Origin of the sequence: Micromonospora sp. BL4, assembly GCF_003667505.1 — a bacterium.
Taxonomy (GTDB): domain Bacteria; phylum Actinomycetota; class Actinomycetes; order Mycobacteriales; family Micromonosporaceae; genus Micromonospora.
Genome location: NZ_RCVJ01000135.1, coordinates 55,170 through 97,263 on the forward strand (window position 1 = coordinate 55,170; position 42,094 = coordinate 97,263).

The 42,094-nt window shown below is 71.6% G+C and carries 39 protein-coding genes (1 of these 39 running past the window's edge); 21 read left to right on the forward strand and 18 right to left on the reverse strand.

The window, feature by feature from the left end:
- The 3 genes from EAD89_RS16020 to EAD89_RS16030 form a co-directional block, all read right to left on the reverse strand.
- Positions 1-294 carry the 5' end (the start) of a permease prefix domain 1-containing protein gene (locus EAD89_RS16020; RefSeq protein WP_121676281.1) on the reverse strand. The gene continues 654 nt to the left of window position 1, outside the view, so 294 of the gene's 948 nt are visible here — the first part of the coding sequence; its start codon is at positions 292-294; its stop codon lies off the left edge, out of view.
- Positions 291-632 (reverse strand): PadR family transcriptional regulator, encoded by a 342-nt coding sequence (locus tag EAD89_RS16025; RefSeq protein ID WP_121676282.1) that lies wholly within the window; start codon positions 630-632, stop codon positions 291-293. The genes EAD89_RS16020 and EAD89_RS16025 overlap by 4 nt, the downstream gene beginning before the upstream one ends.
- A gap of 130 nt (positions 633-762) precedes the next feature.
- On the reverse strand, positions 763-1,383 hold the full coding sequence (locus tag EAD89_RS16030; protein ID WP_121676283.1) for a hypothetical protein: 621 nt from the start codon (positions 1,381-1,383) through the stop codon (positions 763-765).
- Between the two features lie 187 nt (positions 1,384-1,570).
- Here EAD89_RS16030 and EAD89_RS16035 point away from each other — a divergent pair, with 187 nt between their 5' ends.
- Together EAD89_RS16035 and EAD89_RS16040 are read left to right on the forward strand one after the other, a co-directional pair.
- A complete protein-coding gene (locus EAD89_RS16035) occupies positions 1,571-2,971 on the forward strand; it encodes a serine/threonine-protein kinase (protein ID WP_121676305.1) in 1,401 nt (466 codons plus the stop codon).
- Between the two features lie 136 nt (positions 2,972-3,107).
- A complete protein-coding gene (locus EAD89_RS16040; RefSeq protein ID WP_121676284.1) occupies positions 3,108-4,289 on the forward strand; it encodes a low temperature requirement protein A in 1,182 nt (393 codons plus the stop codon).
- A gap of 27 nt (positions 4,290-4,316) precedes the next feature.
- Here the strand turns inward: EAD89_RS16040 and EAD89_RS16045 are convergent, their stop codons facing one another.
- The 3 genes from EAD89_RS16045 to EAD89_RS16055 form a co-directional block, all read right to left on the reverse strand.
- A complete protein-coding gene (locus EAD89_RS16045; RefSeq protein WP_121676285.1) occupies positions 4,317-4,886 on the reverse strand; it encodes a hypothetical protein in 570 nt (189 codons plus the stop codon).
- Between the two features lie 77 nt (positions 4,887-4,963).
- The gene (locus tag EAD89_RS16050; protein WP_121654478.1) at positions 4,964-5,509 is read right to left on the reverse strand and encodes an RNA polymerase sigma factor; all 546 of its coding nucleotides are present in this window, start codon (positions 5,507-5,509) and stop codon (positions 4,964-4,966) included.
- Between the two features lie 101 nt (positions 5,510-5,610).
- Positions 5,611-6,231: an L-threonylcarbamoyladenylate synthase gene (locus EAD89_RS16055; RefSeq protein ID WP_121676286.1), complete on the reverse strand. Its 621-nt coding sequence runs from the start codon at positions 6,229-6,231 to the stop codon at positions 5,611-5,613.
- Between the two features lie 145 nt (positions 6,232-6,376).
- Between EAD89_RS16055 and dnaE the strand changes: the two genes are divergently transcribed.
- Positions 6,377-9,907, forward strand: coding sequence for a DNA polymerase III subunit alpha (dnaE, locus tag EAD89_RS16060; protein ID WP_121676287.1), 3,531 nt, complete (start codon positions 6,377-6,379; stop codon positions 9,905-9,907).
- A gap of 24 nt (positions 9,908-9,931) precedes the next feature.
- Here dnaE and abc-f read toward each other — a convergent pair whose 3' ends face one another.
- A complete protein-coding gene (gene abc-f / locus EAD89_RS16065) occupies positions 9,932-11,569 on the reverse strand; it encodes a ribosomal protection-like ABC-F family protein (protein WP_121676288.1) in 1,638 nt (545 codons plus the stop codon).
- A gap of 317 nt (positions 11,570-11,886) precedes the next feature.
- On the opposite strand from abc-f, the gene EAD89_RS16070 reads away from it, so the two are divergent.
- The 3 genes from EAD89_RS16070 (at position 11,887) to EAD89_RS16080 (ending at position 13,526) form a co-directional block, all read left to right on the forward strand.
- The gene (locus EAD89_RS16070) at positions 11,887-12,279 is read left to right on the forward strand and encodes a type II toxin-antitoxin system RelE/ParE family toxin (RefSeq protein ID WP_121676289.1); all 393 of its coding nucleotides are present in this window, start codon (positions 11,887-11,889) and stop codon (positions 12,277-12,279) included.
- On the forward strand, positions 12,279-12,593 hold the full coding sequence (locus EAD89_RS16075; protein ID WP_121654474.1) for a transcriptional regulator: 315 nt from the start codon (positions 12,279-12,281) through the stop codon (positions 12,591-12,593). The genes EAD89_RS16070 and EAD89_RS16075 overlap by 1 nt, the downstream gene beginning before the upstream one ends.
- 102 nt (positions 12,594-12,695) lie before the next feature.
- Positions 12,696-13,526, forward strand: coding sequence for a transglutaminase-like domain-containing protein (locus tag EAD89_RS16080; protein WP_121654508.1), 831 nt, complete (start codon positions 12,696-12,698; stop codon positions 13,524-13,526).
- Between the two features lie 58 nt (positions 13,527-13,584).
- Here the strand turns inward: EAD89_RS16080 and EAD89_RS16085 are convergent, their stop codons facing one another.
- Both EAD89_RS16085 and EAD89_RS16090 read right to left on the reverse strand, forming a co-directional pair.
- Positions 13,585-14,280 (reverse strand): response regulator, encoded by a 696-nt coding sequence (locus EAD89_RS16085; RefSeq protein ID WP_121676290.1) that lies wholly within the window; start codon positions 14,278-14,280, stop codon positions 13,585-13,587.
- On the reverse strand, positions 14,277-15,863 hold the full coding sequence (locus tag EAD89_RS16090) for a sensor histidine kinase (protein WP_121676306.1): 1,587 nt from the start codon (positions 15,861-15,863) through the stop codon (positions 14,277-14,279). The genes EAD89_RS16085 and EAD89_RS16090 overlap by 4 nt, the downstream gene beginning before the upstream one ends.
- Positions 15,864-15,961: 98 nt before the next feature.
- Between EAD89_RS16090 and EAD89_RS16095 the strand changes: the two genes are divergently transcribed.
- Entirely contained in the window at positions 15,962-17,353 is a 1,392-nt protein-coding gene (locus EAD89_RS16095) for a cation:dicarboxylase symporter family transporter (RefSeq protein WP_121676291.1), read from the forward strand.
- Between the two features lie 125 nt (positions 17,354-17,478).
- Positions 17,479-17,895 (forward strand): hypothetical protein, encoded by a 417-nt coding sequence (locus EAD89_RS16100; RefSeq protein WP_233578728.1) that lies wholly within the window; start codon positions 17,479-17,481, stop codon positions 17,893-17,895.
- A gap of 105 nt (positions 17,896-18,000) precedes the next feature.
- On the opposite strand, the gene EAD89_RS16105 is transcribed toward EAD89_RS16100, so the two are convergent.
- From EAD89_RS16105 to EAD89_RS30490, 3 genes are all read right to left on the reverse strand, one after another.
- Positions 18,001-18,216, reverse strand: coding sequence for a GntR family transcriptional regulator (locus tag EAD89_RS16105; RefSeq protein WP_233578732.1), 216 nt, complete (start codon positions 18,214-18,216; stop codon positions 18,001-18,003).
- Between the two features lie 91 nt (positions 18,217-18,307).
- Positions 18,308-19,234, reverse strand: a complete 927-nt coding sequence (locus tag EAD89_RS16110; RefSeq protein WP_199733525.1) for a hypothetical protein — start codon at positions 19,232-19,234, stop codon at positions 18,308-18,310.
- 334 nt (positions 19,235-19,568) lie between these two features.
- Positions 19,569-19,922 carry a hypothetical protein gene (locus EAD89_RS30490; RefSeq protein ID WP_121676293.1) on the reverse strand — a complete coding sequence of 118 codons (354 nt, stop codon included), beginning with the start codon at positions 19,920-19,922 and terminating at the stop codon, positions 19,569-19,571.
- Between the two features lie 476 nt (positions 19,923-20,398).
- On the opposite strand from EAD89_RS30490, the gene EAD89_RS16120 reads away from it, so the two are divergent.
- Both EAD89_RS16120 and EAD89_RS16125 read left to right on the forward strand, forming a co-directional pair.
- Positions 20,399-22,579, forward strand: coding sequence for an FUSC family protein (locus EAD89_RS16120; RefSeq protein ID WP_121676294.1), 2,181 nt, complete (start codon positions 20,399-20,401; stop codon positions 22,577-22,579).
- Between the two features lie 233 nt (positions 22,580-22,812).
- A complete protein-coding gene (locus EAD89_RS16125; protein ID WP_121676295.1) occupies positions 22,813-23,850 on the forward strand; it encodes an aminotransferase class V-fold PLP-dependent enzyme in 1,038 nt (345 codons plus the stop codon).
- Between the two features lie 93 nt (positions 23,851-23,943).
- Here the strand turns inward: EAD89_RS16125 and EAD89_RS16130 are convergent, their stop codons facing one another.
- Positions 23,944-24,438: a peptidoglycan-binding protein gene (locus EAD89_RS16130; protein ID WP_158610744.1), complete on the reverse strand. Its 495-nt coding sequence runs from the start codon at positions 24,436-24,438 to the stop codon at positions 23,944-23,946.
- 122 nt (positions 24,439-24,560) lie between these two features.
- Positions 24,561-25,733, reverse strand: coding sequence for an acyl-CoA dehydrogenase family protein (locus EAD89_RS16135; protein ID WP_121676309.1), 1,173 nt, complete (start codon positions 25,731-25,733; stop codon positions 24,561-24,563).
- 98 nt (positions 25,734-25,831) lie between these two features.
- Between EAD89_RS16135 and EAD89_RS16140 the strand changes: the two genes are divergently transcribed.
- The 3 genes from EAD89_RS16140 to EAD89_RS16150 are packed head-to-tail and all read left to right on the forward strand — an operon-like array spanning position 25,832 to position 29,147.
- Complete coding sequence (locus EAD89_RS16140) at positions 25,832-26,497, forward strand: TetR/AcrR family transcriptional regulator C-terminal domain-containing protein (RefSeq protein WP_121654467.1); 666 nt, start codon at positions 25,832-25,834, stop codon at positions 26,495-26,497.
- A gap of 56 nt (positions 26,498-26,553) precedes the next feature.
- Entirely contained in the window at positions 26,554-28,011 is a 1,458-nt protein-coding gene (locus EAD89_RS16145) for an aldehyde dehydrogenase family protein (protein ID WP_121676297.1), read from the forward strand.
- Entirely contained in the window at positions 28,008-29,147 is a 1,140-nt protein-coding gene (locus tag EAD89_RS16150) for an alcohol dehydrogenase catalytic domain-containing protein (RefSeq protein WP_233578734.1), read from the forward strand. The genes EAD89_RS16145 and EAD89_RS16150 overlap by 4 nt, the downstream gene beginning before the upstream one ends.
- A gap of 88 nt (positions 29,148-29,235) precedes the next feature.
- On the opposite strand, the gene EAD89_RS16155 is transcribed toward EAD89_RS16150, so the two are convergent.
- Together EAD89_RS16155 and EAD89_RS16160 are read right to left on the reverse strand one after the other, a co-directional pair.
- Positions 29,236-30,165, reverse strand: coding sequence for an SDR family NAD(P)-dependent oxidoreductase (locus EAD89_RS16155; RefSeq protein WP_233578736.1), 930 nt, complete (start codon positions 30,163-30,165; stop codon positions 29,236-29,238).
- Between the two features lie 159 nt (positions 30,166-30,324).
- On the reverse strand, positions 30,325-31,182 hold the full coding sequence (locus EAD89_RS16160; protein ID WP_121654465.1) for an SPFH domain-containing protein: 858 nt from the start codon (positions 31,180-31,182) through the stop codon (positions 30,325-30,327).
- A gap of 222 nt (positions 31,183-31,404) precedes the next feature.
- Here EAD89_RS16160 and EAD89_RS16165 point away from each other — a divergent pair, with 222 nt between their 5' ends.
- From EAD89_RS16165 to EAD89_RS16200, 8 genes are all read left to right on the forward strand, one after another.
- Positions 31,405-32,166 carry an ABC transporter ATP-binding protein gene (locus EAD89_RS16165; RefSeq protein ID WP_121654464.1) on the forward strand — a complete coding sequence of 254 codons (762 nt, stop codon included), beginning with the start codon at positions 31,405-31,407 and terminating at the stop codon, positions 32,164-32,166.
- Entirely contained in the window at positions 32,153-32,845 is a 693-nt protein-coding gene (locus tag EAD89_RS16170) for an ABC transporter ATP-binding protein (protein WP_089016639.1), read from the forward strand. The genes EAD89_RS16165 and EAD89_RS16170 overlap by 14 nt, the downstream gene beginning before the upstream one ends.
- A gap of 49 nt (positions 32,846-32,894) precedes the next feature.
- Entirely contained in the window at positions 32,895-34,145 is a 1,251-nt protein-coding gene (locus EAD89_RS16175; protein WP_199723396.1) for an ABC transporter substrate-binding protein, read from the forward strand.
- A gap of 12 nt (positions 34,146-34,157) precedes the next feature.
- Positions 34,158-35,039 carry a branched-chain amino acid ABC transporter permease gene (locus EAD89_RS16180; protein ID WP_121654462.1) on the forward strand — a complete coding sequence of 294 codons (882 nt, stop codon included), beginning with the start codon at positions 34,158-34,160 and terminating at the stop codon, positions 35,037-35,039.
- Positions 35,036-36,049, forward strand: coding sequence for a branched-chain amino acid ABC transporter permease (locus EAD89_RS16185; protein WP_121676299.1), 1,014 nt, complete (start codon positions 35,036-35,038; stop codon positions 36,047-36,049). Before EAD89_RS16180 ends, EAD89_RS16185 begins: the two co-directional genes overlap by 4 nt.
- 77 nt (positions 36,050-36,126) lie before the next feature.
- Positions 36,127-36,759: a transcriptional regulator gene (locus EAD89_RS16190; RefSeq protein ID WP_233578737.1), complete on the forward strand. Its 633-nt coding sequence runs from the start codon at positions 36,127-36,129 to the stop codon at positions 36,757-36,759.
- 151 nt (positions 36,760-36,910) lie between these two features.
- Complete coding sequence (locus tag EAD89_RS16195) at positions 36,911-38,479, forward strand: DHA2 family efflux MFS transporter permease subunit (protein WP_121654460.1); 1,569 nt, start codon at positions 36,911-36,913, stop codon at positions 38,477-38,479.
- Positions 38,480-38,490: 11 nt separating this feature from the next.
- Entirely contained in the window at positions 38,491-39,099 is a 609-nt protein-coding gene (locus EAD89_RS16200) for a TetR/AcrR family transcriptional regulator (RefSeq protein WP_121676300.1), read from the forward strand.
- Positions 39,100-39,146: 47 nt separating this feature from the next.
- Here the strand turns inward: EAD89_RS16200 and EAD89_RS16205 are convergent, their stop codons facing one another.
- Both EAD89_RS16205 and EAD89_RS16210 read right to left on the reverse strand, forming a co-directional pair.
- A complete protein-coding gene (locus EAD89_RS16205; RefSeq protein ID WP_121654501.1) occupies positions 39,147-41,066 on the reverse strand; it encodes a helix-turn-helix domain-containing protein in 1,920 nt (639 codons plus the stop codon).
- Positions 41,067-41,080: 14 nt separating this feature from the next.
- The gene (locus EAD89_RS16210) at positions 41,081-41,863 is read right to left on the reverse strand and encodes a 3-hydroxybutyrate dehydrogenase (RefSeq protein ID WP_121676301.1); all 783 of its coding nucleotides are present in this window, start codon (positions 41,861-41,863) and stop codon (positions 41,081-41,083) included.
- Positions 41,864-42,094: the final 231 nt, after the last annotated feature.

The following is a 42,094-nucleotide window of genomic DNA, read 5'->3' on the forward strand; positions in this document are numbered from 1 at the left end:
GACGAGCGCCGGGATGAAGCTGAGCAGCAGTTTCAGCAGCCGCAGCCAGACCAGGTAGTACGTCGGGCCGATGAGATGCAACCGGCGGTCGGCGTACCGGGCGGCCAGGAGGTCCGGGTTGCCCAGCTCGGTGAGCACCTCCCGCTCGGCGGTGGTGGTGTCCTGGCCGGCGCCGGTGCGGTCCTCGATCATGTCCTCGATCGAGGCGCGCAGCTCGTCGGCGATCTCGTCGCGGCGCGGGGTCGGCACCGAGCGCAGGGTGGCAGCGAGGTAGCGGTCGGTCAGGGTGTTCATCGGTCCACTCCTTGGATCAGCCCGGTGATGGAGGTCTGCACGGCGGCGAGGTCGTCGAGCAGCCGGCCCAGCATCGACTCGCCCTCGTCGCTGGTCCGGTAGAACTTGCGCGGCCGGCTCTCCTCGGTGTTCCACTCGCTGGTCAGCAGGCCCTGGTCCTCCAGCCGGCGCAGCAGCGGGTAGAGCGTGTTGGCGTCCACCGGGAAGCCGTGGTCGGTGAGCCGTTGCAGCAGTGCGTAGCCGTAGTCCGGTCGGCGCAGCGCGACCAGGCTGGCCACCACGACGGTGCCTCGACGCAACTCCTGCAGGTGCGTCCGTAGAACGTCCTCGCTAACCATGTGTCACACCATACTGTGTGCCACACAGTGTTGTCCAGCTCGATAACATCGTGTCTGCTCGTCCCCCGTCGGTGCGGCACGACGAAAGGGGGCGCCCGGCCGCCGCCGGACGCCCCCACCTGGACCGGGATCAGCAGGACGTGCCCTGCCGGAAGTTCCGCTCGACGAAGGTGGCCGGCCCGACCTGGAAGTAGCCCACGCCGGGTCGGATCGGGTGCCCGGTGAACAACTCCACCCGCGACCCGACGCGCACCAGGTACGCCTCGGCGTCCCCCGCGTCGTTACGGATCAGCGAGCCTCGCCGGCCGTAGATCGCCTCCAGCTCCGCGAAGGACATGCCGACCGCCGCGCCCGCGGGGGACCGGGGCGGTGCGGTGGCCGTACCGACCTCCACCAGACGTCCGTCGCGGAAGGCCAGCAGGATCACGCCGGCCCAGGGCCCGGTCGCGCCGGCGTGCACGACGCCGTCGCAGCCCGCCGCGGTCCAGTCGATGCGCCCGGCCGCGGTGAGTGCCGTCAGGCTGGCACCGATCCGGTACACACCGGCACCGCTGACGCTGAGCACCCGGGGGTGGCGGTGCCCGCCGCCCGGCTCGACGGCGGGCGAGGCGGCGAGCGACCCGGGGTGCGCCGCGCCGGCCCTGGTGTCGCCGGTCGGGGACGCCGCCGCGGCCGGAGCGGCGACGGTCGCCGGGACGAGCGCCCCGAGCGCCAGCGCCACCGTGGTGATGAGGATCGAGGGTCGGTTCATGTCTGCTCCCTGGGGTGGTTGGTCTCCTGCTCTGTTAGTCACCGCGACAGCGCCCGCGGTTCGTCGGGTTTCGGACCCGACCGGACCCCTCGCTGATGCACCCGCGTTCGGGCCTGCCGCCGCGTCGGTGGGCCGGTCTACTGTGAACTGGGACGCCGACCGACGGGGCTGGCCGGGGGTGACGCGGGTGACGGCTCCGCAGCGGATCGGGCCCTACGCCATCGAGCGGCTGCTGGGCGTCGGTTCGTTCGCGACGGTCTGGCTGGGCTACGACCGGGCGCTCGACGCGCACGTGGCGATCAAGGTGCTGGCCGAGAACTGGAGCCACGACCTGCGGGTCCGCGAACGCTTCGGGGACGAATTCCGGCTGCTGCGCCGGTTGGAGCACGAGTGGCTGGTCCGGGTGCACACCGTCGGCGAGCTGCCCGACGGCCGGCCGTACGCGGTGCTGGCCTGGGCGGACCGGGGGAGCCTGCGGGACCGCCTGGCCGCTGGGCCGATCCCCGGGCCGGCGGCGCTGCGGCTGCTCGGCGAGATCTGCGCCGGCGTCGCCGTGCTGCACCGGCACGGCGTCGTGCACCGCGACCTCACCCCGGGCAACATCCTGTTCCGCTCCGCCGACGCGGACGGCCCCGACGCCGAACGGGTGCTCATCGCCGACCTCGGCCTGGCCAAGGCCCTCGCCGCCGCCTCCGGGCTGACCGCCCGCGCGGGCACCCCGGGTTACATGGCGCCGGAGCAGGACGACCCGGGTGCGGTGATCGACACCCGCGCCGACGTGTACGGGCTCGGCCGGCTCGGGACCCGGCTGCTCGCCGCCGATCCGCCGGGCGCCGCCTCCGCCGGCCCTGACCCGCCCCGCCACGCCGCCGCGATCCGGCTGCGCGAGGGCGTCCCGTCGGCGGTCGCGCCGGTGCTCGCCCGGGCCACCGCGTACCACCCGGCTGACCGCTATGCGGACGCGGCGGCCGTGCACGCCGCGCTGGCCCGGGCGGCCGGTTCCGCGCCACAGCCCCCGTCAACCCGACCAGCGGTCCGCCGCCGGTGCCGGTTGCGGCTGGTCGGGGCGGCCGTCGTGGCCGTCGTCGCGGTGGGTGGGGCGGGCGCCGAGCCCGGTGGCGCAGGGCGGCCGGCCGCACCGACGTACACCAGCGGTCCACTGACCGTGGCGTTGCCGGCCGGCTGGTCCGCCACCGGGGCGACCTGGGCCGGTCAGTACGGTGCGGACGGCGACCCGGAGCCGGCGCTGGTGCTGTCGCCGCATCCCCGCCGCTGGGCGGTCGACCCCCGGTTGCCCGGCGCGTTCGTCGGTCTCTCCGCCGCCACGGCCGCGCGTACCACGCCGGCCGGGTTCCTGGCCGAGCGCGCCCACACGGACTGCACGTCCGCTCCGGCCCGCACCAGCCGGCAGGCGGGCGTCGAGTGGACCGTGATGACGTACCGCTGCGACCGGGGCCGGCCGCGGATCGTCGAGTCGGCCGGGCTGCATCGCGGCCGCGCCGCCCTGGTGTATGTGCAGATCGTGCCTCCCGCCGATGCTGGGCCCGACTTCGTCGACACCCTGCTCGCCGGCGTGCGGGTGCGATAGCGGCAGGTCGCGGTGCGGGCGAACGCGCCCGACGGCGGTCCCTCGGGTGTGAAGCTGTCACCGTGGCCGAGAAGCGCAGTCAGGCCGTGGCGGCGCCGCCGCCCGCCGGTCGCAGGCTCGGCGGGAGTCCGAGCGGATGCCGATGACGGACGGCCCGCCTCAGCCGCTGACCCGCAGGGCGGACGGGCCGCAGCGTGCGGATCTGCTGGAGCTGTTCTTCGACCTCGCCTTCATCGCCAGCCTGACCCTGACGTCGCAGAAGATGGCGGACGAGCGGTCCTGGACCGGGATCGGCCAGGCGTTGCTCGCCCTGTCGACGCTGTGGGCGGTGTGGGTGACCACGACGTTGATCACCGACACCTACAGTCCGCGGAAGCGCCCGATCCCCTACCTGATTCTGGGCATCATGTTCGGCGTCATGCTGATGTCCGCCGCGCTGCCGACGGCGTTCCGTGACCACGGACTGATCTTCGGTGGAACCTGGGCCGCGATAAATCTGGGCCGGGGGCTGGTGCTCATCCGGTCCCTGCGCGGCCGGCAGGGGCAGGAGCGCTCCCTGCGCGCCCTGGTCTGGAACCTCGGCTCGGGGACCCTCTGGGTGGTCGGCGGCCTCCTGACCGACCCGGAGTGGCGGCTCGTCGTGTGGTTCGCCGCGCTGGCCGTGGACTACCTCGCGTTCGGGTTCCGCTTCCCCATCCCCGGTCGGGCGCCCCTGCCGCGGTACCAGGTGGCCCCGGAGCACCTCGCCGAGCGGTACCAGCAGATCTACATCCTCACTCTGGGCGAACTCATCCTGGTCAGCGTCCTCAGCCTGAGCCACCAACCCTTCACCCCCGGTCGGATCGGCGCCTTCGGCACCGCGTTCCTGACAGCGGTGGTGCTCTGGTGGAGCTACGCCCAGGGAGCGGGCGCGACCCTCCGCGCGGCCATCGAGGCGTCACCGCACCGAACCCGGCTGGTGCAGACCAATCCGTACGCCCACTGGTTGATGGTGGCCGGGGTGGTGGGCACGGCCGCCGGCGTCGAACGGATCATCGCGCAGCCGGGGGAGCGGCCCGGCGGCCCCATGACCGCGCTCATCCTGGGCGGCGCCGGGCTCTTCCTCTTCGGTCGGACGGTCCTGGAGCACGAGGTCTACGGGCGGGTGCCGCTGTCGCACGTCGTCGGCGTCGCTGTCACGATCGTCCTGGCGCCCTTCGCGGCGCAGCTGCCCGGTCTGGCGCTGGGCGTCGCCGCCGCCCTGGTGCTGCTGGGGGTGGCGGCCGGCGAACTGCTCCGCGCGCGGCGCGGATCCGCCCCGGAGGCGGTGGCACCCTGACGCCGGCCTCGACCGCCCACCGGCGGGCTAGCGGACCACCACCGTGATGGTGTGCGCCCGGTCCTCCTGCGGGATCCGGACGGCGACGGTGCCGGGGCGGACGAACCGGATGTCCACCACCCCGGCCTCGTACTGCTGGGAGACCAACTCGGGGCGGTCCACGGTGACCAGACCGGGCCCGATGCCCTGGATCCGCAGCACCGCTCCGGTGGCGAAGCAGAGCGACCGCAGCAGCTCAAGTTCGGTCTCGGCCAGCGGCAGGTCGTACCGGACCGCTCCCTGGCAGGCCGTGGTCGGTCCCGTCGACGAGGGGGCCGGCCGGGGCGGCGTACCCCGGGTCCTGGTAGGTGCGGGCGGTGCCGGGGCCGGACGTCCGGTGGTCGGCGGCACCCGGGACGGCGACACGCTGCCGGTGGGTGCCGCTGTGGGCGTCGCGCTCGCGGTCGCCGTCGAGCCGGGCGTCGCCGTCGAGCCGGATGCGCCGGGCGGCTGGACGGGCAACGGCGAGACCGGCTCGCCGCCGCAGCCGACCGCGACGGTCAGGGTGAGCGCGGCGGCCGTGGTCGTGGTGAGTCGGCGGAGGGGAGAGGGGCGCATGGCGGGCTCCTTCCTCGGCGGTCCGTTCACCCCGTTGGTCGCCGTCGCCGCCGATGCCGTTCGCCGTCCGGGGGCGCTCAGCTCGGATCGCCGCCGAGCCGTTGCCGGACCTCCCGCCGGGCGAGGTGCAGCCGGGACTTCACCGTGCCCTCCGGCACCTCCAGCAACGTGGCGATCTCCGGGTAGCTCAGCCCGAGGACGTCGCGCAACGTCACCACCTCGGCGAGGTCGGGTCGCACCGCGTCGAGCGCGTCGAGCAGGTCCAGGCGTGTGCCGGCGACGACGCTGGTCCGCCGCGGGTCGGCCCGGTCGGGCAGCGGCACGCCGCCGGCCTCCAGACGCCAGCGGCGGCGCAGTGTGCGGTACGTCGACCGGGCCCGGTTGGCGCTCAGCCGGTGCAGCCAGGTGCGGAACGAGGAGCGACCCTCGAACCCGCTGACGCCGCGGGCCACGGCCAGCAGCGTGTCCTGGCAGGCTTCCTCGGCGTCCTCCCGGTTGGGCAGGAACCGGGCGCACAGTCGGAGCACCTCGGGGCGCACCGCGACCAGCAGGGCGTCCAACGCCGCCGTGTCGCCGTGCGCGGCGGACCGGGCCAGGGCGTCGATGTCGTCGTCGAGAGGCATGCCGGGGTGTCCAATGCTCGGCGGTGCCGTTCTCCGAGCGTACGGCCCGATGTCGCCGGTCGGCCCGACCGAGTCCGGCAGCCGACTCGGACCGCCCGCTGCTACTCGAAGCGGGACGGGTCCCCGGCGCCCCGGCGCAGGATCTCCGGCTCGGACCCGGACAGGTCGACCACCGTCGTCGGCTCCTTACCGCAGTCGCCCGCGTCGACCACCGCGTCGAGCTGGTGGTCGAGCCGTTCCTTGATCTCCCAGCCCTGGGTCATCGGCTCGTCGTCGCCAGGCAGGGCCAGGGTGCTCGACACCAGCGGCTCGCCCAGCTCGGCCAGGAGCGCCTGGGTGACGGTGTGCCGGGGTACGCGGACACCGACCGTGCGCTTCTTCGGGTGCAACATCCGGCGCGGCACCTCCCGGGTGGCCGGCAGGATGAAGGTGTAGCTACCCGGGGTGGACGCCTTCACGAGGCGAAAGACCGAGTTGCTGATCTGGACGAACTGGCCGAGCTGCGCGAAGTCCCGGCAGACCAGCGTGAAGTGGTGCCGATCGTCGAGGTGGCGGATCTCGCGGATCCGGTCCAGCCCGTCCCGGTTGCCCAGCTGGATGCCGAGCGCGTAGCAGGAATCCGTCGGGTAGGCGACCAGCCCACCTCCGCGGATCAGGTCGGCGACCTGGCCGATGATCCGGGGCTGCGGGTTTTCCGGGTGTACGTCGTAGTACCTCGCCATCCTGAAGAGCCTAGGCTCATTCGCGGGCGTTGAGGAGACGAGGGCCACCCTCGGCGCGGACGGTGGAGCCGCCGAGATCACCTCGGTAGGGTAGGTCCCGGTCGGCTCCGACCAACAAGATCCACATCGCCGGGGGGCGCCACGCATGGCCGATTCGTTCGCGCATCTGCACGTGCACACCGAGTACTCGATGCTCGACGGAGCGGCCCGGCTCAAGGACCTGTTCGCCGAGGCCCAGCGGCTGGGCATGCCGGCGGTGGCGATCACCGACCACGGCAACATGCACGGCGCGAACGACTTCTACAACCAGGCGATGGCCGCGGGGATCACCCCGATCCTGGGCGTCGAGGCGTACGTGGCGCCCGAGTCGCGCTACCACAAGGCGCGGGTCAAGTGGGGTCGGCCGGAGCAGAAGAGCGACGACATCTCCGGTAACGGCGCGATCACCCACAAGACCATGTGGGCGAAGAACGCGCAGGGCCTGAAGAACCTGTTCACCCTCAACTCGCGCGCGTCCATGGAGGGGCACTACGTCAAGTGGCCCCGGATGGACATGGAGCTGATCGCCGAGCACGCCGAGGGGATCATGGCCACCACCGGCTGCCCCTCCGGCGCGGTGCAGACCCGGCTGCGGCTCGGCCAGTTCGACGAGGCGCTCAAGGTCGCCGCCAGCTACCAGGACATCTTCGGCAAGGACAACTACTTCCTGGAGATCATGGATCACGGCCTCTCCATCGAGAGCCGGGTCCGCGAGGGCCTCACCGAGATCGCCCGCAAGCTCGACATCCCGCCGGTGGTCACCAACGACTCGCACTACACCCACGAGGCGCAGGCCACCGCGCACGACGTGCTGCTGTGCGTGCAGACCGGCAGCAACATCGACGACCCGAACCGGTTCCGCTTCGAGGGCGGCGGCTACTTCATCAAGAGCGCCGACCAGATGCGCGCGGTGGACTCGTCGGAGCTGTGGCAGGAGGGCTGCCGCAACACCCTGCTGGTCGCCGAGAAGGTCGACCCGGCCGGCATGTTCGAGTTCCACAACCTGATGCCGCGCTTCCCGGTTCCGGAGGGGGAGACCGAGGAGTCCTGGTTCCGCAAGGAGACCTTCGCCGGCCTGGGCCGCCGCTACCCGAACGGGATCCCGGAGGGGCACGTCGTCCAGGCCGAGTACGAGCTGGGCGTCATCAACCAGATGGGCTTCCCGTCGTACTTCCTCGTGGTCGCCGACTTCATCCAGTGGGCGAAGAACCAGGGCATCGCGGTGGGTCCGGGCCGTGGTTCGGCCGCCGGCTCGCTCGTCGCGTACGCGCTGGGCATCACCGACCTGGACCCGATCCAGCACGGCCTGATCTTCGAGCGGTTCCTCAACCCCGAGCGGGTCTCGATGCCGGATGTCGACATCGACTTCGACGAGCGTCGGCGCGGTGAGGTGATCAAGTACGTCACCGACAAGTGGGGCGAGGACAAGGTCGCCCAGATCGCGACCTTCGGCACGATCAAGGCGAAGGCCGCGATCAAGGACTCGGCCCGGGTGCTCGGTTTCCCGTACGCGGTCGGCGACCGGATCACCAAGGCGATGCCGCCGGCCGTGATGGGCAAGGACATCCCGCTCACCGGCATCTTCGACAACAAGCACCCCCGCTACGCCGAGGCCGGCGAGATCCGCGGCCTGTACGACTCGGACCCGGACGTCCGCAAGGTGATCGACACCGCCAAGGGCATCGAGGGGCTGATCCGGCAGACCGGTGTGCACGCCGCCGGCGTCATCATGTCCGCCGAGCCGATCATCGAGCACATCCCGTTGATGCGCCGCGACGCCGACGGGGCGATCATCACGCAGTTCGACTACCCGACGTGCGAGTCGCTCGGGCTGCTGAAGATGGACTTCCTCGGCCTGCGCAACCTGACGATCATCGACGACGCGGTCAAGAACATCGAGCTCAACCACGGCAAGAAGCTCGACCTGCTGGCGCTGCCGCTGGACGACAAAGCCGCGTACGAGCTGCTGGCCCGCGGTGACACGCTCGGCGTGTTCCAGCTCGACGGTGGCCCGATGCGGTCGCTGCTGCGGTTGATGAAGCCGGACAACTTCGAGGACATCTCCGCCGTCCTGGCGCTGTACCGGCCCGGCCCGATGGGCGTCGACTCGCACACCAACTACGCGCTGCGCAAGAACGGCCTCCAGGAGATCACGCCGATCCACCCGGAGCTGGAGGAGCCGCTGCGGGAGATCCTGGCGCCCACCCACGGCCTGATCGTCTACCAGGAGCAGGTGCAGCGCGCGGCGCAGATCCTCGCCGGTTACACCCTCGGTCAGGCGGACCTGCTGCGCCGGGCGATGGGCAAGAAGAAGAAGGAGATCCTCGACAAGGAGTTCATCCCGTTCCGGGACGGCTGCCGCGAGCGCGGCTACTCCGACGAGGCGATCCAGGCGGTCTGGGACGTCCTGGTGCCGTTCGCCGGGTACGCCTTCAACAAGGCGCACTCCGCCGCGTACGGCCTGGTCTCCTACTGGACCGCGTACCTCAAGGCGCACTACCCGGCCGAGTACATGGCGGGGCTGCTGACCAGCGTCGGTGACGACAAGGACAAGATGGCCCTCTACCTGTCCGAGTGTCGCCGGATGCGCATCCAGGTGCTGCCGCCGGACGTGAACACCTCGGCCGGGCCGTTCACCCCGGTCGGCACGGACATCCGCTTCGGCCTGGCCGCGGTGCGCAACGTCGGCGCGAACGTGGTCGCCTCGATCATGCGGTGCCGCGCGGAGAAGGGCGACTACACCGACTTCTACGACTTCCTGTCCAAGGTGGACGCGGTGGTCTGCAACAAGAAGACGATCGAATCGCTGATCAAGGCGGGTGCCTTCGACTCGCTCGGGCACCCGCGCAAGGGCCTGCTCACGGTGCACGCCGACGCCATCGACGCGTACGCCGACGTCAAGCGCAAGGAGGCGGTCGGCCAGTACGACCTCTTCGGCGCGGGCTTCGGTGACGCCGACACCGGCAGCACGACGGTGATGCCGACCATCGGCGAGAGCGAGTGGGAGAAGCGGGACAAGCTGGCCTTCGAGCGGGAGATGCTCGGCCTGTACGTCTCCGACCACCCGCTGTTCGGCCTGGAGCACATCCTCGGCGCGGCGGCCGACACCACCATCGCCTCCCTCGCGGAGGACGGCGCGGTCCCCGACGGGGCGGTGGTCACCCTCGCCGGCATCCTCTCCGGGGTGCAGCGCCGGGTCACCAAGCAGGGCCGTGCCTGGGCGTCGGCCACCCTGGAGGACCTGGCCGGTGGGGTGGAGACGCTGTTCTTCCCCAACACCTACGAGGTGATCGGGCAGTACATCGCCGAGGACGCCATCGTGGTGGTCAAGGGTCGGGTGGACCGCCGCGACGACACCCCCCGGATCATGGCGATGGACATGTCCATGCCGGACGTCAGCACCAGCGCCAGCACCAAGCCGGTCACCCTCACCATCCCGGTGCACCGGTGCACGCCGCCGTTGGTGGAGCGGCTCAAGGAAACCCTGGTGCTGCACCCCGGCGACACCGAGGTGCACGTCAAGCTGCTCAACGGCGGCCGGACCACCACCCTGCGGTTGGGCCCGTTCCGGGTGGCGGCCACCACCGCGCTGATGGGTGACCTGAAGAGCGTCCTCGGCCCGGCCAACGTGAGCTGACCGGGCCGCGGGACGCCGCCGGGCTCAGCCCCGGTCGGGGGCCGCGATCTCCCGCAGCTGACCGTCGGCCAGCCGCAGCCAGCGCTGCACGCCGATCTCGGCGAGGAACCGCTCGTCGTGGCTCACCACCACGAACGCTCCCTGGTACGCGCTCAGCGCGCTCTCCAGCTGCCCGACGCTGACCAGGTCCAGGTTGTTGGTCGGCTCGTCGAGCAGCAGCAGTTGCGGTGCCGGTTCGGCGCAGAGCACGCAGGCCAGGGTGGCGCGCAGCCGTTCGCCGCCGGAGAGCACCCCGACGGGCAGGTTCACGCGCGAGCCCCGGAACAGGAACCGGGCGAGCAGGTTCATCCGCTTGGCGTCGGGCAGGCTCGGCGCGTACGCGGCGAAGTTCTCCGCCACCGTACGGTCGAGGTCCAGCAGGTCCAGCCGCTGCGACAGGTACGCGATCCGCCCGTCGCCACGCTTCAGCTCGCCGCCGGCCGGTTCGAGGTCACCGTTGACCAGGCGCAGCAGGGTCGACTTGCCGACGCCGTTCGCCCCGGTGAGCGCGATCCGTTCCGGCCCCCGGATCACCAGGTCGGCGCCGTCGCCGGCGAACAGCTCCCGGTCGTCGAAGCGGGCCCGCATACCGTGACCGGAGAAGACCGTCCGCCCGCCCGGGACGGTCGTGTCCGGCAGGTCGACGGTGATCTTGTCCTCCTCGCGGAGTGCCCGGCCGGCCTCGTCGAGTCGGGACTTGGCCTGGCCGAGCCGGTTGGAGTGTGTCTCCTGAGCCCTGCCCGCCGACTCCTGCGCGCTGCGCTTGAGGCCGCCGGCAACGATCCGGGCCAGGCCGGCGTTCTTCAGGTTCTTGGACGCGTTGCTGGCCCGCCGGTCGGCGCGCTCCCGGGCCTGCTGCATTTCCCGCTTCTCCCGCTTGACCTCCTGCTCGGCGTTGCGCAGGTTGCTCTCGGCCACCTCCCGCGCCGCCTGCACCGCCTCGGTGTACGCGGTGAAGTTGCCCCCGTACCAGTGGATCTCGCCGCGTTCCAGCTCGGCGATGCGGTCCATCCGGTCCAGCAGCTCCCGGTCGTGGCTGACCAGCAGCAGGCACCCGGGCCAGTCCGTGAGGACGTCGTAGAGCTTGTGCCGTGCCTCCAGGTCCAGGTTGTTGGTCGGCTCGTCGAGCAGTAGCACGTCCGGGCGTCGGAGCAGCTGCGCCGCCAGGCCGAGGGAGACCACCTGGCCGCCGCTGAGCGTGTGCAGGCGGCGGTCGAGCGACACGTCACCCAGGCCGAGCCGATCCATCTCGGCGCGGGTGCGCTCCTCAATGTCCCAGTCGTCGCCGATCGTGGCGAAGTGTTCCTCGCTGGCGTCACCGGCCTCGATGGCGTGCAGGGCCGCGATCCGCTGGGCGACGCCGAGCACCTCGGCCACGGTCAGGTCGCCGGCCAGCGGCAGGGTCTGCGGAAGGTAACCGAGCAGGCCGTCGACGGTGACGCTGCCGCCGCTGGGCCGTAGCTCGCCGGCGATCAGCCGCAGCAGGGTGCTCTTGCCGGCGCCGTTGGGGGCGACCAGGCCGGTGCGACCGCCGGGAACGGTGAAGGACAGCTCCGAGAAGACCGGGGTGTCGTCCGGCCAGGAGAAGGACAGGTTCGAGCAGACGATGAAAGCGTCAGACATGCGAGTGACCTCAGTGAGTGGGCTGGGCGCGTTCGAGCGCGCCCGACGACAAACGGGACCAGTGGAACGACGTCATGGCCACGGCAGCTGCGCCTACGCGCGCCGAACCGATGGCCGAACACATCCGGTCTCACCCGGAGATGTCGTCGTCACCCGCCATGTCTGGTCTCCCTGGTCGTACCGCTAACCCAGCGGGCCCAGTCTAACAACGGATCTTCATCCCGCCACCGGGTTCCCGGGCTGCCCCGGAGTGGAGGAGGCGCGCCCAACGACAACGGGACGAGGACGTCGGGTATAGGCGGAGCTATAGTTCTCCTATGTCTCATGACCCGCCACGTCGCTGGGCGATCAGGACGACAACGGATCTCCGTGATTGGTTGCGCTCTCTTCGCCAGGCTGACCCGGTGACGTACCGATCGGTCAACGTAGCGATCGACATGCTGGCGGAGACCGGCCCGGGCCTGGGGCGCCCACTGGTCGACACCCTCAGAGGTTCGAGCATCAGCAACCTCAAGGAACTCCGACCACGATCTGGAAGGGACGTCGCCGTTAGGGTGCTGTTCGTCTTCGATCCCTGGTCCCAGGCCGTGCTGCTGGTAGCAGGCAACAAGGCAAGAGATTGGAGTGGATGGTACGAGAAGGCGATTCCGGTCGCCGAGATTGCGTACGAGGGCTGGATTGCTGTTGAGAGGAAGAGGAGGGAGGGCTGATGAGCGACTTCCATGACTGGAACGACATCCGGGCTGAGCTGCACGACGGGGACGATGAAGCGCTCGACGCAGAACGTGCTCGCACCGAGGCGTGGATCAGCGCGTTCCATCTTGCCGAGGAGCGGAAGCGGCTTGGCCTGACCCAGCGGCAGGTGGCCGAGCTGATGGGTGTCACGCCCGGTCGAGTCAGCCAGATCGAGAACGGTGATCTGGAGGCCAACGAAGTCGCAACGCTGAGCCGCTATGCGCGGGCGCTCGGGGCTCGCATGCGGATCATTTTCGACTACGGCGATGACCTCCGTCAGATCGCCTGACCCCTGTTCGGTATCGTGACGGCGCTGCCCATCTCCTTCCCCGCAAGCGCGCGGAGTGGCAGTCGCACGGCGGTGTCGGACTCGGTGTCTACGATGGCGGCCATGGCGACGGCGATCAATTACGTCACGGGTGGTCAACTGACGACACTTGCCCGGGTTCGCCCGTCCGCACTCGCACACCTTCCGAGTGACCCTGTCGATATCTGTCGACTGGTGCCAAACCTGGTGATCCAGCCGAGCGCCGCGAAGGACCTGTGCCTGCCGGCCGAGCGGTTTTCCGAGAATCAACTTCGACCCGCCGCCAGGCTCATCGACGCCCTACTGTCCCTGGACCCGGCCCCGTTGACTGTGGCGCGGGAGCCCGAACGGCGAGTGATCGGCACCTGCCGTCACTTCGCCGTGCTGAGCTGTGCCCTGTTGCGTCATCGCGAGATCCCAGCCCGTGCCCGCTGTGGCTTCGCGACGTACTTCCAGCCTGGGCGAGGTGTGGACCACTGGATCACCGAATACTGGCACGATGCCGACGGTCGCTGGGTGCGAATCGATCCCGAGATCGTGAACGATTCCATCGTTGCGAGACCGGAAGACCTAGCGGCCGGAGACTTCCTGACCGGCGGTGAGGCGTGGGCTGCCTTCCGGGCTGGCCATATCGACGCTGCGCATTTCGGCGTGTACGGGACCGAGAACTGGGGGCCTGGGGAGATCCGAGGCAATGCGATTCGGGATCTCGCCGCCTTGAACAAGCTGGAGATGCTTCCGTGGGATGAGTGGGGGCGAATGGACGCGTCCTACCGGGGCGAGACCGGGGCCGACTACGACGCGCTCATGGACACGGTCGCTGCCGTCTGCGCCAGCGACGATCTCAATGCAGTAGCAGATCTCTATGCGTCTGCGGGTGCGGACCTGGAAGTCCCCACGGACCTCGTCAACTGACCCTGGCCACCAGCGCCAAGGGGTTGCGGGTGGGTGATCGCGCGGAACTACCGCTCGCCTACCTGGGCCGGTACTCGACCTCGGGGCGGCCGGGGGTGCCGTAGCGGGGGCTGCGGGCGGCCCGGTCGACGGTCACCAGGTATTCCAGGTAGCGGCGGGCGGTCACCCGGGAGATGCCGGTCGCCGCGCTCACCTCGGTCGCGGACAGCCCCGCCTGCGCGCCGGTCCCGTCTGCCAGCGCGGCGCGTACCCGATCGAGGGTCTGCGCGTCTAGCCCCTTGGGGAGGCTGTGCCCGGCGGTGCCGCGCAGGGTGGCGAACATCTGGTCCACCTCGTGCTGGGCGGCCACCTCACCGTCGGCGAGCGCCTGGGCGCGGTAGTCGGCGTACCGCTCCAGCTTGTCGCGGAACGCGGCGAAGGTGAACGGCTTGAGCAGGTAGTGGGTCACGCCGAGGGAGACCGCGGTGCGCACCACCGCCAGGTCCCGCGCCGAGGTCACCGCGAGCACGTCGACGCTGCTGCCGGCCGCGCGCAGCGCCCGGCAGACGTCCAGGCCGTGCAGGTCGGGCAGCCGAAAATCAAGGAGTACGAGGTCCACGTCGCCGCCGTCGTTGGCGCGCAGCGCCGCCATCGCCGACCGCGCGGTGTGCGCCACCCCGACCACCACAAAACCGGGAACCCGTTCGGCGTACGCGCTGTGCGCCTCCGCCAACAGCGGCTCGTCCTCGACGACCAGCACGCGGATGTCGGTCATCGGCGCGCCCGGACGACCGGCAACCGGACGGTGAACAGGCTGCCACCGTCGTCGGAGCGGCCCACCTCGGACCGGCCGCCGTGCCGGTGGATCACCTGCCCGATCAGGGCCAGGCCGAGCCCACGGCCGTTGCTCTTGGTGGACCAGCCGCGTCGGAACGCGTCCTGCACCCGGTCCGGAGCCAGCCCGGGGCCGCTGTCGGCGACCCGGACCACCAGTTCGTCGTCGACCGCGCCGACGAAGACCCGCACGCGGCGGGGCGCCGGCGTACCGGCCACCGCTTCGAGGGCGTTGTCGATCAGGTTGCCGACCACGGTGAGCAGGTCGTTGGTCGGCAGCGGGCTGTCGTCGAGCCGGCAGTCCGGTTCAATCACCAGGTCCACCCCGCGCTCGCTGGCCTGCGCCGACTTGCCGAGCAGCAGCGCGGCCAGCGCCGGCTCGGTCACCGCGCCGACCACCCGGTCGGTGAGCTGCTGAGCCAGCGCGAGGTCCCGGGTGCCGAGCCGCACCGCCTCGTCGGGGCGGCCCAGCTCCACCAGGGTCAGTACGGTGTGCAGCCGGTTGGCCGACTCGTGGGTCTGCGCCTGCAACGCCTCGGTCAGCGCGCGTACGGAGTCCAGTTCGCTGGCCAGGCTGCGCAGCTCGGTCTGGTCGCGCAGGGTCAGCACCGTGCCGAGCACGGCGCCCTCGAAGCGGGTGATCCGCTGGTTGGCCACCAGCACCCGGTCACCGGCCACGACCGGCTCGTCGAGGGCGTCCCGCCCGGAGCCGAGCAGCTCCGCCACCGCCGGTGGCAGGTCGATGCCGGCCACCGGCTGGTCGATCACCGGCGCGTCCGCGTCGAGCCCCAACAGCCGGCGACCCTCGTCGTTGATCAGCGCCACCCGGCGGTCGGTGGTCAACACGACGAGGCCCTCACGCACCGAGTGCAGGACGGCGTCGTAGTACTCGTACATCCGGGTCATCTGCGCCGGCCCGAGGCCGTGCGTCTGCCGCCGCAGCCGGCGGCTCAGCAGCCAGGAGCCGGTCGCCGCGAGGGCGAGCGCCGGCGCGGCGAAGCCCAGCAGCACCGGCAGCTGGCCGAGCAGCTTGCGGTTGATCGCCGAGGTGGTGATGCCCACCGAGACCAGGCCGACGATCCGGCGCTGGTCGTCGTACACCGGAACGACCGCGCGCACCGACTCGCCGAGCGTGCCGACGTTGGTGACGGTGAACGGTTGGCCGGCGAGCGCCGGCCCGATCTCCCCGACGAACGGCTGGCCGATCAGCTCCCGGGTCGGGTGCGAGAAGCGGGTGCGATCGGGGGCCATCACCACCACGAAGTCGGTGCCCGTGGCCAGCCGGGTCGATTCGGCGTACGGCTGGAGGATGCTGGCCGGGTCGGCGGTCGCGAGGGCCGCGCGGACGTCGGGGGAGCGGGCCACGGTCTGCGCCACCGCGAGCACCTCCTCCTGTGCCGCCTGCCGGGCGTCGCTGCGGGCCAACCAGAAGGCGCCCGCCGCGCCGGCCAGCACGAGCAGCGTCACCACCACCGCCTGGAGGGCGAACAGCTGCCCCGCGATGCTCCACTGGCGCCGGGCCACCTCCACCACCTCCTCGTCGTGCCGGTCGTTGTGGCTTTCGCGGTGAACAGAATGACCGCAAGGCTGTCAACGGGTGAGACGCGCTTCACATTGTCGACATGGACTCCACCGCATCCACCACCACACCGGCGCCGCCGGCCCGCCGGGACCGTACCCGTTACCTCTACCTGGCCGTCATCGTCGCCGTGCTGGCCGGCATCGTGGTCGGGCTGGTCGCCCCCGATTTCGGCAAGGAACTCAAGCCGATCGGCACCGGTTTCGTCAACCTGATCAAGATGATGATCAGCCCGGTCATCTTCTGCACCATCGTGCTGGGCGTCGGCTCCGTCCGGCAGGCCGCCAAGGTCGGCAAGGTCGGCGGCCTGGCCCTCGGCTACTTCCTGACCATGTCGACCGTCGCGCTCGCCATCGGCCTGGTCGTCGGCAACCTCATCCACCCCGGTTCCGGGCTGGACCTGGGCCAGGACCTCGCCGGCGCGGGCAAGGCCGCCGCGGGCGACGAAGCCGGCGGGACGGCGGACTTCCTGCTCGGGATCATCCCGACCACGCTGCTCTCCGCGCTCACCGAGGGGGAGGTGCTCCAGACGCTCCTGGTCGCGCTCCTGGTCGGCTTCGCCGTACAGGCCATGGGCCGGCGCGGCGAGCCCGTGCTGAGCGCCATCGGCGTCATCCAGCGGGTGGTCTTCAAGGTGCTCGCCATGATCATGTGGCTGGCGCCGATCGGCGCGTTCGGGGCCATGGCCGCCGTGGTCGGCGCGACCGGTGTGGACGCGCTCAAGAGCCTCGCGCAGATCATGGTCGGCTTCTACGCGACCTGCCTGATCTTCGTGCTGGTGATCCTCGGAGCGCTGCTCTGGTTCATCGCCCGGATCTCGATCTTCTCGCTGCTGCGGTACCTCGGACGGGAGTTCCTGCTGATCCTGTCGACCTCCTCGTCGGAGTCGGCGCTGCCGCGCCTGATCGCCAAGATGGAGCACTTCGGGGTGAGCAAGCCGGTCGTCGGCATCACGGTGCCCACGGGGTACTCGTTCAACCTGGACGGCACGGCGATCTACCTGACGATGGCGTCGCTGTTCATCGCCGACGCGCTGGGCAAGCCGCTGTCGATCGGCGAGCAGGTGTCGCTGCTGCTCTTCATGATCATCGCGTCCAAGGGTGCCGCTGGGGTCACCGGCGCCGGGCTAGCGACGCTGGCCGGTGGGCTCCAGTCGCACCGGCCCGACCTGGTGGACGGGGTCGGGCTGATCGTGGGCATCGACCGTTTCATGTCAGAGGCTCGGGCGCTCACGAACTTCGCCGGCAACGCGGTGGCGACGGTGCTGGTGGGGACCTGGACCGGGGAGTTCGACCGGGATCGCGCGGTGGGAGTGCTGCGCGGCGACGACCCGTTCGACGAGGCGACCATGCTCGACGAGCACGACGACGAGGACAAGTCGGAGTCACGGCGAGCTGCCGACGAGGCGGCCACACCGGCCGGGGTGTCGGCCTGACCTGCGATCAGGAACCTCCCGGGGGTCGCGTTTGCCGAGCGCAGGCGCGACTCCCGGCAGGAAAGTCGTTGATTTGGTCCTAATGGTGCCCAGGCAGGTTAAGGGCCACTTCCCGGAGATGGGAGGTGGCCATTCTGCTGTCGTACGGCAGACATGCGCAGCAATCGCGGTTGTCGTGCGCGGGCGCTATCGGGAGGGTGGTGACCGTGACGGACATGCTGAGGGTCCAGGACCTGCGCGAGGCGTGCGCAATGCTGCTGGACGCGGTGGAAGAGCGGTTCGGGCCGGGAATCGATCTGTCGAGCGTCGGTGTCGACGCCTACTGGGACGTCGACCTGAGGACCGCGTTTGAGGTGAGGGAGGACCCGGCACAGGGGATCGACGTCGGGCAGAGCAGCGACGACATCGCGGAGCTGCGTAGGCTGCTGCGCCGTCCGGCGGACGACGTGCCGGTGCTCTGGCACGACCTGCAACACCTTGCCGGGGCGCTGCGGCTGCTGGCCTATCTCGACCTACCAGCCACGGAAGCCGACGGGAGCTGAGGCCAGCCGCTGTGACTGGTGCCGAATGTTGCTGGTGGAGGAGGCAAACCTTGGGTAGGCGGGTGGCCGTGGAGTTACCTCGCTTCTCGCCAGATTGCGTGGTCGCTACTCGGCGACGAAGACTCCCACTCCCGGCAGGGTCTCCGTCATCCCCTTGATCCGTAGCACCTGCATGGCTCGGTCGATCACCGGCTCGGTGACCCCGTAGTGCTCGATCAACTCTCGGCGACTGGGCAGCTTGGAGCCAGGCTGGAACTCGCCTGACGCGATGCGTTCGGCGAGGTCGTCGGCAATCTGCTCATAGCGGTAACGCGGTGGCACGGTGTTCCCCCCGATTGGCAACACGAGTAGACCACCTACATCAGCCCTCGACTACCCAACGGCAGCTCGCCGAGAGTTCACACCGAAGCGGTCACTCCAGCACGGCTGAGTGGCTGGTCGCGGTAGACGAGACGCGATCCACCGGGGGAAGACTCCACAGCAGGAGCTGGAAGGGGTCCTCGCCGCAGGTGAGCCAGGTGCCGTCGCCGAGCGCCATCGGGCTCTCCGAAATGGGCATCGGGTACTCGACCTGACCGAGCACGTCACCCTGCGACGCGTCGACGAGCCAATGCTGCGGGCGACCGTACTCCTCGTCGTTCTCGTCGGCGCTCGCGATCACCGTGTGCTCGTCGACGAAGCCGCACAGGTAGTCCCAGTAGGGCTCCTCCGCCGTATCCGACGGCGGCTGCCGGTGTGGCTGAAGCTGGTCGGCGGCGACCTCGTGCAGCACCGCTCCGTCGGGAAGCCGATGAATCGCCAGATCTCCCTGATGGTGGGCGACCGTGAGCAACAATTTTCCGGAGGGGCTGACGTCGATGAGGGAACGGTCGTCGTCCCCGATCGAGGTGACGGTGAGTTGGGCGCCGTCCCACCGGCCCCACCGCAGCGGGACACCGTCCTGGCCTTCGCCGATGCTGATGCCCATCTGGCCAGGGTCGGGGTGGGGAACGTGGTGGGAGCCGGCGGCTGCGGTGCCGGTCGAGGCCCGTCCCAGGACGCGACCGTCGGTGGCGTCGATGACGAGCCACTCCTCGTCGTACTCCGGCTCCGCGTCGTCGGGCAGAGGGGTGCGTACGTGCGCCCACACCGTCGAGCCGTCCGCACTGATGGAGCACGAGCCCTGATCGGGGTAGCGGTGCTCGTCGGTGTCCGCGTACTCCTCGTAGGACTCGTGCAGCGACGTGCAGGAGGAGCCCCAGCACGCGTGCCGCACGCTCCAGCGCAGCGCGCCGGTCCGGTCAACCGCGTGCAGCGCGTGCTGACCGCTGAAGACCGCCAGATCGAGAGTGGGGCTCACGGCATCCACCCCGCCTGCCCGACGTGGCCATGGCGCCGGAAACCGCGCGGCGGGGGTGGCGTCACCGGCGAGGAGCCGGTCGAGGTCGTATGCCGACAGCGCGTCGTCCCGGCGGATCACGACGAGCCGGCGATGCGGCCACCGCTGGACGGCGGGCGTGTCGGCGGTGCTGGCCATATCGGGTACGCGAGGGGCGTTCGACGGCATCCGAAAGGACGTCACGAGGTGAGGGGTGAAGCGCACCGGAGCATCCTGCCAGAGTGCGCTCCACGGCTCTGGAGCGTCGTGGTCGTTGCCGCTTTGGCGTTCGCCGATGGCGTCAGACTGCCTGGGGTTACGGCGTGTTGGTCTCGTCGCAGGGGCGACCGATACCGAGGTTGACGCGGTCCTGCCCCCCACTCGACCGGACGATGAGCGGTAGGCAGGTCGAATTCGCGACCCACGTGCCACCGACGAAGGCCATCCACTTGGCTCGTCCATCGTTCGGCGCGCAGGCGTGCACCTGGGCGGTCGCCGCGGGCGTGGTGGGCGCACCCCACCCGATCCGCGCGTCGTCTTCCCACCCCGGTGCCACCTGAAGGTCGACGACCGCGCCGGCGCGGATGACGAGCCCCCATTTGGCGAATAGCCGAGCCGCTGGATCGGCCTCTCCGGATTCCGCGACCGACAGCATCGCCCTGTCCGGCACGGCTACGTCTTCTCCCACTAATCGATAACCCGGCGGTAGTTCCGGCATCGCCTCCACCGACGGCGTGCACGGTGGCTCGACACCGTTGTCACGCGTCGCGGCGCCTCCGACAGGCGGCCCGGGCGGTTGGCGCGAATCGCGTGGGGACGTACAGGCGGTCAGCATTGCCAGCAGGCACAGGACGCTCACCCCCAGGACCGGCCCGGTCCGGCTGCCCGGCGAGGGCTCCGGGCGGACCGGGACCCACGCGTCCCAGATCTCCGGAGAACTCGAATCCATTCGATATTCATAGCAAAATTGGGCAGGTAATGATCGCCGAGTACGTTCCTGTCATACCCGACGCCCTCGACAGTTGGTTGCCGAACGCTACCGGCTGGTGACCGCGGGCTGTTCGGCGCGAAACCCGCCGCCACCGGACCTCTCGGTGAAGAATGGTGGACCGGGGAGGGTGCTGCGACGGACCCGGGGGAGCAGGCGTGCTCGGAACCAGCCTCCTGGGCCGGCTTCGCGGCCGTGACCCTGGGGATGTCGTCCTGCGGCGTGCGGCACGGCTGACCCTCGTCGCCTCCGCTGTCTTCTACGCCTGCCGCTACGGCGCGGACAGTCCGATGCTCGCCACGTACGGCCTGTTCGGCGTCGTCGCCGCCGGGTCGTTCGCGCAGCTGCCCGGTCCGGCGCCCCAGCGGGCGCGGATCCTCGTCACGTCGCTGCCGGCCGTCTGGGCGCTGATCGCCGCGGGCACCCTGCTGGCGTGGAGCACCTGGGCGGCGGCCGGCGGAATGCTGGTCATCGGGTTCGTCGTGGCGTTCGCCGGTGTCGCCAACTCGCGCCTGGTGGGGCTGGCCAGCGCGTTCCAGCTCTTCTACATCCTGGCGTCCTTCCCGCCGTACGAGCCGGACACCCTGCCGGAGCGCCTGGGTGGGGTCACGCTCGCCGTCGTCCTGCTCGCCGTGGCCGAGGTGGTCCTCTGGCCCGATCCGGTGCCGGTCACCTACCGGCAGCGACTCGCCGAGGCGGCGGACGGCGTCGGGACGTTCCTCGACGACACGGCGGACGCGCTGACCCACCCGACCGGTGGTCGGGACACGCGGCGCGAGCGCGCGTACGACGCGGTGGCCGCGCTCGCCTTGAGCCGCAATCCTCCGGCGTGGGCGCCCACCGCGGCGGGCGCTCAGGACCGCGCGTTGCGAATCTGCGCGGCGGCGTTGCGGGAGGTGCTCGCCGAGGCGGACCGGTTGGCGGCGGACGCGCCGCCGGAGCCGATCCCGGACCTGGCGGCGGTGCGGTTGCTGCGCTCGTGCGCCGACACGACCCGTGCCGCCGGCCGGAGCCTGTCGCCGGGCGGGCCGCCGGTCGACCTCGGCGGCCTGGACGTCGCGGTCGGGCGGGCCGAGGCGGCGTACCCCGTTGGAGAGGGCGACGCCCGCGCCGCGCCGGACGTGCCCCGGTTGTGCCGGGACGCGACCGCGCTGGCCCTCGCCGCCCAGGTGCGTGTCCTCGCCGTCGGTACCCGGGTGGCCAACGGGTCGCGGCTCGACGGCGAGGATGCCTACTCGGGGCTGTTCGAGTACGCGCGGCACGGCCCATGGACGCTGTACTGGCGGCAGTTCCGCGCCCACCTGGCGCCCCGCTCCGCCCACCTGCACAGCTCGCTGCGGCTGGCTGTGGCGCTGGCCGTCGCCCGGGTGGCCGCCGGGCTGTTGCAGCTCACCCACGGCTTCTGGGTGCTCCTGGCGACCCTCACCGTCCTGCGCACCTCGGCGGCGAACACCCGCACGGAGCTGCGGCCCGCCGTGCTGGGCACGATCGTCGGCGCCGTCGTCAGTGGTGGGCTGATGCTCGTCATTCAGGAGCCGATCGTCTACGCCGTCGCGTTGCCGTTCACGCTGATGCTGGCCTTCGGCGTCGGTCGCCTGTTGGGGCCGGTCTGGCAGCAGGCGTTGTTCACGGTGCTGCTGACGTTCGTCTTCGCCCAGCTCGCCCCCGAAGGATGGCGACTCGCCGCGGCCCGCCTGGTCGACGTCGTGCTCGGCGCCGTGATCGGTGTGCTCGCCGGAGTGGCGATGTGGCCGCACGGCGCGAGCCGTGACCTGCGGCGCAACGCCGCCCGCTACCTCGCGGCCTGCGCGGACGTGGTGGAGCAGACCGTCCAGGCGGTGCTCGGCGGCCCCCCACCCGATCGTGCGCTCGACCGGGTCCGCAGGAGCACGACCCTGGTCGACTCGTCCTACTGCCAGTACCACTCGGAGCGGCCCGATCCGCCGAGCCGGGGCGTGGACTGGGAGGCCGTCCTGGCCACCGGGCACCGCGCGGTGCCCGCCGCCGAGTCGCTGCTGCGACGCAACCCACCCGGCTGTCTCGCCGGTTGGCCCGCGGCGGCGGCGTTGCTGCGCGACTCCGCAGGTCAACTGCGATCGGGGTACGACGACCTCGCCGACGAGGTCGCGCACGGCCGGTCGTCGAGCCCGGTGCCCGTGCCCACCAACTGCGTCGACGAACTCGACCGCGTCCGCCCGTTGCTGGGCGAGGTCGGCTCCCGGTCCTCGATCCGGCATCTGGTGGAGGTCGACCGGTGGCTCGCCGGCCTCGCCGACAGCCTCGCCCGGGTCCGCCCGCCCGGGGGTGGTGACGCGTCCAGTCGAGGCGGGAAGTCGTGACGAGTCGCTCGGGCGGGCCGGTGGTGTCGGGCAGTGTCGATCGTGTCGGGCTCGGCCGGCAGGATGCTCGTGAGCGGTATACCTGAGAGTCATATTTATACCTCTGAGTCATCACGCTCGTCAGGGACCAGCCCGCCCGCGCGCGGCCGGCAGGTGACTCGTCCATGCGCGGCAGGCCGCCGGTCGCCGATTGGTCGTGCCCATCCCCGACCGTCCGGCCTAGCGTCGGAGTCATGGAGATCGAGCAGGCACAGAAGCTCTGGCAGCCGGAGCCCGGCTGGTTGAACACCGCCTCCTACGGCTTGCCACCCGAGCCGGCCTGGACGGCGATGCAGGCGGCGCTGGCCGACTGGCGGGTCGGTCGCACGTCCTGGGAGGGCTGGGGCGACTCGGTGAACCGGGCGCGGAACGCGTTCGCCGGCCTGATCGGGGTGCCAGGCGAGGACGTGGCGGTCGGCGCCACCGCCTCGCAGATGCTGGCGCCGGTCGCGGCGGCGCTGCCGGCGGGGTCGACGGTGGTGGTCCCCGAGGTCGAGTTCACCTCGAACCTCTTCCCCTGGCTGGTGCAGGCCGAGCGGGGCATCACGGTGCGCACCGTGCCCGCCGACAAGCTGGTCGACGCGATCGACGCCGACACCGACCTGGTCGCGTTCAGCCTGGTGCAGTCGGCCGACGGCGCCGTCGCTGCGTACGACGAGATCGTGGCCTCGGCCCGCGCACACGGCGCGCTGGTCGTGGTGGACGCGAGCCAGGCGTGCGGCTGGCTGCCGTTCGACGGGAGCCTGGCCGACGTGGTCGTGGTGAGCGGCTACAAGTGGGTGATGGGCCCGCGTGGCTGCGCGTACGCCTATCTGGCCCCGTCGTTGCGCGACCAGCTGCGTCCGGACGCGGCCGGCTGGTACGCGGGCCGCGACCCGCACGCCTCCTACTACGGCCCGCCGCTGCGGCTGGCCGACGACGCCCGCCGGTTCGACATCTCACCGGCCTGGTTCAGCTGGGTGGGCGCGGCGCCCGCCCTGGAGCTGGTCGCCGAGATCGGCGTGCCGGCGATCCAGGCGCACGACGTGGCGCTGGCCAACCGGTTCCTGACCGGGCTGGGCCGGCCGCCGGGGGAGAGCGCCATCGTCACCGTCGACGTGCCCGACGCGGAGCGGCGACTGGCGGCGGCCGGCATCCGGGCGGCGGTGCGCGCCGGGCGGGTCCGGGCCTCCTTCCACGTCTATTCCACCGAGGCCGACGTGGACGACGCCCTCACGGCGTTGGCCGGCTGAGCCCGCCAACGGGCGGCCCACCGAAGCGCCGGTGAGCCGGACCGGCCGGCCGTGCCCTGCGGGGTCACGGCCGGCCCGCGATCGCCGTGGTGGTCAGGAACAGACGCTCAGGTTCGCGGAGGTGTAGGAGAGCATTCCCCACTCCAGGTCGGGCCCCTCAGGGATGTCCCACCTGCCGTCCGCGCGCCGGCCGAAGTAGGCGAAGTTGGTGCCGAGCCCGTCGTAGTAGAACCATCTCTCGCCCTCGAAGAGGCGGAGGCGGGTGGCTGCCTTGGCGAAGGTCTTAGGACCGACGACGCCGTCGCTGACCAGACCTCGGTCCAGTTGCCACCGCTTGGTGGCGGCCGTCGTCGCCGGCCCGAAGCGGCAGTCGACGCCGGACGCGGCGAGGTAGCCGTCGGCCTTCAGAATCGTCTGCCACATGGCGACCACGTTGCTGTACGAGCGCGTCGACGCGGAGATGGGGCCCTCGTCGCCCCAGTCGTCGGTCCAGGTGCCCGAGCCGGCGATGTACCCCTGGCTCACGCTGGCGGACGCTGGTGCGACCGAGATGGCGACAGTGCCGATCGTGGCGACGACCATCGCCATCGCAGCGGCTCTGGATCGTAGGAACATGCGCATCCCCCTCTGGCTGTGCGGGCGGGTTGTGCCGGAAACACGATCGGCGGCCCTGTCCCGTTGCACCTCAGTCAGGAGGCGGACACTGTGTCTCAGGCCAGGTGACCGCCGATCTTCGTGTACCCGCGCAGCAGGTCCCGCGAGATGATCAGGCGCTGCATCTCGTCGGTGCCCTCGAAGATCCGGTAGAGCCGGACCTGCCGGTACCAGCGCTCGATGGGCAGCTCACGGGTGTAGCCCATGCCGCCGTGGATCTGGAGCACCCGGTCGACCACCCGGTTGACCATGCCGGCGCCGTAGAGCTTGCCCATCGACGAGGCGTGCCGGGGATCCATGCCCTGGTCGACCGTCCACGCCGACTTCAACACGAGCCAGCGGGCCGCCTCCAGCTCGGTCTCCGAGTCGGCGATCATCCACTGGATGGCCTGGTTGGTGCCGATCTTCGAGCCGAACGTCTCCCGGGTGTTGGCGTGGTCGATGGCCATCTGCAGGACCCGCTCGGCGATGCCGATGGCGTGCGACGGGATGGTGTAGCGGCCCTTGCCGATCCACTCCATGCCGAGGGTGAAGCCCTGCCCGATCTCGCCGAGGATGTTGCGGTGCGGCACGCGTACGTTGTCGAAGATCAGCGACGCGGGCCCGCCCTCGCCCATGGTCTGGATGAACTCCGAGCGCCAACCCATCGACCGGTCGACCAGGAACGCGGTGGCGCCGCCGTTGCGGGCGCCCTTCTCCCGGTCGGTCACGGCCACCACGATGGCGAAGTCGGCGTCGTTGCCACCGGTGATGAACGTCTTCTCGCCGTCGAGGATCCAGTCGTCGCCGTCGCGGCGGGCCGACAGCCGGATGTTCGCCGCGTCCGAGCCGGCGCCCGGCTCGGTGATCGCGAAGCAGGAGCGCCGCTCGCCCTCGATGGTCGGGATGAGGAACTCCCGCTTCTGCTCCTCGGTGGCGTGGAACAGGATGTTGTCCGCCTCGCCGCCGAAGCGGAACGGCACGAACGTGTGGCCCAGCTCGGTCCAGATCAACGACTGGAGCACGGCCGGCAGGTCCATCCCGCCGTACTCCTCCGGGGTGGCCAGACCCCAGAAGCCGAACTTGCGCGCCTTGAGTTGCAGCTCGCGCACCTCGGAGTGGTCCAGACCCGGCTGGTGCGCCCGCTCCCGGCGGAGCACCTCCGCCTCCAGCGGCATCACCTCGCGGCGGATGAACGACCGGACGGTGTCCCGCACCGCCCGCTCCTCGTCGGTCAGCGAAAAGTCCACGGTGGTCCTCCTGGCGTCGGTGCTGCCGGTCACCCTTAAACTAGCGGTGTAAGTTTTGTCGCGTCCAGACCCCACGGTCGAGACCCGCGAGGAGCGCAGTGCCCCGACCACGCCAGCCCCGGCTCACCCGGCAGCTCATCGTCGAGACCGCCACCGCGGTGATCGACGCCGAGGGCCTGCCGGCGTTCTCCACCCGGCGGCTCGCCGCCGAGCTGGGTGTGCGGGGTCCCTCGCTCTACAACCACTTCGCCACCAAGGACGAGATCCTGGACGCGGTCGCCGACACGGTCACCGCAGCCGTCGACACCAGCGGCTTCGCCAGCCGCGACTGGGCCGCCGCCCTGCGCGACTGGGCCTGGTCCTACCGGCGGGCGCTCACCGCCCACCCGAACATCGTGCCGTACCTGGCCCAGGGGCCGGGGCGTCGACCGGCCGCGCTGGCCATGGCCGACGCGGTCTACGGCGGCCTCGTGCGCGCAGGTTGGCCGCCGGCCCGGGCCACCCACATCGGCGCCGCGCTGCGTTACTTCGTGGCCGGGTCGGCGCTCGGGTCGTTCGCGCGCGGCTTCGTCGAGGACCCCGAGCTGTACGCCGCGCACTACCCGCACCTGCGCCAGGCGCACCGGCTCGCCGAGCACCAGCAGAGCGTGGACGAGGGCGCGTTCGCGCTCGGCCTCGACGCCCTGCTGCACGGCCTGGCCGCCGAGTACGCCCGCACCGTCGGCCCCCTCGACCCGGTGGAGTCCGCCCGGTCCAGCGGGTAGCGTCGAAACTCCCAGCGCTAGTTTCATCGCCCATCGCCCACCCCCGAAGGGACGACATGGACCTCGCCGCCGCGCCGTCGCAGCTACTGCCCGACGCCCTGCGCCTCCGGCGCCACCTGCACATCGCCGGCCAGTGGACCGAGCCCACCGCCGGTGACGTGCTCGCCGTGGAGACCCCGAGCACCGGTGAGCTGATCGGGCAGGTGCCGGCCGGCACCCCGGCCGATGTGGACCGGGCCGTGGCCGCGGCCCGCGCCGCCTTCCCCGGCTGGTCGGCCGCCGCCCCCGCCGAGCGTTCCGCTCACCTCGACCGGCTGCACACCGCGCTCGCCGCGCGCGCCGATGACCTCGCCCGCACCATCGCCGTGGAGCTGGGCGCCCCGCTCAAGCTCGCCAGCCGGGTGCACGTGGGGCTGCCGCTGACCGTGCTTCGTGACCACGTCGCGCTCGCCGCCCGCCCACCGATTGAGGAAAGCATCGGCAACTCCCTCGTCGTGCGCGAGCCGATCGGCGTCGTCGGCGCCATCACCCCGTGGAACTACCCGCTGCACCAGGTGCTGGCGAAGCTGGCGCCCGCGCTGGCCGCCGGCTGCACGGTGGTGCTCAAGCCCAGCGAGCTGACCCCGCTGACCGCGTACCTGCTCTTCGACGCGGTCACCGAGGCCGGGCTGCCGCCGGGCGTGCTCAACCTCGTCCCCGGCACCGGCCCGGTGGTCGGCGAGGCCCTGGTCGGGCACCCCGACGTCGACCTGGTCTCGTTCACCGGCTCCACCGCCACCGGCGCCCGGATCATGCGGCTCGCCGCCGACCGGATCGCCCGGGTCGCGCTGGAGCTGGGCGGCAAGTCCGCCAACGTGATCCTCCCCGACGCCGACCTGGCCACCGCGGTCAAGGTCGGCGTCGGCAACGCCCTGCTCAACTCCGGCCAGACCTGCACCGCGTGGACGCGGATGCTGGTGCACCGCGACCGGTACGCCGAGGCGCTCGACCTGGTCGCCGCGGCGGTGGCCGGCTACCGCCTCGGCGACCCCTTCGACCCGGCCACCCGGCTCGGCCCGCTGGTCTCTGCCGCGCAGGCCGAGCGGGTCCGTGGTCATGTCGACCGGGCCCTCGCCGACGGCGCCCGGCTGGTCTGCGGTGGTCCCGACGCCGCGGTGCCATCCCAGGGCCACTTCGTCGCCCCGACCGTCTTCGCCGACGTGCACCCCGACAGCGCGCTCGCCCAGGAGGAGGTCTTCGGCCCGGTGCTCGCCGTCCTCCCGTTCGCCGACACCGAGGAGGCGGTGACCATCGCCAACAACTCGAAGTACGGGCTGGCCGGCGCGGTGTGGTCCGCCGACACCGACGCGGCCCTCGCGGTGGCCCGGAGGCTGCGCACCGGCGCCGTCGACATCAACGGCGCGCCGTTCAACCCCCTCGCCCCGTTCGGCGGCTACAAGCAGTCCGGCCTGGGTCGGGAGCTGGGTGTGCACGGGCTCGCCGAGTTCAGCGAGCTGAAGGCGATCCAGCGATGAGCGACCGGGAGCCGGTGGCCGCGCCGGCGGGCGGCACCGAGCCGTCGTCCGCGCCGGTCACCGTCCGCGCGCTCGTCGCGCGCGGGTCCGGCGCCGAGCTGCGAATCGAGCGGGTACGCCTGCCCGCTCCCGGCCCCGGCGAGGTGCGGGTGACGATCACCGCCGCCGGGGTCTGCCACTCCGACCTGTCGATGGCCAACGGCACCCTCGCGGCGAGGTTCCCGCTGGTGCTCGGGCACGAGGCGACCGGAGTGGTGGCCGAGACCGGGCCGGGCGTGGACCTGGCCGTCGGCACGCCGGTGGTGCTCAACTGGGCGCCGGCCTGCCGGGCCTGCTGGTGGTGCCGGCGCGGCGAGCCGTGGCTGTGCGCCGCCACCACGAGCCCGACCGTGCCACGCGGCGAAACCGACGAAGGCGTCCCACTGCACCTGACCCTCGGCCTGGGCGCGCTCGCCGAGGCGGTGGTGGTACCCGAGCGCGCCGTCATCCCGATCCCCGCCGGGCTGCCCGCCGAACAGGCGGCGCTGCTCGGCTGCGCGGTGCTCACCGGCGTCGGCGCGGTCCGTAACACCGCCCGGGTGACGCCCGGCGAGTCTGTCGCCGTCGTCGGGCTCGGTGGGGTCGGGCTCGCCGTGCTCACCGCCGCCCGCCGGGCCGGCGCCACGACGATCCTCGCCGTCGACGTCGCCGAGGCGAAGCGGGACCTGGCCCTCGCCGCCGGCGCCACCGACTTCCTGCTCGCCGACGACCGGCTCTCCAAGGAGGTGCGGGCGCGCACCGAGGGCCGGGGCGTCGACCACGCCTTCGAGTGTGTCGGGCGCGCCGCCACCATCCGGGCTGCCTGGCGGCTCACCCGGCGCGGGGGAGCGGTGACCGTCGTCGGCATGGGCGCCAAGGACGACATGGTCAGCCTCGGCGCGCTCGACATCTTCCACTCGGCCCGTACGCTGCGCTCCTCGGTGTACGGCTCGTCCGACCCGGACCGGGAGGTGCCGGTGCTGGCCGCCGAGCTGGCCGACGGTGCACTCGATCTGCGCCTGCTGGTCAGCGGCACGATTCCGCTGGACGAGGCGCCCGCGGCGTTCGACCGGCTGGCGCGGGGCGAGGGCGCTCGCTGGGTTGTCACCCTCGACTGAGCCGAAAGGGGTTGGTCGGCGGTCGCGTATCGGTGCCGGTGGGACGGAAAGACCCTTCCTGCACGGTGAGTGTCGGCGGGCCGGGCGGTCAGCCTGGGGTGGGCCGGTTACTGCGTGCTTGCGTGACGCCCAGCCACTCGCCGAGCCGACGGCGGACCCGGCTGCGGCGATATCCGCCGTGCACCGCCCCGGTTGGTGGTGGATCGAACAGCGATCCCGACCCGGGTGGGGCCGTGGCCGGCCTGGTCACGAACGTCGCGCTCCACCGGGCGACCAACGACTCGGTGGCACGTGGTGCCAGTCGGTGGGCGGCCAGCGCCAGGTGTGCGACCAACCCCGTTGTTGCCTGCCTGCGTGGGCGGCGGGCGCACGCGAGGATCTTGGCAGCGAGACGCTCCGGTGCGGACGCGGGCGGGATGGCCCGTAGTTGGCGGCCCGAGTGGTTGGCGGCCCGCTCGAAGAAGGGTGTGTCGACCGGCCCCGGTAACACGAGACAGACCCGTATCCGAGGATGACGGGCGACTGCCTGCTGAAGGTTCAGCGCCAGCCCTCTGATGGCGAACTTGGTCATGGAGTAGAGCGGGACCAGCGGGTTCGGAAACAGTGACAGCAACGACCCGACGAGCACGAGGACCCCGTTGCCCTGCGCCTGGAATGTCGCCATTGCAGCGCGGGCGCACAGCGTGGTGCCGAACACGTTGGTGTTGACCAACCGACGAATCTCGTCCACGGATTCAGAGCCCAGCGGCCCGGCAATGCCGACGGCCGCCGCTTCGACCCAGACGTCTATCTGCCCGAACCGCTGCACCGCCAGCCGGGCCAACCGCTCGACGGCCGCGGGATCTGCGATGTCGGTCGGCACTACCAGCACCTGCCCGCCTCGTGCTCGGCAGTCGCGTTCCACCTCCGCGAGCGCTTCCTGGCTGCGCGAGGCGAGTACCAACCTGGCCCCTTCGGCGGCGAACGCCAACGCGGTCGCGCGGCCGATTCCACTCGACGCCCCCGTGATCAGCACCACGGCGTCACGGAAGGTTCTACGCCTGACCATCACACCTCCCGCAACGCAGACGACATGGACCATCTACCCACGGGCGCGACGATCACTCGCGGGGCGCATCACGGCTGCGGGGCGTGACGTGGGAGCCGGCGCACCTGCTACGGGTGGGCCGGCTCCAGGTCACTTGCCGGTGACGATGCCCGGGTTGATGCAGAGCCCCGGGTTGGCGCCGTTCTTCTCGGCGATCTCCAGGCAGCGGGTCACCTTGTCGACCTTCGCGTTGGTCTCGGTGATCTGCTTGGAGATCTCGGCGTTCTTGCGGTCCTGCTCCAGGTTGCGGGTCTGGGCTAGCTTGTCCTGGAACGCCTTGATGTTGCCCTCGGTCTTCTCGTCGTGGTTCACCCTCGTGATGGTCACCGAGAGGATGTCGACGTCGGCGGCGAGCCGGGTCTCCGCGCTGGTCTTGATGTTCGCCGCAAAGGGCTTCAGGTCGACGTTGAGGTCGCCGGTCTGGGCGTCGATCTTCTCCAGCGGGTTGTACGCGGCGAACGCGTCGTTGACCGCGCTGTCGAGCTGCACGCCCACCCGCTGGCCCCGGAAGCTGTCGAAGTCTCCCTTGTAGTCCATGAACTGCTTCGGCGCGTTCTCCGGCTTGACCTGCCACTCGACGAGCACCTCGACGCACGCGTCGGCGAGTGTGCCGGTACGGACCCGTACGCAGTTGTCGCCGCCGATGTGGTCGTACTTCTGGCGGCCGGCGTCCCACTCGCCGACCTTCTGCCAGGGAGCGACCCACTTCAGGCCGGAGCCGGTCACCTCACCGGTGGGCTTGCCGAAGCTGGTGACGATGCCGACCGAGCGGATGGGCACCGAGTGAGCGCTGGAGGTGACACCGACCAGCAGGGTGAGGGCGAGAAAGACGAGCGCCGCGAGGGCGGCCATCCGCTTCAGCGGCCGCGCCGGGGTGACGAGGGCCAGCACGGCGCTGACCGCCAGGGCGACGGCGAAGACGATCGCCATGGTGAAGCCGACGGGCATGGGGTGGGGACCTTCCACTGGGCTGTGTGGATCATCAACCTAGGGGGGCCGGTCAAGGCGGCGACGCCGGGGAGTGGGGTTTGGGCACGTCTCCTTCCGGCTGAATATGGATGCCATCGACATGGCTCGACTCGCGCGGCCCGCCGTAGGTTTCCTCCACGCGACGGCCCTGTGACCACGGTCACCGACCGGACGTCGCCGCGACCTGCGGAGGATGAGGCGATGGCCGGGCAAGCGCTCCTGTCGGCCCGTGGGCTGACCCGGGACTTCCGGGGCTTCCGGGCGGTCGACGACGTCGACCTCGACGTCGCGCCGGAGAGTGTGCACGCGCTGGTCGGCCCCAACGGCGCCGGCAAGACCACCCTGTTCAACCTGCTCACCGGCTTCCTCCGCCCCAGCGGCGGGCGGATCGAGCTGGACGGGCGGGACGTCACCGGACTGCCCCCGGAGCAGGTGGCCCGGCTCGGCGTGGCCCGCTCGTTCCAGATCACCAGCCTCTTTCCGCAGCTGTCCGCCCGGGAGCACGTCGCGCTGGCCCTCCAGTCGTCCAGCGGGCTGGGCTGGCGGTTCTGGCGCTCGGCGAAGCTCATGGGCCGCTACACCGCGCGGGCCGACGAGCTGCTCGCCATGGTGGGACTGTCCGAGTTGGCCGACGCCCCCTCCGAAGCGTTGGCGTACGGCCGCAAACGGGCCCTGGAGCTGGCCATCGCCCTCGCGCTGGACCCGAAGGTGCTGCTGCTCGACGAGCCGACCGCCGGAATGGGCCTCGAAGACGTCGACCGCACCGTCGAGCTGATCGGCCGGGTCCGCGAGGGCCGGACCGTGGTGATGGTCGAACACAACATGAGCGTGGTCGGCCGGCTCGCCGACACCGTCACCGTGCTCCAGGCCGGCAAGGTCCTCGTCGAGGGCCCGTACGAGCAGGTCCGCGCGGACGAGCGTGTGATCACCGCCTACCTGGGAGCCGCTGATGCTGCGCATTGAGAACCTGTCCGCCTGGTACGGCGAGGCGCAGGTGCTGCGGGACGTCAGCCTGGAGGTCGCGGCCGGCGAGGTGGTCACCCTGGTCGGGCGCAACGGCGCCGGCAAGTCCACCCTGCTGCGCTGCGTGATGGGGCTGCACTCCGGCCAGCGCGGCACGGTCGAGCTGGACGGTCGGGACGTCGGGAAGCTGCCGGCGCACCGGCGGGCCCGACTCGGGTTGGGCTGGGTGCCCGACGACCGGGGCAGCTACGCCACGCTGACCGTCACCGAGAACCTCACCCTGCCGCCCCGGGTGGGCCCGGACCCGTGGTCGCTGGAGCGGGTGTACGAGGCGTTCCCCGCCCTCTACACCCGGCGCGACTCCGCGGCCACCATGCTCTCCGGCGGTGAGCAGCAGATGCTCGCGCTGGCCCGGGTGCTGCGGATGGGCGCCCGGCTGCTGCTCTGCGACGAGCCCACCGAGGGGCTCTCACCACTGTTGGTGCAGCAGGTCGGTGACCTGTTGCGGGAAGCCAAACGGCACGGGGTGACCGTGCTGCTGGTCGAACAGAACCTGCACTTCGCCACCGGCGTCGCCGACCGGCACTACCTGCTGGCCGAGGGACGCGTCGCCGAGGCGATGGACAACTCCGAGGTGCGCTCGCGGGAACGCGAGCTGCTGGCGTACCTCGGGATCTGATTTTCCGACGACGACTCGCGCGATGAGGCGCGGAATGGATGGAGTGGGCATGCGCAGGACGGTGGGTGTGGCCGCGGCGTCGGCCGCGGTGGTGCTGGTCGCCGGTTGTGGCGGCGGAGGGCCCCAGTCGGGCGGCGACCAGAAGCTGACCGGCGACAAGATCGTGCTGGGCGTGCTGAACGACCAGTCCGGGGCGTACTCGGAGTTGTCCGGAAAGAACTCGGTCACGGCGGTGGAGATGGCCATCGCCGACTTCACCGCCAAGTACGGCGACAAGGCGGTGACCAAGGACATCACCGTGGAGACCGCCGACCACCAGAACAAGCCGGACGTGGCCAACTCCAAGGCCCAGGAGATGTACGACCGCAAGGGCGTCGACCTGATCCTGGACGTGCCCACCTCGTCGGCGGCGCTGAAGGTCGCCGACGTGGCCAAGGAGAAGAAGAAGCTCTACTTCAACATCGGGGCGGCGACCACCGACCTGACCGGCAAGAGCTGCAACAAGTACACCTTCCACTACGCCTACGACACGTACATGCTGGCCAACGGCACCGGGAAGACCACGACCGAGCAGATCGGCAAGAACTGGTACATCCTGTACCCGAACTACGCCTTCGGTCAGGACATGGAGAAGAGCTTCTCCACCGCCATCACGGCGGCCGGCGGGAAGGTCGTCGGCAAGGACGGGGCGCCGTTCCCGAACACCAGCGGCGACTTCTCCACCTTCCTTCTCAAGGCGCCGACGCTGAACCCGAAGCCGGACGTGCTGGGCACCATGCAGGCCGGCGCGGAGTTGGTCAACGTGGTGAAGCAGTACAACGAGTTCAAGCTGCGGGACAAGGGCGTCGGCCTGGCGGTGGGGCTGATGTTCCTCACCGACATCCACTCGCTCACCCCGGCCGCGCTGGCCGGCACCACGTACACCGACGCCTGGTACTGGAACTTCGACGCGAAGAACCGCGAGTTCGCCGACCGGTTCCAGCAGAAGGCCGGCACCCGGCCGACGTTCGCGCACGCGGCCAACTACTCCGCCGCGTTGCAGTACCTGGAGGCGGTGCAGGCCGCCGGCACCGACGACGCGGACGCCGTCGTCAAGGGCCTGGAGGGCAAGACGGTCGAGGACGTGTTCCTGCGCAACGGCAAGATCCGCGCCGAGGACCACCGGGTGGTGCACGACGCGTACCTGGCCCAGGTGAAGCCGCAGTCCGAGGTGACCGAGCCGTGGGACTACGTCAAGGTGCTCAAGACGATCCCCGCCGCGGAGGCGTTCCGCGCGCCGTCCGCGGACTGCAAGCTGTGAGCGTGTGACGCTGTGAGTGGATTCGCGCAGAACACGTTCAACGGGTTGGTGAGCGGGGCGTTCTACGCCCTGCTCGCCCTCGGGCTCGCGGTCATCTTCGGCATGCTGCGGGTGGTCAACTTCGCCCACGGCGCGTTCTACATGCTCGGCGCGTTCGGCGCGTACGTGCTGCTCACCGAGGCGGGCGTGCCGTTCTGGGCGGCCCTGGTGATCATGCCGGTGGGGCTGGGTCTGCTGGGCATGGCCCTGGAGCGCGCGGTGATCCACCGGCTGACCAGGCTCGACCCGCTCTACAACTTCCTGCTCACCTTCGGCCTGACGCTGATCCTTCAGGACCTGGTGAAGTTGCGCTACGGCGTGCAGTCCAGCCCGTACGAAACCCCGTCGCTGTTGAGCGGGACGGTGAACTTCGGGTTGTTCGACTTCCCGACCTACCGGGTGTTCATCCTCGGCTTCGCGGTGCTGCTCTGCGTCGCCGTGTGGTGGGTGCTCACCCGGACCCGGATCGGCATGGTGGTCCGCGCGTCCACCGAGCGGCCCGATTTGACCCGCGCGTTCGGTATCGACGTCGGACGCTGGGTGACTCCGGTCTTCGGCTTCGGCATCGGGCTGGCCGGGCTGGCCGGTGTGCTGGCCGCGCCGATGCGCGCGGTCAACCCGCTGATGGGCGCCGACCTGATCATCGTGGTCTTCGCGGTCGTGGTGATCGGTGGGCTGGGGTCCATCTTCGGGTCGGTCGCCGCCGGCTTCGGCATCGGCCTGGTCCAGGCGTGGGGCGAGGCGTACCTGTCGAACTTCCCGATCGTGTCGCAGACGATCGTCTTCATCGTGATGGCCGCGGTGCTGCTCTGGCGCCCGGCCGGCCTGTTCGGCCGTGAGGAGGCGCCGGCATGACCAGCACCGTGGACACTCCGGCCGACGCGCCCCGGGCGGCGCCGCCGTCCGGGCTGGTCACCGTGGCCCGTGCCCCCGGCTGGGTGCGGTACGCGCTGCTCGCCGTCGGGCTGGCCGTCGCCGCGTGGCTGCCCAACGGCCTCTATCCGGCGGTCGCGGTGGACATCCTCTGCTGGGCGTTGTTCGCCGTCGCGGTGGACCTGCTGCTCGGCTTCACCGGGCTGATGTCGTTCGGGCACGCCGCGTTCTGGGGCACCTCGGCGTACGTCACCGGGTTGGTGGCGATCCACGCGGGCCTGCCGTTCCCACTGGCGGTGCTGGCCGGGGCGCTGGCCGCGGCCGTGCTGGCGGTGCCGATCGGCTACCTGGCGGTCAAGCGGACCGGCATCTACTTCGCCATGGTGACGTTGGCCTTCGCGCAGATGGTCTATTACGTCGCCAACGAGTGGCGCTCGGTGACGCAGGGCGAGAACGGCCTCCAGGGGGTGCCCCGGTCGCTGTTCGGCTGGGACCTCACCGACGACTACTACTTCTACTACGCGATCCTGCCGATCGTGCTGCTCGGGCTGGCCGCGGCCTGGCGGATCGTGCACTCGCCGTTCGGTCGGGTGCTGGTCGGCATCCGGGACAATCCGGCCCGCGCGCGGGCGCTGGGCTATCCGGTGCACCGCTACAAGCTCACCGCGTTCGTGCTCTCCGGGTTCATCGCCGGCCTCGGCGGCGGACTGTTCGCGGTCGGCCACCGGTTCGTCTCGCTGGACGTGCTGCACTGGACCACCTCCGGCAAGGCGGTCATCGTGGTGGTGCTCGGCGGGATCGGCACCCTCTGGGGCGGGGTGCTCGGCGCCGGGATCGTGGTTCGGCTGGAGGACTGGCTGTCGTTCTCCGGGTTCGAGGCGATCGGCCTGGTCACCGGCGGCATCTTCGTCCTCGTCGTGGTGCTGTTCCGGCGCGGCATCTGGGGCAGCGCCGCGGCGCTGGCCCGCCGGCTGGTGGCGCGCCGCCGGTAAATTCCCGCGCCGGCGCATCCGCCGCGCGCCCTCGTGGCGTACCCCCGGGTAGGAACACCTACCCGGGGGTACGTCTGGTGCTGACCGATCCGATGCCGGCGGAGGCCGTGGAGACCGCGCTCAAGCGGGTCACGCTGGCGGCCGAGGACCTGGACGGCAACCGGGTCGCCACGGTGCTGCTGGAGCTGGCCGGGGAGTGGGGCGTGCCGGCGCTCTGGGAGCAGATCTGCCAGCCGCTGCTGGCCCGCCTGCCGGGGCGTACGCCCGCCGAGATCGCCGTCGAGCACGCCCTCTGTGCGGGGCTGCGGGTCGGGCTGGACGTGTACCGGCGGGAGCCGGGCCGGTCGTTGCCCACCGGCGGCGTGCTGCTCGCCGGGGCCGAGCGGGAGGCGCACTGCCTCGGCCTGCACGCGCTCGCCGCCGCGCTGCGCGAGCAGGGTCGCGGCTGCCTGCACCTCGGCCCCGCGCTGCCGTGGACCGCGCTGACCAGCGCCGTGTACCGGGCCCGCCCGAGCACCGTCGTGCTCTGGTCGCAGACGCCGGTCACCGGCCGCGCGTACCGCCTGGTGCGCTTCGCCCGGGACTTCCCGCTACTGCGGGTGTACGGCGCCGGGCCCGGCTGGATCGAGCCGCTCGCCGCGCCGGCGACGCGCCTGCGCACGCTGCCCGCCGCCGTCACCGCCTGCCTGGCCGCCCCGCGACCTTGCTGACCTCGGCGGCTGACCGGCCCCGCGACGTGACGCCGGACACATACGATACGGATCGGTTCCGTATCGTTAATGCCGCCAGTACTCTGACCGGAGTTACGAGTCTGGCCCGTATCGTATTGCGCGGCCGGTGAAACCGGGGGGAGAACCGGGCATGGAGCTGCACAACAACACCGGACATCCGAGGAGGTGGGCGATCCTGGGGGTGCTGGTGATCAGCCTCCTCGTCGTCGTCCTCGACAACACGATCCTCAACGTCGCCCTACGCACCCTGGCCGACCCGGTGCACGGCCTCGGCGCCAGCCAGGGCGAGCTGGAGTGGTCCATCAACTCCTACACGCTGGTCTTCGCCGGGCTGCTGTTCACCTTCGGGGTGCTCGGTGACCGCGCCGGACGCAAGCGCTTCCTGATGATCGGCCTGGCGCTGTTCGGCCTGGCGTCGCTGCTCTCCGCGTACGCCCAGGACCCGGCACAGCTGATCGCGGCCCGCGCCCTGATGGGGGTCGGCGGCGCGGCCATCATGCCGGTGACGCTGTCGATCATCTCCAACGTCTTCGACCCGCGCGAGCGTGGCCGGGCGATCGGCGTCTGGGCCGGCGCGGTCGGCCTCGCCGTGGCGATCGGCCCGATCCTCGGCGGCGCGCTGCTGGAGCACTTCTGGTGGGGCTCGGTCTTCCTGATCAACGTGCCGGTGGTGGTCGCCGGCGTCATCCTGGTCGCCCTGCTGGTGCCCGAGTCGCGCGACCCGCGCCCGGGCCGGGTCGACCTGCTCGGCGTCCTGCTCTCCGTGGTCGGTCTGGTCGCCCTCTCCTACGGCATCATCGACGGCGGCGAGCACGGCTTCGGTCGCCCGGTGGCCTGGGGTTCGATCGTCGTCGGCCTGGCGGTGCTGGCCTGGTTCGTGGAGCACGAGCGGCGCAGCGACCACCCGTCGCTGGACGTCCGGCTGTTCCGCCTGCCCCGGTTCGCCGCGCCGGTGGCCATCGTCGGCCTGGTGTTCTTCGCCGCGATGGGCGTGATGTTCTTCAGCTCGTTCTACCTGCAACTGGTACGCGACTACAGCCCGCTCCAGACCGGTCTGCTCTTCCTGCCCTTCGCCGGCGCCCAGCTGATCTTCGCGCCGCGCAGCGCCGCGATGGTCCGCCGCTACGGCGGCCGGGCGGTCGCCACCGTCGGGCTGGCGCTGACCGCGGCGGCGCTCGCCGCGTTCGCCTTCGTCGGCGCGTCCACCCCGATCTGGGTCGTGCTGGTCGTCTTCTTCTTCCAGGGCGTCGGAATGGCCAACATCATGCCGCCGGCCACGGAGTCGATCATGTCGGCGCTGCCCCGGGAGAAGGCCGGCGTGGGCTCCGCGGTCAGCAACACCGTCCGCCAGGTGGCCGGCGCGCTCGGCGTGGCGGTTCTCGGCTCGGTGCTCTCGGCGGTCTACCGGGCCGACGTGGACGGCGCGCTGACCGGCCTGCCGGCGCAGGCCCGTGACGCGGCGAACGAGTCGATCTCCGGGGCGTACGCGGCGGCCGGGCAGCTCGGGCCCGCGGGGCCGGCGCTGATCTCGGCGGCCAACGACGCCTTCGTCACCGCCATGCACTGGGCGGCGGCGCTCTCCGCGGTGGTCGCCGCGCTCGGGATCGTGGTGGTGCTGCGCTGGATGCCCGGCCGGGAGGCCGTGGCGGACGCGCCGGCGGCGCCGGTCGCCGAGCCCGAGTTGGCCGGGACAGCCTAGGTTCGGGGACAATGTCCGACATGACGTCCACTGCCGATGCTCCGCGGTCGCCCGGGCGACCGCGGAGCCTCCGCGCCGATGAGGCGATCATCGAGGCCACCCTCGACCTGCTCGCCGAGGGCAGCACCATCGAGGCGCTCTCGATCGAGGCGATCGCCGCCCGCGCCGGGGTCGGCAAGGCCACCATCTACCGCCGCTGGGCCGGCAAGGACGCGTTGCTGCTGGACGCGCTGCGCCGGCTCAAGGGCATCCTGCCGCAGCCCGAGGGGCACTCCGTCCGGGACGACCTGGTGCTGCTCGTCGGCGCGATCGGGAAGAACGTCGACCCGCGAGCGGCGAAGATCATGCCCTGCCTGGTGCCCGCGGTGAACCGCAGCCCCGACCAGTTCCAGCTCTACCAGAACATCATCGCCCCGCGCCGGCAGCTGATGCGCGAGGTGTTGCGGCGCGGCATCAGCGAGGGTCTGCTCCGGCCGGACATCGACCTGGAGGTGACCATGGCGCTCCTCACCGGGCCGATGCTGATCCAACGGGTGCTGCGCTGGAACCCGGAGCTGGACGAGCGGGCCCTGCCGGAGCAGGTCGTCGACGCTGTGCTGGAGGGCATCCGCGCCCGCTGACCCGTACCCGGCCGGTGGTCAGCCGGCCGGGGTGGCGCAGCCGGTGGTCAGCCGGCCGGGTTGCGCAGCCGGTGCAGGCGCAGCGCCAGCTGCACCTCCAGCGCCCGCTCGGGCCGCTGCCAGTCGGCGCCGAGCAGCTGACCGACCCGCTCCAACCGCTGGGTCACCGTGTTGACGTGCACGTGCAGCTGCTCGGCGGCCCGGGCCAGGCTGCCGCCCACCCCGAAGTACGCCTCCAGCGTCTTCACCAGCGCCGTGCCCCGCCGGGCGTCGTAGTCGAGCACCGGCCCGACGGTGGCGGTGAGGAACTGGGCCACGTCCTTCTCGCCCCGGTCACCGACGGTGCCCAGCAGCAGCCCGACGAAGCCCAGCTCCGCCGTGCTCGCCCCCTGGCCGGAGCGGCCCAGCGCGCCCAGCGCGGTGAGGCACCGATCCGCCTCGTGGAACGCGCCCGCCAGGGTCGCCGGCCCGGCCGACGGGCCGCTCGCCCCGGCGGTCACCGGACGGCCGGTCACCCGGGACAGGTCCCGGGCCACCGCGCGGGCGCTGCCACCGGCGTCCCGCCCGGGCAGCATCAGCACCACCCGACCGTCGCGGGCCGCCGCCAGCCCACCCCGGGCCGAGGCGTACGTGGTGGCCCAGGAGAGCACCCGCTGCCGGGCCGAGCCGGTGGCCGCGATGGCGTCGTCGCCCACCGCCACCAGCACGTGCGGGGCGTCCAGATCCACCCCGAGGCGGCGGGCCCGGCTGCGCAGCGCGTCGGTGTCCCGCAGCGGCCGGGCGATCAGGTCGTCCAGCAGCTCACCGCGGACCCGGCCCTCCGCCTCCGCCACGGTGCGCCGGAACAGCAGCAGCAGCGCGGTCACCAACGCGGCCCGCTCCAGGATCCGCTGGTCGGCGTCGACCAGTTCGTCGTCCGGGCGCAGCACCAGGGCGCCCAGGTTCTCCGCGCCCGCCACCACCGCCGCGTACCAGAGGGGGCCTCGACGCACGCTGCGCCCCTCCGTCCGGGACGCGGCCACCGCCTCGACGATGTCCGCCCGGTCCGGCTCGTCGATCTCACCGACGCGGGCCAGCAGCCGCCCCTCGGCGTCCAGCGCCAGCAGCGCGCCGTCCAGCACCTCGGTCACCGCGGCCGCCACGTCCTCCACCCCGCCACCGCGCAGCACCAGCGCGGTCATCCGGTCGTGTGCCGCCGCGGCCCGCTCCACCGAGCTGCTGTGCGCCCGGATGGTGGTGTTCGCCGCCGACAGCTCGGCCAGCGCCGAGCGGGTCTCGGCCAGCAGCCGGGCGGTGTCGATCGCCACGGCGGCGTGCGCGGCGAGGGAGACCAGCAGCGCCACCTCCTCCCGGGCGAACGGCCGGGCCGAGCGGTTGGCCGAGTAGAGCACCCCGATCGACGTGGAGCCGAGCCGCAGGGGCACCCCGAGGATCGCCACCAGGCCCTCCTCGCCGACCCCGGCGTCGATCTCGCCGGTGTGGTGGAAGCGCTCGTCCTCGCCGTAGTTGGCGGTCACGTACGGCGCGCCGGACTGAGCCACCAGGCCGCCGAGGCCGGCGCCCATCGGCAGCCGCAGCCGCTGGAAACGGGCCGAGACCGACCCGTCGGTCACCCGCATGTACGTATCGCCGCGCTCGTCGTCGTTGAGCGTCATGTAGGCCACGTCGGCGCCGAGCAGGTTGCGGGCCCGGTGCACGATCGCCCGCAGCACGTCGTCCAGGTCGCGCAGCCCCGCCAGGTCGCTGACCGTGTCGTACAGGCCGGACAGCTCGGTCTCCCGGCGGCGCCGGCGCTCCAGCAGCGCGCGGACCCGCAGCGCCACCATCTTCGCCTGCTCCAGCTCGGCCAACCGGTCGGCGGGCAGCCCGGCGGCCCGCGCGGCCACCAGCGGTCCCTCGAACTCGACCGCCGCGGCCTCGCGAGCGAGCAGTTCCAGGAACTCCACCGGCGACGACATGGTCGACATTGTGCTCAGGCCCACTAGTTGGCCGTCCAGCCCCCGTCGAGCGCGATCGACGCGCCGGTGATGAACGCCGCCGGAGGCGAGCAGAGGTACGCCAGCAGCTCCGCCACCTCCTCTGGCTCGATCAGCCGCTTGATCGCCGCCCGGGCCAGCATGATCTTCTCGATCACCTCGGTCTCCGGGATGTCGTGGCTGGCCGCCTGATCGGCGATCTGGCTCTCCACCAGCGCGGTGCGCACGTACGCCGGGTTGATGCAGTTGGCGGTCACGCCGTGCGCGGCGCCCTCCAGCGCCACCACCTTCGACAACCCTTCGAGGGCGTGCTTCGCCGACACGTACGCGGCCTTGTACGGCGACGCGCGCAGCCCGTGCACGGAGGAGATGTTGACGATCCGGCCCCAGCCACGCGCGTACATGTGTGGCAGCGCGCGGCGGATGATCAGGAACGGCGCCTCGACCATGACCCGCTGGATGTACTCGAAGCGCTCGACGGGGAAGTCCTGCACCGGCGCCACGTGCTGGAGCCCGGCGTTATTCACCACGATGTCCACGTCCACGTCGAGGCCGTCCACCGCGGCGGCGTCGGCCAGGTCCACGCCCTCGGCCCGGCCCCCGGCCTCGGCGGCCACCGCCTTGGCCGCCTCCAGGTTGCGGTCCACCACGAGCACCTTGGCGCCGGCCGCGCCCAGCCGCAGGGCGCACGCCCGCCCGATGCCGCTGCCGCCCCCGGTGACCAGGGCGGTCCGACCGGCGAGGTCGACCTGTACGACGTGGGGGACCGCCACGGGTTCTGCCGTCATGGCGCAAGAAGTTACGAGCTGTGTGCCCCCGGGCACATGGCTGGACGACACATACTCCACACCAAAGCTGTGTGGCCCGCCGCGCAGGGCTGGTTCCTCGACCACTCTCGTCGATCATGAAGTCGTGGTGCCCGATCAGCGTGCTTTCGCGGCCTCTGTGACCCACCACAACGCCATGATCGACAGGGGCGGGCGTGTCTCTTGGGGCCCGTGGGAGGGCGGGCAGTAGGG

What these genes read in the sequence shown, in the direction of transcription:
- EAD89_RS16025 (WP_121676282.1), bottom strand. Translation starts at nt 632, where the DNA reads ATGGTTAGCGAGGACGTTCTACGGACGCACCTGCAGGAGTTGCGTCGA.
- EAD89_RS16030 (WP_121676283.1), bottom strand. Translation starts at nt 1,383, where the DNA reads ATGAACCGACCCTCGATCCTCATCACCACGGTGGCGCTGGCGCTCGGG.
- EAD89_RS16040 (WP_121676284.1), top strand. Translation starts at nt 3,108, where the DNA reads ATGCCGATGACGGACGGCCCGCCTCAGCCGCTGACCCGCAGGGCGGAC.
- EAD89_RS16045 (WP_121676285.1), bottom strand. Translation starts at nt 4,886, where the DNA reads ATGCGCCCCTCTCCCCTCCGCCGACTCACCACGACCACGGCCGCCGCG.
- EAD89_RS16050 (WP_121654478.1), bottom strand. Translation starts at nt 5,509, where the DNA reads ATGCCTCTCGACGACGACATCGACGCCCTGGCCCGGTCCGCCGCGCAC.
- EAD89_RS16055 (WP_121676286.1), bottom strand. Translation starts at nt 6,231, where the DNA reads ATGGCGAGGTACTACGACGTACACCCGGAAAACCCGCAGCCCCGGATC.
- dnaE (WP_121676287.1), top strand. Translation starts at nt 6,377, where the DNA reads ATGGCCGATTCGTTCGCGCATCTGCACGTGCACACCGAGTACTCGATG.
- abc-f (WP_121676288.1), bottom strand. Translation starts at nt 11,569, where the DNA reads ATGTCTGACGCTTTCATCGTCTGCTCGAACCTGTCCTTCTCCTGGCCG.
- EAD89_RS16070 (WP_121676289.1), top strand. Translation starts at nt 11,887, where the DNA reads ATGTCTCATGACCCGCCACGTCGCTGGGCGATCAGGACGACAACGGAT.
- EAD89_RS16075 (WP_121654474.1), top strand. Translation starts at nt 12,279, where the DNA reads ATGAGCGACTTCCATGACTGGAACGACATCCGGGCTGAGCTGCACGAC.
- EAD89_RS16080 (WP_121654508.1), top strand. Translation starts at nt 12,696, where the DNA reads ATGGCGACGGCGATCAATTACGTCACGGGTGGTCAACTGACGACACTT.
- EAD89_RS16085 (WP_121676290.1), bottom strand. Translation starts at nt 14,280, where the DNA reads ATGACCGACATCCGCGTGCTGGTCGTCGAGGACGAGCCGCTGTTGGCG.
- EAD89_RS16095 (WP_121676291.1), top strand. Translation starts at nt 15,962, where the DNA reads ATGGACTCCACCGCATCCACCACCACACCGGCGCCGCCGGCCCGCCGG.
- EAD89_RS16125 (WP_121676295.1), top strand. Translation starts at nt 22,813, where the DNA reads ATGGAGATCGAGCAGGCACAGAAGCTCTGGCAGCCGGAGCCCGGCTGG.
- EAD89_RS16130 (WP_158610744.1), bottom strand. Translation starts at nt 24,438, where the DNA reads ATGGCGATGGTCGTCGCCACGATCGGCACTGTCGCCATCTCGGTCGCA.
- EAD89_RS16145 (WP_121676297.1), top strand. Translation starts at nt 26,554, where the DNA reads ATGGACCTCGCCGCCGCGCCGTCGCAGCTACTGCCCGACGCCCTGCGC.
- EAD89_RS16150 (WP_233578734.1), top strand. Translation starts at nt 28,008, where the DNA reads ATGAGCGACCGGGAGCCGGTGGCCGCGCCGGCGGGCGGCACCGAGCCG.
- EAD89_RS16160 (WP_121654465.1), bottom strand. Translation starts at nt 31,182, where the DNA reads ATGCCCGTCGGCTTCACCATGGCGATCGTCTTCGCCGTCGCCCTGGCG.
- EAD89_RS16165 (WP_121654464.1), top strand. Translation starts at nt 31,405, where the DNA reads ATGGCCGGGCAAGCGCTCCTGTCGGCCCGTGGGCTGACCCGGGACTTC.
- EAD89_RS16170 (WP_089016639.1), top strand. Translation starts at nt 32,153, where the DNA reads ATGCTGCGCATTGAGAACCTGTCCGCCTGGTACGGCGAGGCGCAGGTG.
- EAD89_RS16175 (WP_199723396.1), top strand. Translation starts at nt 32,895, where the DNA reads ATGCGCAGGACGGTGGGTGTGGCCGCGGCGTCGGCCGCGGTGGTGCTG.
- EAD89_RS16185 (WP_121676299.1), top strand. Translation starts at nt 35,036, where the DNA reads ATGACCAGCACCGTGGACACTCCGGCCGACGCGCCCCGGGCGGCGCCG.
- EAD89_RS16195 (WP_121654460.1), top strand. Translation starts at nt 36,911, where the DNA reads ATGGAGCTGCACAACAACACCGGACATCCGAGGAGGTGGGCGATCCTG.
- EAD89_RS16200 (WP_121676300.1), top strand. Translation starts at nt 38,491, where the DNA reads ATGTCCGACATGACGTCCACTGCCGATGCTCCGCGGTCGCCCGGGCGA.
- EAD89_RS16205 (WP_121654501.1), bottom strand. Translation starts at nt 41,066, where the DNA reads ATGTCGACCATGTCGTCGCCGGTGGAGTTCCTGGAACTGCTCGCTCGC.
- EAD89_RS16210 (WP_121676301.1), bottom strand. Translation starts at nt 41,863, where the DNA reads ATGACGGCAGAACCCGTGGCGGTCCCCCACGTCGTACAGGTCGACCTC.